This window comes from Amycolatopsis sp. NPDC043887 (assembly GCF_056435665.1).
Genome location: NZ_JBWKEB010000020.1, coordinates 1 through 56,907 on the forward strand (window position 1 = coordinate 1; position 56,907 = coordinate 56,907).

Below are 56,907 nucleotides of genomic sequence, written 5' to 3' on the forward strand. Positions count from 1 at the left end.
CTTCGGCAGCGATCTTGAGGAAACGATCGAACTACTGGTTGACCCGGACGCTATCGACGACCTCATGATGATCTTGCGCGGCTTCGCCAGCGGCAAGGGTGGCGAAGGCGACGCGTAAACTGGCGGCAAGGGGACGTTCGCTCAAGACGGCACTCGAAGCTGGTAGTGCGCCGCGCCACCTGCCCACGCTTAACCCTCGTCAAACAACTGTCAATGACCGCTAGAGTTGCCCAGTGATACGCAGTTGCCTTTGCGAACAGTGCAGGCAGTGACCCATGTCGATCACCAACACCCAACGTCGTCCATCATGATCCACAAAAGCGGGTGTCGCAGGTTCGAATCCTGCCGGGGGCACTTCGAGTAACCCACGGAGATCTCACTGGCCGGAACGGATCTTGAGACCCGCCGTGGCATGGTCACCCGGATCTCGAACCTGCCAGTCGCTCTTGGATCGACGACGGCGAGCGCTCAGCGCGCGTATTTACGAAGTATCCGGTTCGTCGCCGGGTCTTTCGAATAAAGGCACACTCCCTGCATTCCCCGAGTCAGCAGCACCTTGTACGTGTTCCGCACCAAACGGTCGAAATCCCTCTCCTTGGCGTTCTTCACCGCCTGATCTTTCAAAGGCCTCCTGTTCGAGACCCATCGCCTGTCACGAATCACCAGGTCATCGCCAAAGATCACGCCTGCCCAGTCGTATTCGAAACCCTGGGCGCTGTAAATACAGCCGACTTGACCGAAACCACGTGGGTCGGAGGCCCACAACGACGACGACGGAACACCTGGAACGGGCGCTTTGGGCTTGGCGTTCCACGGTCGCGACCACTCATCGATCTGCACGTCGTCAACCAGACGACGTGTACCGTCGACTTCGATGGGGTCGCTCCAGTCCCAGCAGAACCCCGCCGTCATCCTCGCGCTTCCACCACGCATGTTCGACTGCTGACGGAGCCATGATTCAAGTTCTTGAGGCGACTCCGCCGCATCGACCACATACTCGTCATCGCTTCCCTGGACCAGGTCGGACCAGACGATCGGCTCCTCGGGGCTCAGAAACATGAGGCGCGTGACCCACTCGTCGAACTTGTCCGACCCGCCACACCGGAACTGCCCGTCGAGGCGGATGTCGAGAACCTCGTGACCTTTGAGGTTCGCGATGTCGACGATGTATTTCCTGGTGCCGACCTCGCCGGGACGCACGACCTGATGCTCGTCGAGCAGGAAGACGGGAACCTTGGCCACGTCGATGAGCTGGTCGATCTGTTCTCGTCCTCGTGCACGAGGACGTTCGGGAAGCCCACGGACCCGGTGTGCCTCGTCACAGAGCAGCACATCCAATGAGTTCTCGCGATCCGAACCGAATTGGTTGAAATACTTGAACATCTCCTCGAGACGATCATCGATTCCGGCAACCGTCGCTCGCAGCGTCTCCGTAAACGCCTTCGAGCCTGTCGCATGAAGGACCCGCCTTCTACGACGAGCAAGGCTGGCAAGAAGGGTTATCGCTATCGCGCTCTTCCCGGAACCCGGGCCGCCACTGACGACGACCACCTTCTTCTCAGCCCCTGAGGACCCCTTGGAATCCGCCTCGTCAAGAGCGTCCATTACCGACTGGTAGGCAACCTGCTGTTCGTCGAGAAGGACGAACTCGTCCCGTTTTTCAAGGGTTCCGGCAGCGGTCGTCAGCAGGTTCCGAGCCGGGGTGTGCCGAGCAGCGAGGAGGGCGTTCGCCGCATCTCGCGCACCAGCGGCCGCACCAGCGTCAGTGTCAAGAAGGGAACAGAGGTAGTTGGCCAGGTCCTTCTTCGTGTCAGCCGCGAAGAGCCGGCCCAAACCATCGGCACTGGTTTTGTCCATTCTCCAGGTCGGATCGTAGACGGCGTCGTGAAGATAGGCGATGCCCTTCACCAGTCGCGGCGCACGCGCGAATTGAGGCGTGAAGTCAAGGAGCTGACGACAGTAACGCCGAACCTGTTCAGACGGATGCAAGACGGGCTGCGGATCGTCATCCGACGTCTTGACCAGCCCGTCGCCCACCAACTCCATGTGACGCCATTGCTTCAGTTCCACCAGTACGTACGACGGTTGCCCCGTCTCCGGATGCACGCCACACAGAATCGCGTCGACTCGCTTGGGACTGAACGGGAGCCGATACTCGAGAAACACTTCGACATGCTCCAGCCCGATGACACAAAGAGTCTCCGCGAGGACCGGGAGACTGCGCCGCCACGAACCGACTTCACCGCTCCTCGTCGAAGCGCTGTAGCCAACCCTGGCATGTATCGCGAGCGTCGCTATGAAACTTTCCTCGCCCAGCGCCACCCGCAGTTCGGCAGCGGTCTTCCTCACCGGCAAACGTCCTCCCCCGAGGCAGCGTCGCGTAGTCACTCTTAGTCAGAGTCCAGCGTGCGCGCTCACACTAGTGAGCTACGACCTGGCCTCGAACAGGGGGTAGAGATGCCTGCTGGCGCGTCGTGCGAACCATCTGTAGCTGAAACGCTCCCCGGCCCGGTGAACCGCAGCGGGGACAGCGATCCACTAACCTGGACGGGAACGGTCCGACGGACACCGAGTCACCTCGTTGTTGTCCCCATCCGTACGTCGATGACGCACGCCCTGGGGAGGGGACGAGGTGGCACTTGCACGCGGCCGAGCAGCCGATCTTCTGGTCGAGGCTCGGACAGGCAGCCTGCACCAGAGACTGCGTGAGCAGTCCGGATACGTGCTCGGCACCAGGGCAGGCACGAGCGAGGTCGTCTCCTGGCAGAAGAGCCTTCCCGTCCTGCTGAGTGACCTGATCGATGCGGGACTCGAAGACGTCGAAGTCCTCCTCGAGCACCAGCTTCCCCATAGTAGGCAACGTGTGGACGTCGTCCTGTGCGGAACTCACCCCCGTACCGGGCAAAGCTCGTTCGTATTCGTCGAGCTCAAGCAATGGTCGAAGGCCGAAGTCCACCTTGCCCAGGTGCTCAACATCCCCGGCCTTCCCGGTCTGCACCTCCATCCGGTCGAGCAAGTGCGCGGGTACTGCCAGTACTTCGTGGACCACACTCCGGCGCTCGCCGAGCGTCCCCAGGCAGTCCACGGGATCGCGTACCTGCACAACGCCCGCCGTGCCGATATCGACGACCTCCTCCAGTACAGGGTCAGCGAATACGGGCGACTGTTCACGATGGACGACAAGGCCGACCTCCGGCAGGCATTCAACGCCGTACTCGACAAATCGGCGGAACGAGGAAGCAACCTCACCGCGGGTGACGAACTCCTCGGCTTCGCACACCGCCCGACCAAACCTCTGCTGACGCTGGCGGCCGCGGAGATCCGGGATCGCGAACAGTTCGTCCTGCTTGACGAACAAAAGGTCGCTTACGAATTGGTGATGCAGGCGGTAGAACGTTCTCGCGCGGCCCAGACTCGTACCGTCGTCATAGTCGAGGGCGGTCCCGGATCAGGCAAAAGTGTGATCGCGTTGAGTCTCCTCGGCGATTTGGCTCGCCGCGGCCTCGCCGTCCACCACGCGACCGGCTCCAAGTCCTTCACCCAGACGATGCGGAAATACGCCGGTCGTGGAAGTACACGCGTACAGGGCTTGTTCAAGTACTTCAACACCTACGTCGGCTGTCAACCGCGAGAACTCGACGTCCTCATCTGCGACGAAGCACACCGCATTCGCGAGAAAGGCGTCACGCAGTACACGAAGAAGGAGCAGCGCGATCGCGCTGGTCGCCAGATCGACGAACTGATCAACGTCGCCATCGTGCCGGTGTTCCTGCTCGATGAGAATCAGATCGTGCGGCCCGGCGAGATGGGTTCTCTGCGCGAGATCTCCGCTGCTGCCGAGTCACTCGGATGCAAGGTGGAGGTCGTCCGGCTGCACGATCAGTTGCGCTGCGGTGGTTCTGTCTCCTACGACACTTGGGTCGCACGGCTGCTGGGCCTGGGGCAGAACGTCGAACCACCTGTCCCATGGAGCAGGCTCGCGGGCCCTCTGGACGCGGGCATCACGGTGTCGAGTGCCGCATCGCCGCAAGCACTCGAGTCATGGGTGCTGCACCAACAGGAACTGCACGGCGGAGTGCCCCGGCTCGCCGCCGGTTTCTGCTGGCCTTGGAGCGATCCGGTGATGACTCCGGACGGCCGCGCGCTGGTCGACGACGTCAAGATCGGCGGTTGGCAGCGTCCGTGGAACGCGAAGTCGGAGCGGAACAAGGCCGTGGCCGGTGTCCCGGAATCCAACTACTGGGCCACTGACGAACGCGGCTTCGGGCAAGTAGGCTGCATCTACACCACGCAGGGATTCGAGTACGACTGGTCTGGAGTCATCTTCGGCTCCGATCTCGTTCGGCGCGACGGCATGTGGGTTCCTCAGCGCCAGAACTCAGAGGACAGTGCCGTGAAACGGGCCGACGAACTGCATTTCGGTGCGCTGATCAAGAACACCTACAAGGTCCTGCTCACCCGTGGGATGCGTGGCACCGCCGTCTATTCGACCGATCCCGAGACCCAAGCGTTCTTGGAAGAGATGACCCGATAGCCCTGATCAGCCTGCGGGGCGCCCGTCCGGGTCCGTCATCGTGATGGCGCCACCCTGCGCCCGCAGCACCACATCGGCCCGGTACTTACCCTCGCCGAGAGCGGCGAGGGTGCCCAGGCTGACCATCCGCGTAGTGGCGCCGTCGCGGTCGAACACCAGCAGATTGCCATCCTGGACGTAGTCCCCACTGTGCGTGCCATCGCCCTCGACCGTGACGGGCCTGCCGAGCTCGCGTTCGATTCGCGCGCCTGAAGCGGGGCCGGTGAGGACCTGTACCGAGGTCCAATCGCCGGGTGCCAGTTCCTTGAGCGGTCGCGAGCCGCCTGACCTGGCGAGATCTCCGATCGTTTTTTCGAGACCTTGGTCGAATTCCACTGCCACTCCTGGGGTGCTCGTGCCGCAGCCCGCCATGAGGGCGAGCAGGGCGAACAGAGTCACTATCAAGCGCATGGTCAGTATTGGTCCGGAGTCGCCGACGGTTCGCCGGGGTCGTGGTCGTCGTTGCGCCCCGGATTGTCCGTGGGCCAAGGCTTGTTCTTGGTTTCGCGGGTCTCGCCAGGAGGCGATTCGTCGGACGATACCAGTGTGTCGTTCTTGTCGATGACCACCATTTTGCCGTCCTTGACCGCCTGTTCGACCAGGTTCGCCATCTCCTCGGGGCTGGCGTCCGGGTTGGCCCCGGGCGATCGCGCGGCCGACTTCGTTGTTGTGCTGGTTCATGGCCACCGGGATGTGTTGATTGGTCGGGTTCCGCTCGTGCGCCGCAGCGAAGTCGACGCCAGCCACCTGGCGTCGACCTGGAGATTCTCACTTTGCAAGAACCGGCATGCCACCGATCCAGTGAATCATTTGCATATGGTGCCCACGGAGGCGATTTGGGGAGTGAGATTTCCGCCGAACCCGAAAGGCCCACAATGAACTACTCCCCGTCGGACTTGGACGTGATCGAGCGGCGGTTCCTGGCGTTGGCCTCCGGCCCGCGGGCGCTGACACTTGACTGCGCCGCGCTCGGTTGCGGTCTGCCCGCCGAAGTGAAACCCATCGACGAGGTGCGAGTGCTGCTGCTCAAGAGGCAGACGAGCTGGGTCACCAAGAACGCCGTCTGGCAAGACTTGGTCGGGCGGGCGCACGCGACGCCTGAACCGTGGACCGTCGTGGCGGCCGCCATGATGATGCCCGGCTTGAAGCACATCGGCAGCAAGCTCAGGTCTCGCTATCCGGGCGAGCGAAACGACCTGGATTCCGAGATCCTCGAAGGGTTCCTGCAAGCACTCGACGTCGCGGACGCTGCAGCTCAGAAGGTGTACGGGCAGCTTTACTGGGCAGCGTTCCGCCGCGCGCACGAAGCCTGCAATCGCGAGACTCGGCTCGCGATGTCCCGGTCCGAGCTCAACGACACCATAGCCACCGCGAGTTCGGCCGCGGGACATCCGGATCTTGTCCTCGCCGGCGCGATGCTCGAGGGCGCGGTGACACCGGCACAAGCGGATTTGGTGTCCGATGTGCTTCTGGACCATGACGAGCGGTCAGCGGCCGCGGAACGTCTTGGCATCAGCCGCTACCAGGTGTCGTGCCAGCTGGACTCCGCCACCCGGCATCTCGCCGGATACCTGAAAACAGGTAGTTCCGCAGCATGACATGCGGTTCATGTATTCATCCGAAGCAGCTACGCAGGAGCCGCCTTCATGAGCAACTCGAATTTCCCACCGGTAGAGATCGCCACGTTGAGTGAAGCGCAGAAGCGCGGGAGTGCCTGCGCCCGGTGTGGCCGTGTCCCGCTGAGCCCGCACAGTCTCGATGGCGCGGACCTCGTCGTTTGCGCGGATGAGCACGCACGCGTATGCACGGATTCCGTATTCTGGCTGACGCAGCCCTGCCCGTGGTGGTGTGACTCCGGGTGGCACAGCGATGACGATCGCGGCCAAGACCGCCAGCACATGTCCGAGTGGACGGGCAATGTCCCTCTTGTACTGGAAGGCGGCGACAAAATGGGGAACGGCCTGTCATACCAACCCGAGTACGCGACCGTGCACCTTCTGCAGGGCGTACGCGAAATCGAGCCACGTATCCGGTGTGGGAAGGGTGAAACCAACCATGGCTGGTACATGACTCCGGCCGAAACCCGGGAGCTCGCCGAGACTCTGACCATCGCCGCCGACATGACCGAGTGGCAAGCTGCCCCGCTGGCGGCGGCAGAAGCGTGCTGACCAGGCATCGGAAGGGGGCACCACCGAAACTGTCAGTGCCCTCCCCATAATGGGATCGTGACCGACGACCCGGAGCCTCAACCGTTCGCGCATCTCAGTGCGCCGAACGCGGCGCTCTATCGCGACGTCCTGTTGACGTTCGCGCGGGCGAGGGACCGGTTCATCGTGCACATGCGGCCGGAGGACGTCGCGGCGGACCTGGGTCGACCGGGTGATGTCGAGCAGGTCGCGGACGCGCTGGACAAGCTCGTCGACTGGGACAACCTGCGGGCCGATCCGGATACGAGCCGGGTGACCAGTGTCGCCGACTTCCACCGTGCCCGGTACCTGTACCAGCTCACGGCCGCCGGCCAGGCCGCCGAGGAAGCGCTCGCGGTTTACGACCAGGCTCTGGGCCGCCGAGGCTCACTTCAGTCGGTGGCATTGGAGGACATCGCCGCGCAGTTGCGGGCGCTCGTGGAGCTGGCCGGGGCACGGGAGCTCGACCCGGCGAAGTTGCATCTGCTGCTGCTGGCGCTCGCCGAGCGGTTCACCGGTCTGGCCGACAACGCACAGGCGTTCATGGCGTCGCTACGCCGTGTCATCGATTTCGCCGACGGGGACGTTGAGGCCTTCGTCGCCTACAAGCAGCGGCTGATCGACTACGTCAACCGCTTCATCGCGGATCTCGCCAACCGGGGTGCGGAGATCGCCACCCTGCTGGGCAAGATCGAGCAAGTCGGCGTCAGGGACATCCTCATGGTGGCGGCGAAACGCGAAGCCGCCGATGTCGCACCTGACGACCACGAAAACGCGACCGCCGTCGAAAGCCGTTACGAAATTTGGCGAAACCGCTGGCGTGGACTGCACGCCTGGTTCGTCTCGGCCGACTCTCGACATCAGTCACAGGCGCGCCTGCTGCGCGGAGCCGCGGTCACGGCGATCACGCAGCTCATCGACACGGTGGCCGCGCTCAACGAGCGCCGTTCCGGACGTTCCGACCGCTCGGCCGACTTCCGGACTTTGGCTCGCTGGTTCGCGGAGGCACCGGACGACAATGCGGCGCATCGCTTGTGGCGGACGGCGTTCGGGCTCAGTTCCGCGCGACACCTCACCGTCGACAACGAAACCGTTGCCGCGTGGGAGGAAGAGCAACCCGCACCGAGTACGCCGTGGCGGGAAGCGGCCGGAGTGCACATCAGCCCGCAGTTGCGCAGGACGGGATCCTACGAGCGGCGCGGCCAGCCCAACCGGGTCGCGGACCGCGCGGAGCAGCGTCGAATCCTGGCCGAGCAGGCGGTTCTCGAAGCCGAGCAGGTCGCCGCCGCACGTGAGCGGCTGGCGACACCAGGGCCCACGCGTCTATCGGCTCTGGGCGAGCTCGATGCGCGGGCATTCCGGCTCTTCCTCGGTCTCCTCGGCGACGCGCTGTCGGCGCGCGCTCCTGGCGATCACGAAGTCCGGACCACCACGAGTGACGGCACGATGGAGGTTCGCTTGACTCTCGTACGCGGCGGAGGAACGGTGAGCATCCACACCGAAGATGGGATCCTGCACGGTCCGGAACATCTGATCGAGATCATCGACTTGATCGGGAACGGCCGGGAGGAGGCGATCGCGTGACCGTGCTTGGCGAGGAAACCGTCGCCCAGAAGCGGAAAGCCCTGCGGGCGCTCCTTGCCAAGCCGCTGTTGACAGCCGGAACGGACGACGAAGTACTGCGGCTGGTCCGACGCCACGCGCCGGAGCTGCGTGACTGGCTGGCCACCGAGACGGGCTGGCGGCTGCTGGTCAGTGCTGAATCCGCGCGCCTGTTCAAGACCGCGCCGACGTTGACCGACCAGACTCATCCAGCGAGAGACGGCAAGGGCAAACCACCTTTCGGCCGCCGCAGGTACGTCTTGCTCTGCTTGGCGTTGGCCGTCTTGGAGCGAGCCGACGCGCAGATCACCCTCGGCCGACTCGCTGAAGGCGTACTCACCGCCGCGGGCGAACCCGAACTCGTCGACGCGGGCGTGTCCTTCACGATGAGCCGGCGGGACGAGCGTTCGGATCTCGTCGCCGCGGTCAGATTACTGCTCTCCTGGGGTGTCCTCGAACGTGTCGCCGGTGAGGAAGACGCTTATTTGAGCGACAACGGAGACGTCTTGTACGACGTGCAGCGCCGGGTGCTGGCCACGCTCTTGACCAGCACCCGGGGCCCTTCGACGATCAATGCCGCCGATTTCGAAACCAGGCTCGAAGAGCTCGCCCACGAGCCTGTCGCCGACACCGATGACCTGCGCAATCGGGCGCTGCGCCACCGCCTGACCCGCCGCCTCCTCGACGATCCTGTGGTCTACTACGACGAGCTGGCCGACGATGAACGGGCGTACCTGACCGGCCAGCGGCATGCGTTGACGCACCGGATCGAGGCCGCCACCGGGCTGGTCGCCGAGGTCCGCGCGGAGGGCATCGCGATGGTCGATCCCGACGACGACTTGACCGATGTGCGCATGCCGGAGCAGCGCACCGATGGCCACGCCACCTTGCTCGTCGCCGAGTACCTCGCTGCGCGGAACGGCCCGGTACCGATCGAGCGAATGCTGGCGTACGTCAGGAAGATCGCCCGTGACCATGCCTCCTATTGGCGCCGCGGAGTCACCGACGAAGGCGCTGACGAGGAACTCCTCGCCATCGCGTTGCACAAGCTGCGTGCCCTACGGCTCGTCGAGGATTCCGTCGGGGATCCACCGATGGTGCGCGCGCTGCCCGCGATCGGGCGTTACCGGCTCGACGCGCCCACCATCCGCGAGAGGAAGACCGGGAAATGACCTTGCCCGTCCCGGACAAGGCCCGCTGGCAACCGCTCCGGGCAGGCCTTGTCGACCTGTTCTACTACGACCTCGAAGAGTTCCACTTCCACGACGGCCGCCTGCTGTTACGCGGCAACAACGGAACCGGAAAATCCAAGGTCCTCGCGCTGACCCTGCCGTTCCTCCTCGACGGCGAACTCTCGGCACACCGGGTGGAGCCCGACGGGGATCGCAACAAACGCATGGAATGGAACCTGCTGCTCGGCGGGAAGCATCCACATAACGAACGCCTTGGCTATACCTGGCTGGAATTCGGTCGTGCCCTTCCCGACGGGAGCGCCGAGTATCGAACACTCGGCTGTGGTCTCAAGGCCGTCGCCGGGCGTGGAATCGCCAAGAACTGGTTCTTTGTCACCGACCAGCGCGTCGGACAGGACCTTTCCCTGGTGAGCCCGACCCGGGTGGCCTTGACCAGGGAGAAGCTCAAGGACGCCGTCGTCGGGCATGGCCTGGTGTACGACACCGCGTCAGACTACCGACGCGCAGTGGACGAAGCGCTCTTCGGGCTGGGAAGCCACCGCTACGAAGCCCTCGTCAATCTGCTGATCCAGCTACGGCAACCGCAGCTGTCGAAGAAGCCGGACGAGAAACTGCTGTCCCGGGCGCTCACCGAGGCACTCCCGCCGCTCGACCCGGCCTTGGTGGCCACGGTCGCGGAAGCATTCCGTGGCCTGGACGAGGAGCGGGAAACCTTACACGCCCTGGCGGAGGCGAAGACGGCGGCCGAGCAGTTCCTCGCACATTACCGGCGTTACTCCCGAATCGCGGCCAAACGACGTGCGGCACCAGTTCGCCATACGCACAGCGCTTACGAAAAGCTCGGACGTGAGTTGGGTGAAGCCGAGGCCGCATACGAGAAAGCGACACTGGCGCTCAACGAGACCCAGCGACTTCTCGATGAACTGGCGGCCACGAAAGCCCAGCTGGATACGCGCCGTGCCGCACTGCAGAGCAGCCCCGAAATGCGGGACGCCGAAACACTGAAACAAGTGGGGAAGGAAGCCGTAAAGCTCCGGGAGTTCGCGAACTTGCGGGAGCGCGATCTGTTGTCGGCCGCCGGCAACTTGCGCCTCCGCGAGGAGCAAGCCGAGACGGCTCAGCGGACGGCCGACGCCGATGCGGAGATTTTGGAGCAGGCCAAAGAGATCGCGTACGAGGCCGCCGATGCCGCCTACCTGACCGATGAACATTCCGCGCTCATCGCCGACGAAGACGAGCGAGCCGGGCAGGTGATCATCGAACGGCGGACCAAGGCGGTCGATCAGCTTCAACGGTTACTCAATGCCGCGACGCAGGCCGAGGCAGCATTGCGTTCCGCGCGGGCAAGTGTCGACCGGATCACCGCTGAGCAGCAGAGCGCCGCCGAGCGGATCACCGCGGCCGAGGAGAGTGTCGCCCGGCACGGTGCGGCCCTTGTCGACAGTTACCGGTCCTACCTGGCGAGCACCGAACAGTTCGTACTGTCCGATATGGACGAAGCGCTCGACACCCTCGACGCGTGGACTGAGACGCTCATCGGCGTCAATCCTGCGGCATCGGCCGTCGAGGAGGCCGTGCTGCTGGCGACCGCCGAGCTTGCTCGGAGGCAAGCCACCCTCGATGCCGAACGAACAGCAGCGGAAACCGAACGGCAAGCGATCAACGACGAGATCGCACGACTGGAAGCGGGCGGGCACGACGCTCCGCCAAGGCCCTATACACGTGACGAAGACACACGAACCGGCCGTCCTGGTGCTCCACTATGGAAAGTCGTGGATTTCGTCCCCGGCGTCAACGAGCAGCACCGTGCTGGGCTCGAAGCGGCGTTGGAGGCCTCTGGCGTTCTGGACGCTTGGGTATCCCCGGAAGGTGAACTGCACAGCACGCGGACCGGCGACGTGATCATCGAACCCGGTGAGGCCGCGCCGTCAGGAGGCCTCACCGCTGTGCTCGCGCCGGCGGTGGATCGGGCCGACCCTCAGGCCTCGGCCCTGACCGACGATGTGGTGAACGCGGTCTTGCGTGCGATCGGTCTCGGTCCTGGCGCGGACACGTGGGTCGCGGTGGACGGCAGGTTCGCCATCGGCGTGCTGACCGGGGCATGGCACAAGGACGCAGCGGCTTACCTGGGTGAAGGTGCTCGGGAAGCCGCGCGCAGGGAACGGATCCAGCAGCTGCGGGATGCGGGCGACCGGATGTCTCGGCACCTTGCCGAGCTGGCGGAAACCGCGGATGGCCTGGCCGCTCAGCGGACCGCCCTCACCGCGGAACACCGAGCCCAGCCGGAAGACACCGATCTCCGCGAGGCCCACTCCGTGCTCGTCGGCGAGCACAAGGAGAAGCGCCGGATCGACGGCCGCCTCGACGAAGCTGTCGGAGTTTCCGCCGAGTGTGCCGACGAAGCCGAGCGGTCTCGCGGCAAGGCCATCGAATTCGCCGGTGATGTCGGTCTGCCAACGGACCCCGAGGATCTGGCCCGCGTCCACAAGGCAGTCGGCGACTACCGGGTGGCCCTTGCCGGGCTCTGGCCCGCGGCGCGGGCGCTGGCTCGGGCGAAAGCGGATTCGGCCAAGGCCGAACACGAGAAGCGGGATGCCGCCGAACGCCACGACGAAGCGCGAGAGTCGGCCGCCGAAGCCCGCGCTGAAGCCGAAACCGCGGCCGAACGCCATCGCGTACTGGTGGAGACCGCGGGCGCGGGAGTCGAGGAGCTCTATCGGAAGCTGGCTGCGGTCGCGAGGGAATCGGACGAACGGGACGCCCGCGAGAAGCGGGTGCGAGAAGAAGAACGGGTCTTGCACCAAGACCGAGGCACGGCGATCGGACGACGTGAGAAGCTTCGCGATTCGATCTCGACCGCCGTGGCCGGGCGTGATCAGGCCATCAGTGAGCTGCGGGCCTTCGCGGCGACAGGGCTGTTGGCAACAGCCATTCCCGAATTGGATTTCCCCGCCCCGGAGAAGGAGTGGGCTCCCAATCCGGCCGTCGCTCTCGCGCGGGCGATCAACGCCGCGCTGGACGGCGTGGACGACGCGGACCGGCCGTGGGAATTGGTTCAGCAGAAGGTGTCGGCCGAGCACAAACTGCTGACCGACGCGCTGTCCAGGCACGGCCACTCGGTCGGTATGACCCTACGAGACGGAATCATCGTCGTCGATGTGCTGTTCCAAGGGCGCACCCAGGACATTCCGACGTTGGTGACCGCTTTGGAGATGGAGAACGAGCAACGGGCGAACCTGCTTTCGGCGAAAGAACGCGAGATCCTCGAGAACCACCTCATCAACGAAGTCGCGGGCACGCTGCAAGAATTGATCGGGAACGCCGAGGATCAGGTCCGGTCCATCAACACCGACCTCGAAGCCCGGCCGACGTCGACCGGAATGCGTCTACGGTTGCAGTGGCGTACTTCGCGAACGGCGCCTGATGGGCTCGATCGAGTACGAGACCGGTTGTTGCGGCAGACCGCGGACGCCTGGAGTGCCGAGGACCGGACCGCCGTCGGCGGGTTCCTGCAGGAGCAGATCAACCGCGAGCACGCCGAAGACGCGGCCGGCGGCTGGGTCGAACAACTGACTCGCGCGCTGGATTATCGATCTTGGCACGAGTTCGCCATTCAGCGGTACCAGGATGGCCAGTGGCGGTCGGCGACCGGACCGGCGTCCGGCGGTGAACGGGTGCTCGCCGCGTCGGTTCCGCTTTTCGCCGCGGCCTCCTCCTTCTACTCGTCTTCGGCCAATCCCCACACGCCACGTCTGGTCGCGCTCGACGAAGCGTTCGCCGGCGTCGACGACGATTCACGGGCCAAGTGCCTCGGCCTGCTCGCCGCATTCGATCTCGACGTCGTGATGACCAGCGAACGCGAATGGGGCTGCTACCCGCAGGTGCCGGGGCTGGCCATCGCACAACTCACTCGGCGCGACGGAATCGACGCCGTTCTCGTGACCCCTTGGCGCTGGGACGGGCGCGAGCGTGTCCAGCGGCAACGGCCGCTTCCCTGCGTACCGGGCGCCTGATGGCCGATCCGGATCGGCTCCGCAGGCTCCTGGGCGGCGAAGAAACGGCGTGGCTGCTCGACCGCTTGCGCCGGCGGATGGTCGCCGGCAGGCCGTTGAGCGGAGTAGTCACACTCAATTCGGCGACGCATGACCAGCGCAGGGCCATCGAACGGCTGCTCGGCAGGCGGGCGGGTACCGGTACCTCCCTGAGCGTTTCACTCGACGAAGTCGACGCTGTGCTTCGCCGCAGTGGTTCGGCCCCCGACGGGCTCGCCGACGCGACGAGGCTGCTGATCGGAACTGTGCCGGACCGGGCAACCGAAGCCGCGGCCTGGACGGCGGCTTTCGGGCCACTGGACGAACTGGTCGCGCGACGTCCGATGCTGGCGACGTGGCGCGCGTGGTTGGACTCCACCGGCATGGTCCGGAGGTTGGCTTCCGAACCGGAGCACGCTTCGGCGTTGATCACTGCAGTGGTCGACGTTCTCGCCGAGTTGCCGTCGCGGGGCATCGCGCTGGGCAGGCTCGCGGCGGAGACCACCGGCGACGCTCACGGCTTGGACGACGGGCGCCCCCTGGCGACGCTCGTCCTCTCGGCAGCGAGAGCCCTCCGCGGCCGCCCACCGGCCGGAGACGGAACAGCGGGCGAACGGCGAACTTCCTGGGCGGCGGTGGGCGTACACCGTGACGATCTGTCCTCGTCCGTGCTGTGCCTCGGTCTACCCGGTGACGTGGTGACGATGACCGGCCGCATGCTGGCGCTGGCGAAGGAATCCGGCGAACCGTGTGTCCTGACACTACGCCAGTTGAATACCGCGAGACTCGGCGTCGGATTCGGGCTGGTGTCGGTCTGCGAAAACCCGATCGTCCTCGCCTCCGCAGCCGATGAGCTGGGACCTGGCTGCCCTCCTCTCGTCTGTGTGAACGGCCAGCCGTCTGCCGCGGTGTGGCGTCTCCTCGATCTGCTCGCGGCGGACGGTGCCTCTTTCCGGTATCACGGCGACTTCGACTGGGGCGGTATCCGGATCGGAAACACCCTGCGCGACCGGATTCCGTGGATGCCCTGGCGTTTCGATGCTTCGGCGTACTCCGCGACGACCACGGCAGGCGGCCCGCTGGCGGGAAGGCCGGCGGACGCGATCTGGGATCCGGACCTGCGGCCGGCGCTGGAGCGACGCGGAGTGCGCATCGAAGAGGAACTCGTCCTTCCCGCCTTGTTGGAGGATCTTCGCTAGGCCTCGTGGAAATCTTCGAGGCGATGGGCTTCGACTGAAGACTCCGTAGCGGCCAGCCAATGCGGATAGGTGACATAGACCAGTTCCGCGTCCTCATCGGCCACGTAGACCACCTCGGTTCCAGCCCGCAGATAGATCACCTCGCCTGCCCGAGCCGTCACCGAACCCGAAGGGCCCTCGACGGTGAAAGTGCCGGAAGTGATGACGAGGGCCTCGTCGTAGGTCATCTTCCACGGGTTCTTCTCGCCTTTCCCGTAACGGGCGAAGCCGACGGACATGGCCGCGCCACTGTCCTGCGCGAGGACGTCGGCCAGGAAGATCCGCTGGTCGAGCCGCTGGAACCAGGTCGAAGCGTCATCGCTCGTGAAGTGTTCGACAGACATCCAAGTCTCCTTAAGTGGAAGTTCCTCCACTTAGTTAACTGGAGAGAGTTCCACTTGTCCACAGGTTAGGCTGGCCGAGTGCTTCCCATCGCAGGAGCCGGGACTCCAGAGCGGGCGGACGCGGCTCGCAACCGGCAGAAGATCGTCCACGCGGCGGCCAGGCTTGTGGCGGCCAAAGGAATCGACGGGCTCGCGTTGGACGAGGTCGCGGCGGAGGCGGGCGTCGGGATCGGCACCGTGTATCGACGGTTCCCGGACAAGGGCGCCTTAGCACAGGCATTGCTCGACGAGAACGAGCGCGAGTTCCAGGAAGCGTTCATCAGCGGGCCGCCGCCGCTCGGGCCGGGGGCACCCGCGACCCAAAGGCTGAAGGCGTTCATGGACGCGTACGTCGACAGGCTCGAGACGCACGGCGAACTGCTGATGGTCGCGGAGACGGAGACGCCGATGGCGCGGTTCGTCACGGGCGCGTACCGGCTGCACCACAGTCACCTGGTCGCTTTGATCAGCGAAATCGAGCCGGAAGCGGACGCGCATTTCAGGGCCGACGCGCTGCTCGCGCCACTGGCGGCGGCGCAGTACGTCTACCAGCGACGAAGCATGGCGCCGGAGCAGATCAAAGCGGGGCTGGGTGACCTGTACCAGCGCACCTAGACTCCTGGAAAGCCTGGAAGGGGTGGCATGGATCTCGCGGTGAAGTCGGAGCTGGTCGAGCAGGTGCGCGCGTTCACCGAATGGGTGGGCGCAGGACGGAAACTCACCCAGACCGGGCGTCTCACCTTGGCTGACGCCAAAGCGCTGGTGCCGTTGTTGAAGACCGGTGACGTTCTCGAGCAGACCATCGGCAGCCACGTGTACCGGACCAGGTCGAGCGAGCGTCTGCTCAACCTGATGCTCGTCGTGGAGTGCGCCAAGGCGGCGGGGCTGGTCCGCAAGACCGGGCAACGGCTGGTGCCGGTGAAGAAGAATCAGGTCCTTCTCGATGACCCGCAGAAGCTGTGGTTCGCGTTGTTCACCGGGTTCGACAAGCTGGGCGAGGCGTTCCTGCACTCGGGATTCGGCGAGTCATTGCTGCGCCCGGAGTTCGCGCACGGCACCCGCGCCGTGTTGGCGTCGTTGTATGGCGCGGACGGTGCTGTCGCAATCGCGAGCTTGTGCGCGACCGTCTGGGATGTCGTCAGCGCGCCTTACGTCTTGGACGATCTCACCGAACTGCAGCTTGAGATGTTGCGGAGCACGAATGACCGCGACACCAAGAAAACGCTCGAGGTCCTACAGCGATTGGGAGCGGTGACCCTCCGGGGTGAATCGGCTGAGCTGACCGAAATCGGCAGGTCGGGTATGCGGCGGATCTTGGGGGTGCCGGAGGCCGGAGACCCGATCTACCAGGTGAAGATCACTCTGCTGGAAATCGAGGGTCTCCCGGTGTGGCGACGGGTGGTGGTTCCGGCGGCCATCCCGCTCGACCGGCTGCACATCGTCATCCAGGCCGCGATGGGCTGGGAGAACTACCACCTGCACTACTTCCTCGATGGAAAGACCTACTACGGCGAGGCCGAGCCTGAACTGCAATACCGCGACGAACGGAAAGTGCGGCTGGACGACCTGGTGAAGCCCGGCAGCCGCCTCTTGTACAACTACGACTTCGGCGACAGCTGGGACCACGAGATCCTCATCGAGGAAGCCACGGCCGCCACGTCCGAGGGGCGTTATCCGCGGTGTATCGCGGGCCAAGGGGCTTGCCCGCCGGAGGACGTCGGCGGAACCGGGGGTTACGCGAGGTTGATCCAGATCCTCGGCGATCCCGGCCACAAGGAACACCGAGACGTAGTCGACTGGCTCGGTCTCGACGATCCTGACCAGTTCGATCCCGCGCATTTCGACCTCGACGAAGCCAACCAGCGCCTGACCTAGTAGATCTCTACCGGCCCGACGCGTAAGACACCGTCATCCAGCGGCACGCAGCGTTTCCCACCGCGGCCCCGCAAAGCGCGGAAAGTCCCAGCCGGGTAGACGACGTCCAGCCAAGCGCAGGGATTCGCGGGCCGGTGCACCTCAAAGCGCACCGGACCATCGCCCGAGTCCAAAGCAAGAACAGTGCCCCTCGGCACAGCATCCACGTCGAAGCCCGACAGCACGATGTTCCGCCGGGCCAGAAGCGGATCGCCGGGCACGGACGCCGAGAACAGCGTGACCGCGGCTGAACGATGCGCGGGGTGGTTGAAGTACCGGTCCCCCACCAGCCCCAGTCCCGCGCGCACCACGACGTGGTCGCGCGAGACCGGGGCTGGATCGGGGCGAGGGCCATCAGCAGGACGGCCCTCGTACGCATGCACCGAAGAGACGTGCAGCGCGACGATCAGCGCTCGCCGAGCTGCCATTCCGGCCGCACGTAGTGGCAGGTGTAGCCGTTCGGGATGCGCTCCAGGTAGTCCTGGTGCTCCGGTTCGGCCTCCCAGAAGTCACCGGCCTGGGTCACCTCGGTGACCACCTTGCCCGGCCATTTGCCCGAGGCGTCGACGTCGGCGATCGTCTGTTCGGCGACCTGCTTCTGCTTGTCGTCGGTGTAGAAGATCGCCGACCGGTAGCTCGTGCCGATGTCGTTGCCCTGGCGGTTGCGGGTCGTCGGATCGTGGATCTGGAAGAAGAACTCCAGGATCTGCCGGTACGACAGCTGCGCCGGGTCGAAGACGATCTCGATGCCTTCGGCGTGGGAGCCGTGGTTGCGGTAGGTCGCGTTCGGCACGTCGCCGCCGGTGTAGCCGACCCTGGTGGAGACGACCCCGGGGTGCCGGCGGAACAGGTCCTGCATGCCCCAGAAACAGCCGCCCGCGAGAACAGCCTTTTCCGTCACTGTAGATCTCCTTCGGTCGTTGACACCCAGTACAACGTGTCGCACCGCCCCTGTCATCCCCGTCCGAGTGTGACGGAACGCTTACGTCCACCGTGCGTCTCACGTTAGGTGAAAACCCTGCTCGCGGTCCTCGCACTCCCTCTGGCCGGCTGCGCGACGACACACCAAGCAGCCCCGACCCCGGAGGACGCCTTCCGGTTCGGCGGGATCTCGATGCCCGCCAGCGGCAAGGTGCTGGAGACGCAGTACGACCGCGGCATCGACTCGAGGTACGTCGTCGTCCTCACCCTTCCGGCGGAGGACGTGCCCAAGCTGCTCGAGGCGTCGAACTTCGCTCCCGGAGTGATGAACGACGACCGGCTCGTCGACGGCCGCCGCGTGGTCCGCAAGGTCACCGTCGAGGGGACCACGGTGCGCCTTGAGATGTTCACGACGTGAGCACTCAGCGTGAAAAAGATGGGCCGTTCGGACTCGCCTGGGTGACCCCCTAACGTGTAGCTCCACGCACCATTCGCCGGAGGACGCATGGATCCGTTCCGTGTACCGCCCGAACTGTTCCGTTTCACCGACGGCAGCAGATCCGGGCTCCCCCTGGCGATCCTGCACGCCTTCGGTGAGGCGAACGAGCGGCTCGAGACGGCGCTCGGGATCGACGACGTCCGCACGAGGCTGCGGGAAGTCGGCTGGCTGGAGACTCTGGACGACGAAGACCTCGTCAAGGCGCTGGACCAGCTGAAGGGCCAGGGCCACCTCGACGTCGTCCAGAGCCACGCGGGCGACTACCGGACGGCGTCGGAGTACGAGCGCCGCAACCTCCAGTACTCGCTGACCCGCCAGGGCGAAGCGGCGTACGCGGGGGTGGTCCGCGCGAACGAGGTGCTCAACGCGTCCGGGGCGCTCCAGACGGCGACGCTCGAAGCGCTGGGTGAGCGGCTCGGCGAGCTCGCGAAGCAGCTCGAAGACGGCACGGACCGGCGCGTGTTCAGCACGCTCACCGAAGTCGAGAGCCACCTCGAAGCGTTCCGCGACAACACGAAGCGCTTCAACGGCGACCTCCAGCGCCTCCTGCACGCCGAAGCCGACCTCGCGACGTTCCACGAGGTCAAGGCGGCCACGGTCACGTATCTGCAGGGGTTCCTGAACGACCTGGAACATCACGCGCACACGATCGCCACCCGGATCAAGGAGATCGACGACCACGGCGTCGAGCGGGTGCACCGGCGGGCGCTCAACGGAGCGTCGCTGCCGAACCCCGACCCGCGCTGGCTCGACGTACGCAAGGCGCGGTGGGACGGCCTCCGCGCGTGGTTCCTGCCCGAGGACGGGGCGACGCCGCGGGTCGAGGACCTTCATCGCCTCGCGCGGCGCGCGATCATCACACTTCTCCAGGTCCTTGACCGGATCACCGAATCGCGGCGGCGCGCGAGCAGCGCGGTCGCCGATTTCCGCGAGCTGGCGCGGTGGTTCACCGTCGTCCCGGCACAGGAGGACCTGCATCGCCTGTGGTCCACGATGTTCGGGCTGAGTTCCGCCCGGCACGCGCACCTCGCCCACGCGGATCCGGAAGTGGTCAGCACGACGGCGTCGTGGCTCGACGCGCCGCCGGTCGAGGTGTCGGAACTGCTTCGCTCCGCGGGCCGCACCGAGCGGTTCACCAGGACCGGCCGGGTGCGCGACGTCAGCGCGATCAGAGCCGCGAGAGCCGAAAAAGCCCTGCAGGAACGCGCCGAACTCGAAGCGGCGTGGAACATGCTCGACACCGGCGGCGTCGTGCGGCTTTCGGCGTTCGAGAAGCTCGACCACAACGTCTTCGAGCGGCTGCTCGACCTGCTGGGGCAAGCGCTGGGCAGTGCCGTCGGCGCGGACGGCACCCGGCGGAGCACCACGTCCGACGGACAGATCGAGATCGTCCTGCGGCCGCCACAGACCGGCGCGGTCGCCCGCTTGACCACCACGAGCGGTGTCTTCCGAGGCCCCGACTACGAGATCGAGATCAGTACGGCCGGAGGCGGTGCGTGAGCCTCACCAACCAACTGGTCATCGCGGAACGCGAAGAGGTCGCGCGCGGGATCCGCGCACTGCTGGCCACCCCGCTGATCGGCGAGCGCGGCTCCCCCGAGACCTTCGACCTCATCCGGCGCCGCCGCGAGCCCATCCGGCAGTGGTTCGACTACTACTGCGGCTGGACGCTCACCGTCGAACCGCGGCTCGGCTACGCCCGGCTGGTCAAGGTCCGCGCGGCCACCGATCCCACGCGTCCGGCGCGACGGCTGCGCTCCGGGCGCGCCGCGTTCGACCGCCGCCGCTACGTCCTGTTGTGCGTGGTGGCCGCCGAACTGCTGACCGTGCCGGTGACCACCATCGGCCTGCTCGCCGGCCGCGTCGCGCAGGCGAGCGCCGCCGACGATCTCGTCACCACCTTCGACGTCGCCACCAGGGCGGAGCGTCTCGCGTTCGTGGACGTCCTCAAGCTCCTGGAGTCCTACGGCGTCCTCGAAGCCGCCGACGGCGACCCGGAGTCCTTTGTGGACGATCCGGCGGCGAAGGTGCTGTTCCGGGTGGACGCGACCCTGTTGCTGCGGATGCTCGCCGCGCCGGTCGGGCCGTCGCAGCTGGCCGTGCCCGCCGACGACGTCGCGCTGCGGTTCGAGGAACTGCTGGAAGCGGTGTCGCACGAGCAGCGCTACGGCCTCTCGTCGGGCCGCCACGAGGACACGCCGAGCGCGTCGGACGTCCAGCGGAACCTGTGGCTCCGGCACACGGTCTTCCGCCGTCTGGTCGACGACCCGGTGCTGTACTTCGCCGAACTGACCGCGGAAGAGCGCGCGTACCTCGGCACGCCGACCGGGCGCCAGCTGCTGCGGCGAGCCGCGGAGCAGGGCGGTTTCGTCCTCGAAGAACGCGCGGAGGGGGTGCTGCTCGTCGACGTCGACGGGCTGGCCACCGACGAGCGGTTCCCGGACGACGGCAGCAACGCCAAGGTCGCCGCGCTCCTGCTGCTCGACGCGCTGGACGAGCCGCGGACCACCGATTACCTGCGCAACGCCACCGCCAAGCTGCTGAAACGCTTCCCGCGCTGGGCCAAGACCTACCGGGGCAAGGACGGGGTGCGGCGGCTGACCGTCGACGCGCTCGCCGTGCTGACCGGCTTCGGCCTGATCCGCACCGAAGCCGAACTCGTCCGGCCGCTCCCGGCCGCCGCGAGGTACACCGACCGCACCGAGGAGGCGCCGTGACCGTGACGAGGTGGATTCCCTCCCGTGCGGGCATTCTCAACATCTGGCGCTACTACGACGAGATCTTCGAGTTCCACTACGGGCGCCTGCTGTTGCGCGGCCCCAACGGGAGCGGGAAGTCCAAGGCGCTGGAACTGCTGCTGCCGTTCCTGTTCGACGCGAGCCTGCGCGCCAACCGGCTGTCGACCTTCGGCACCAGCGAACGCAGCATGCACTGGAACCTGATGGGCGAAGGCGCTTCGGGCGCCACCCGCGTCGGGTACGTCTGGCTCGAATTCGGCATGGCCGGCGAGAAGTGGTTCACCTGCGGCGCGCGGCTTCAGGCCAGCACGCACACCAGTACGGTGCACGCCGACTTCTTCACCACCGATCTTCGGGTGGGCGACGGCTTGCCGCTGGTCAACGAGGCCGGCCAGCCGCTGACCAAGAACGCGCTGGAGGAAGCCCTCGGCGAACACGGGACCGTGCACGACGGCGCGGCCGAGTACCGCGCGGCGATCCGCGCGAAACTGTTCCCCACCTTGAGCGAACAGCGGTACGACGCACTGATCACCGCGTTGCTCCAGCTGCGGATGCCCAAGCTCTCGCAGCGGCTCGACCCGAGCCTGCTGTCCAATCTGCTCTCCCGCGCGCTTCCGCCGTTGGGGCAGCAGGAGATCGCCGAGCTCGCCGAGGGTTTCGAACGGCTCGACGCGCAGCGCGAACGGCTGGGCTCACTGGAGACCGAGGTCGACGCGACCCGCGCACTCGCCGCGCGGCAGAGGACCTACGCACAGCGTGTGCTGCGCGCGGGCGCCGCGAACCTCATCGCCGCGACCACCGAACTCGACGAACTCGCCGCGGCCGCCCGCCGTTCGGCCGAGGAGCACGACGAGGTCGCCGCGAAGAAGGAGGCCGCCGAGGAACGGTCGGCGAAGCTCGAAAAAGACGTCGAAGAGACCGAAGCCCGCCTCGCCGGGCTGACCGAATCCGAGTCGTACCGCAAGGGCCAGGAGCTCGACAAGCTGCGGCAACGGACCTTGTCCACGCGCGAAAAAGCGGAGGCACTGCGCGCGGACGCGGACCGGCTCCGCGCCGAGGCGGACGCCGACGAGGAGCGTTCACGGGCGGCGAAGCTGGTCGCGAAACGGCAGGCCGACCTCGTGCGCTCGCTGGAGACCGAGGTCCGTGCCGCCGCGACCCGCGCGAACCTGGCCGGGGTGCACGACGAACTCGTCGCCGGGCTGAATGAACCGGCCCGGCTCCGTCCGTTGCTGCAGGCCGCCGTCCGCGGCAAGCGCGACCAGGTCGAAACGCTCGGCCGGGCGCTGGACAAGCACGAACTCGCGGTGGGGCGGCGGCACCGGGCCGAGGCGGATCTCGACCGCGCGCGGTCGGATTTCTCGGCCGCGCAGGAGCGGCTGGACCTCACGACGGCGACGCGGGAACTCGCGCTGAGCGATCTGCGCACCCGGCTCGCCGAATGGGCGATCGGCTGCCGCGAGCTGCGGTTCCCCGACGTGGAGGCGGTCGTCCGGGAGGCCGAGGCGGAGGTCGCGCTGCTGGGCAGGCTCGGCGTCGTCGCTGAGACCGTGCTCGAAGACATCATCCGGCGGGAGGCGGCGACCGGTGCCGCGCTGGCCACCGCGCGCGCCGAGCACGACGGGCTCCTCGTCGAGGCGGGCGTGCTCGAAACGGAGGACGTCCTCGCGCCCGAGCCGCCGCGCACCCGCACGACGGACCGCGCCGAGATGAGCGGCGCGCCGCTGTGGCGCCTGGTCGATTTCGCGGGCTCGGTCCCGGAAAGCGCCCGGGCCGGGATCGAGGCCGCGCTCGAAGGCGCCGGCCTGCTGGACGCCTGGGTGAACTCCCACGGCGTCGTCGATGGACACGACGTGCTCGCGGAGACCGGGACGCTGCCGGTGGCCACCGGCCGTTCACTCGCCGACGTCCTCGTACCCGAACCCGACGCGGAGCTTTCCCCGGCGAAGATCCGCCGGATCCTGGAAGTGATCGCCTTCGACGACACACTCCCCGCCGGACCCGCCGCGATCGGCGCGGACGGCGGCTGGCGGATGGGGGGCCTGTCGGGCAGCTGGGCGAAGGACGCCCCGGCGTACATCGGCGCGTCCGCCCGCCTTCGCGCGCGGGAACGCCGGATCGCCGAATTGCGGGACAAGATCTCCCTTCGCGAGAAGACCATCGCCGAGCTGGAGGGCGAACTGGCCGCGCTGCGCGGCAGGCGCGAGCTGATCAAGATCGAACGCGCCGCCCGCCCCAGCCACGAAGATCTCCTTGCCGCCACGGGAGAACTGAACGCGGCCGAGGCCGAGCTGACCGCCGCCGACGCCGCCGTCCGGCATCTGGAGACCGCCGTCTCCGCGCTGGAGATCGAGGCCAAGACGGCGCTGCACGAGCTGACCGCCCAGGCCTCGGAGAGCGGGCTCCCGACCGAACGCGCGCTCCTGGCCGCGCTCGCCACGGCCCTGCGCACCTACTCCGACCAGGGCGAGAACTGGTTGTACGAGCACGGGAACCTGCTCACCGCGACCCAGCGGGCCGAGCTGTGCGCCGAACAGGCGGACCGGTCGGAGGCGAACGCGGCCCGGCGTGAGGACGAGGCTTCCGAAGCGGAGGCCGAACGCGTCAAGCTCACGGCGATGCTCGAAGCGATCGAAGGGACCGCGGGCAGCGGGCAGCGCGAGGTGCTCGCCGAAATCGACGCGCTGCGCACCAAACTGCGTGACCTCGCGGGCGAACTCCGCGCCGCGAACGCCGACGCCAAGGAACTCGCGGTGTCGCTGGGCGCGCTCGGCGTCCGCCGCACGACCGACGCTCGGGCCCGCGAGGACGCCGCCAAGAAACAGGACGCGGCCGCGCACCGGTTCCGGAAGCTCGCGACCGGAGTCTTCCCCGCCGACGGCGGGATCGAGGACCTGCCGAAGTTCCAGGCCACCCTGTCCGCCTCCGACGGGGTGCGGTCGGCGCTCGAAACGGCGCGGCTGGTGGCCGCGGCGTGGCCGTCCGTGCCGCACGCGCCGAGCAACCTCGGCGAGGCGCTGCACCGGCTCTCCGAGGCCGTGCACACCTGCCGGAACACCCTCAGCTCGCGGGCGGAACTCGATCTGGAGACCGACGAGGACGTCCAGATCTTCACCGCCGTCGTCGACGGGCTGCGGGTCGGCGCGACCGAACTGCTGAAGATCCTTTACGCCGAAGCGGAACAGAGCAGGCACGAGATCACCGACCGGGAAAGCGACCTGTTCGACAAGACGCTGACCGGCGACACCCGCCGCCATCTCGCGGCCCGTATCCGGCAGGCCAACGACCTCGTCGACGGCATGAACGCGCGGCTGGAGCGCGTGCGGACCGCGTCGAGGGTGGCCGTCCGGCTGGTCTGGCAGGTCTCCCCCGATCTGCCGCCCGGCACCAAGACCGCGCGGGATCTGCTGCTGAAGGATCCGGATCAGCTGACCGCCGAGGATCGCGTGTCCCTGCACAAGTTCTTCCGGGAACGCGTCGAGCAGGCGAAGGCGGACGACACGGCGACCAGCTGGGAACAGCAGCTCGCGCAGGTCTTCGACTACACGTCCTGGCACCGGTTCGTGGTCAAGGTGGACCGCGCGAACGGCGCGGGCTGGCAGCTGCTGACCAAGAAGCTGCACGGCGCGCTTTCCGGAGGGGAGAAGGCGATCGCGCTGCACCTGCCGCTGTTCGCCGCTGTCGCCGCGCATTACCAGGCCGCTCCCGAGGCCCCGAGGGTCATCCTGCTCGACGAGGTGTTCGTCGGCGTCGACACCACCAACCGGGGGCAGGTGTTCGGCCTGCTGTCCGAACTCGACCTCGACCTGATGCTGACGTCGGACCACGAATGGTGCACCTACGCCGAACTCGGCGGCGTCGGGATCCACCAGCTCATCACCGGCGGCGACGGTGACGACGCGGTCACCACGGCCCGGTTCACCTGGAACGGTCACGACCTCGCGCCGGCGGGCCATTAGCCTGAGCGGCCCCAAAGCCGGGCGCAGCGGGGTTCTTTCCGCCGTTCGTCCTTGTGCGGCGCGGGACCGCTCGCCACGTTCCTGCCGGTGGCTGTGCGGATCCAGGTGCTGGGCTCGCTGCGCGTATGGCTGGCCGGGGCGGAAGTCGATCTGGGCCCACCGGGTCGCCGTGCCGTCCTGGGGTTGCTGGTGCTCACCGGCGGCGAGGCGATGTCCAAGCAGGAGCTGGTCGACGCGCTGTGGGGTGAACGTGCTCCAGAGGCACGTCAAACACCTGCGGCGGCTGCTGGAACCCGGCCGCCCGTCGCGGTCCGGGAGCGAGATCCTGCCGCATGCCGGCGGCGGTTACGCGGTGCGCTGGGACGCCGTCGAGATCGACCTTCCCCACGTCCGCGGGCTTGTCGCCGAGGCGAACGACGCCCAGCGCGACGGCGAGACCGGCCGTGCCGCGGCGCTGTTCGGCGAGGCCCTGCGCTGGTGGCGTAGCAGGCCGCTGGCCGATATTCCTTTGCTCGCAACGCATCCGAAGGTCATGGCGCTGCTCTCGGAACACCGCGCGCTGCTCGCCCGCTACGGCGACGCGATGCTCGCGATCGGCGCCGCCGACGAGGTACTGGCCGAATTGGCCGAAGCCGCGGCGGACCAGCCGCTGGACGAGCCCGCGCAGGCCCGGTTGGTCCGCGCGTACCATGCCACGGGTCAGCGGGCGACGGCTTTCCGGCTCTACCAGGAGGTTCGCGAACGGCTCGTCGAGGAACTGGGGGTCGAGCCCGGGCCGGAACTCGCCGCCGCGCACTCCGCGCTGCTCGAAGACGGGGAACCGCTCCCGGCTCCGCGATCCGCCCTACGCGTTCCCCGGCAGTTACCCGCCGAGCCGTCCGGGTTCACCGGCCGGGCGGCCGAACTGTCCATTTTGGACCAACTGGTGCCCCGCGCCCGGAGCTACGGCGGCGCGGTGGCGCTCGCGGCCGTCACCGGGCCGGCGGGGGCCGGGAAGACCGCGTTGGCCGTGCACTGGGGTCACCGGGTCAAGGACCGGTTCCCGGACGGGCTCACCCGGTTCCTGGCCGCGCTGGACGTCCCCGCCGAACGCCTGCCGTCGGACACCGAGACCGCGTCCGCCTTGTACCGGACGCTGATGACCGATCGGAAAGCGCTGGTGGTGCTGGACAACGCCGTGGACGTCGATCAGGTCCGGCCGCCGCTGCCCGCCGGGCCGGGATGTCCGGTGCTGGTCACCGCCAGGGACCGGATGGGCGGGCTGGTCGCGCTCCACGGCGCCCGGCGGCTCACGCTGGGCATGCTCGAACCCGGCGAGGCGCTGGACCTGCTCGCGCGTGTGCTCGGTTCCGAATGGGTCCGGCCCGAGCACGAAGCGGCCGCCGAGGTGGCCGGGTTGTGCGCGTATCTGCCGCCGGCACTGAGGATCGCCGCGGCCAACCTCGCCGAAGACCCCGGGAACGGCATCGAGGACTACGCCATCGAGCTGCGCAAGGGCAATCCGCTCGCCGCGCTGACCGTGCCGGGCGACGAGCAGATCGCCGTCCGGACCGCCTTCGACTTTTCCTACGCGGCCTTGCCCGCCGAAACGCGCCGGTTGTTCCGGCTGCTGAGCCTGGTGCCGGGCAACGACATCGGCGTCGAAGCCGTCGAGATCCTGACCGGCGAGGAGCGGGCGGGCCCGATGCTGGACACGCTCGCGAGCGCGCATCTCGTCGAACAGCACGCGCCCGGCCGCTACCACTTCCACGACCTGCTCCGCCGTTATGCCGCCGATCGACTGCGGGATTCCCCGGCGGAGACCCGATCCGCCCGGCGCCGCCTGCACGAGTGGTATCTGCGTGGTGCCGGCCAAGCGGCGAAAATCTTTTACCCGCACATGTTCCGTGTCCCGCTGTCCGTGCCGGACGGCCCGGTTCCCGCCGCGGCGAAGGAGAACGCGGCGGAATGGCTGGAGACCGAACTGGGCAACCTCGTCGCCGTCGTCGAGGACGCGGCGCGGACCGGGCCGCGTCCGGTGGCCTGGCTGCCGGCCGACGCGCTACGCGGCTACTTCTGGATGTCGTCGCGTCAGGTCGAGTGGCGGGCGGCCGCCGGGGCCGCGCTGGCCGCCGCCAAGGAGGACGGCGATCTCCGAGCCCGCGTGCCCGCCCGGTTCAGCCTGGCGGATCTGGGTTTCCGCCAAGGGCGGTACCGGAGGCCGTCCGGGAGCACACCGGCGCGCTCATGCTCGCCCGGCGGGCCGGGTGGGTGGAGGCGCAGGCCGCGGTGCTGGGCAATCTGGGGCTCGTCCACTGGGAGATGGGGGATCTTTCCGGGGCGGCCGGCCACTACGTCCGGGCGCTGCGCCGGTATCGCGGGATCGGCTCCCGCTACGGGGAGGCGATCAACCTGTCCAACCTCGGGCAGGCGCGACACGCTGGCGGCAGGGTCAGCGAGGCGGCCGGCTTGCTCGCCAAGGCCCTCGCGCTGCATCGAGAGGCGGGGAACCGTGCCGGGGAAGCGGAAACGCTCGGAAGGCTCGCCTCGGTGTACTGCGATCTCGGCCGTCTCACCGACGCGCTCGACCACGCGCGCGAAGGGCTGCGACTAGCGCGGGAGACCGGAGAACCGCGGGGTGAGGGCGAGGCGCTCGTCGCGCTCGCGGGCGTGCATCAGCGCGTGGGGCACCGGCAGGACGCCGTCCGCCGGTACCGGCAGGCGCTGGCCCTGCTGCGGGAGACCGGCGATCGGTACCCCGAGGTCGACGCGCTCATCGGGCTCGCCACCGCGACCGGCGCCTCGGGCAGGCCCGCCGGGCGCTCGCCCTCGCCGAACGGGCGGGGTATGGCGCGTTGCGGAAACGGGCGGCGGCCGCGGTCGAGTCGATCCTTCGCGCCTAGGCGGTGTCCTGTAAGTCTGTTCGATGGGCTTCGTGATCCAGGTGGTTCCTGGCGGTGCGGGCGGATCGGCCTCGTACCGGGTCGTACTCGGCCGCGTCCGCCCGTGCCGTCAGGGACCGCCTGGGCGCGAAGACCGCGAACAAGACTTGCAGGACAGCGCCTAGGCCGCGATGTCGCTGCTGGTGTCGTACCCGCCGGCCGGATGGAACGTGACGACGACCCACGGGTTGACGCCGTGTTCCTCGCCCGCGCTGACCTGGCACGAGAACTCACTCATGTCGAACGCGCTCCACGCCTTGTCCGGCAGTTCTTTGATCGACTCCTCGATCCGGCCGACCCAGCGACAGGCCGGACTGTGGACTCGCGCCGTCACCGACGGCTCGGCCCAGATGATCGTCCCGCCGTCCGAACACCACGAGAGGTCGAACGTGTAGGTCCACCTCCCCGCCTCTTCGAGCACCACCGGCTTGATGACCTTGACGCCGGAAGCGCATTCCCGGGCCGCTTCCGCCTCGGCCGGCGCGACGATCGTGAGGCCTGCGCAGAGGATCATCGAGCAGGCAAGGACTTTCTTGACCGTCATCGTCCCACTGTTCCGCCGGTTCACCACGCCCGCAAGCCGCCGGACGCCGGATCCAACCGACGTCCAATGCCCGTCCAGTGCCGCCGAATAGCTTGTGCTCGAACAGTTTCCGCTGAGGGGAGTACGGATGAGGGCACGACTCAAGAAGGTCTTGACCGCGGCGGCCACCACGGTGACCCTCGCGGCGGCGCTCGTCGTCGGGACCGCGACCGGCAGCTCGGCGCAAGCGGCCGGGCCGCGGGCGTACAGGGGCTCACCTGCGAGGAGACACGCCTGATCGGGCTCGATTTCCGCGTCCAGAACGGCTTGCTGTACGGCGTGGGCGACAAGGGCTGTATCTACACGATGAAATTCCCGCCCGCGGCACCCGACGTCATCGTCACGAAGGTCTCGCAGCTGAGCGTTCCGTTGTACGGCAAGGAGTTCGGCATTGACTTCAATCCGGCCGCCGACCGGCTCCGGGTGATCAGCGACTACGGCCAGAACCTGCGGCACAATCTCGGCGACCACGTCACGATCGAAGACACCATCCTGACCACGCCGCCGGCGGGAGGGCCGACCAGAGGCGTCACGGCCGCCGCCTACACGAACAACGACCTCAACCCCGACACCGCGACCACGCTGTTCGACATCGGCACGGCTCCGACCAGGTACTCGTCCAGGCGCCCGCCAACGCCGGGTTCCTCAGCCCGACCGGCGCGCTCGGCGTCGACACCGGCCCGATCGCGGGCTTCGACATCTTCAGCGACCTCACCAACGGCAAGACGACCTCGGTGAGCGCGTTCGCCGTCCTCAACCCGGCCGCCGGGCCGTCGACGTTCCACACGGTCGATCTGCTGACCGGCGCGGCGACCAAGGTCGGCGACTTCCCGTTGCCGGGCGGGGATATCGCTGTCGCGCTCGATACCAACTGAGCGGGGAACGCCGCTGTCCGGTGTCCGGTCTTCGGCCGGGCACCGGACAGCGGTGTGTTCGTGCTTTGCCGGAAAACGGCGATGGGGCTGGGTTTCGGTTGCCGGAAATCGGCAACGCCGTAGGACCTTTCGGATGTCGAGGTGCTTGTCGGCTGACGTAACTCATCTATTGGCTCTCACTTGCCCACCCGAGGCTTGGTTGCCGGAAAACGGCAAGGGTGTGCGGCGGCTGTGAGGGCGGTCTTTGTTGCCGAAAATCGGTAATGCCATCCGTGTCCGCGGGGTCGGGATTTGTCGGTGGTGGGTCGTATGTTCATGGGGTGGACACTCACTCCGCGCCCGTGGCGCTTCTGGAAAACATCACTGACCCCGAGGTGCTGGCATCGGTCAACGCTGCTGTCGATTCCTTGGATGACAAGGATGCCGTTGCTGTCGCGCAAGCGGCATCGGCCGGGATCGCGCGGCTGGAAGCGATCCGGTTCCGGGCTGTGGCGCAGCTGAACCGGCACCGCGCCGGTGCTCGTAGTGTCACGCAGGAGGTGGCGTTCGCGTTGTCTGTTGTGGACAATCATGCGGGTGCGATGGTCGCCGCGGCCGACGCGTTGACCACTCGCCTGCCCCGCACTCTGGGCTTGATGGACCAAGGGAAACTCGGCGGGTTCGGGGCGATGAAAGTCGCCGCAGCCACCTCGTGGCTCTCAGACGAGGACGCGCGTGCCGTCGACGCGCTACTGGAGGACCGGATCGCGGACAAGAACCCTGATCAGGTCCGCAAAGCCGCCAATCATGCGGCGAACACGATCGACCCCGAGGGCGCGGACAAGCGGGCCGAGGGGCATCGTGAGGGCCGTCGTCTCACGTTGCGTCACGGCGAGACCGGTGTCGCGTCGATCGAGGTCGAAGACGCCCCAGTCGAGAAGGCGGCCGCCGCTTATCAGCGGATCGATCGTGAAGCGCGAGTCCTGAAAACCGGTGGTGAGACCCGCACTCTGGATCAGCTGCGTGCCGACGTCGCTCTCGATCTCCTCCTGGGCGGCCGGGGTGGTGCGGGTGAGCGCAGTGAGGTGTTTCTGTATATGGATCTGTTCACCTATCTCGGCCTGAACGACGACCCGGCGGAGATGGCCGGGCACGGGTCCCTTCCCGCCGGGTTGGCCCGCCAGATCGCCACCGGCCCGAACACTGTGCTACGGCGGATCATCACCGACCCGCTCTCCGGGCAGGTCCTCGACCTCGGCCGCGGCCGCTATCGGCCGTCAGCGGGTGTGGACGAGTTCGTGCGGGTGCGGGACCGGGAATGCCGAAGACCCGGCTGCCACCGCCCCGCCCAGGCCTGCGACATCGACCACTCGCTGCCGTGGCAGCACGGCGGCCACACCAACGCCGACGAGCTGGTCGACCTCTGCCGCCGCGACCACCGCCTCAAGGACGAACCCGGCTGGACCTACCAGCTCGCCCCCGACGGCACCCTCACCATCACCACCCCCACCGGACAGACCCACGACAGCTCGCCACCGCCACTCCACCAACCCCGACCACCAGCCCCGACTGCTGACGAACCACCACCGTTCTAAGTCATCGCCGGAAAACGGCAACAACCCCTACCAGGGGACGAGTTCTGCAACCGCGAGGTCGGTCGCCGCACACCCGCTATCAGTCGCGTTGCCGGAAAAAGGCAACGGCCTGCCCACGCGATGACGAATTCTCCAGGCACCGAGTTGTCGCCTTAAACCCGCCAACACTCGTCACATAGCCAAAACACGGCGACGGCTCGTTCACGCCCCCGAGGGTTCTCCAGGTACGCACTCACCAGCCGCAACCGCGTTGCCGAAAAACGGAGACGGCCCTCCAAGCCCCTGACTCGAGTCACAGCCGAGCCGCCACAGCCTTGCCGACAAACGGCAACGCCCCCCATGCGACAGCGAGTTCTCCAGCTGCCACGCACCCAGCCCATAGCCGAAAACCGACCACGCCCTCCCCTTGCAAGAGGCCCAAGAGACCAACTCCACCCACGGTCTGAGCCCGAAGACCGGACCGTGATCCGATCCGCGCCACCACCACACACGGAAGGCTCACCGGGTATGGAAACCGACTACGTCTTCCCCGGCCGCCGCGTCGCCGCGGTCTCGATGGTCCTCGGACCGGTCCTGCTGCTCACCGGGACGCTGCTGCGGTCGCGCTTCGACTTCTTCTTCCCGAGCCAGCTCAAGGCGATGAGCGACCATCCCGCGCTGATGACCGCCGCGTACACGTGTTTCCTGGCGGGCAATGTCGTGCTGTGGCCCGCGATCGTCGCGCTCGCCACGAAGATCGGCCGCACCAGGCCGGCGTTGGCCGCCTGGGGTGGCCTGTTCGTCCTTTTTGGACTCTTCGAGCGGACCTTTCACGCCGGGATCGACCAGGCGGCGCTGGGACTCACCGAACGCCGTGGCTCCGGGTTCGCCGAGAGCGTGGTCAGCGAGTCGTATCAGGACCTGCATCTGTTCAGTTTTCTGTCGTTCACGATCATGTTCGGCTGGTACGTGCTCGCCTTCGCCGCTTATCGGGCGAAAGTGCTCGGCGTCGTCGGGTCGATCGGACTGGCGACGATGGGGCTTCTGCCACTCGGCGTTCTGAAAGGGACCGAATTCGTTTCGATCATCGGCACCGCCGGGCTTTGTGTCGCGTTGGTTCCGGCCGGTATCCGGGCATTACTGGAAAGTCCCAAACCGAGCCGCCGCACGATGGTGCTCACGGCGATCGCCGTTCCGGTTCTGGGCGCGCTCGCCTTCGCGAGCGCACTGGGCTGAACTCAGGCCAGCCGCGCGGACGTTTTCCCTTTTCTGTCACCGGATTCGTGTTCGCGCCCCGCCGGCAGACAGCTCATCAGCAGTACGACACCGACCGCCCCGAGAAGCATGTGCCCGGCGAGGATGCACAGCCCACAGAATCCGATCCACAATGAGATCTTCATTCTCAGAGGGTAGTGCCGTTCCCGGGAGCGGGGCCCGAACTTGGGAAAGACTTAAGGTCTCCTTTGGGCAAAGGGTCTGTCCGGAGTACGCGCGTAATACACCACCAGTGACACCGTCGCGGCGAGGAACACCACCTGCATCAGGCTCCGCGGCACCAGCTCGTCCATCGTCGAAGTCACCGGCCCGTGCAGTGCCTTGTACACATTCGCCGGGAACATCCCCAGCAGCAGGAGAGTCAGCCCGGCGGACGCCCACGGCGCCGTGCGCGACCACAGCACCCCCGCGGCGCCCGCGAGTTCGAGGACGCCGGTGACGGTCACCAGCAGTCCCGGCGCGGGCAGGGCGGGCGGCACCATCGCGACGAGTTCCTCGCGCATGCCGATGAAGTGCGCGAGACCGGTAGTGACGAACAGCGCCGCGACACCGCCGCGCACCGCGACGGGCCAGGGTTTGAACCGCTGGACGCCGAAGGCGCCCAGCAGGGCCAACGTCGCCGTGACGGCGATCAGCATCAGTACGGGTGCGAGACCGGGATCCATGACCATGCCTTCCGAGCAGTGAATCTTTCCACTGACAAGATGCGCGATTGCGGGCCATCTTGTCAATGACTAGATTCGTGGTCATGAGTCCGTACCACCACGGCGACCTCCGCCGGGCCGTGCTCGACGCCGCCGTCGCGGCCATCACCGAACACGGCCCCGCGGGGATCAGCCTCCGCGACCTCGCCCGGCGCGCGGGCGTCTCGCACGCCGGGCCGGTCCACCATTTCGGTGACAAGGCCGGGGTGCTGACCGCGCTGGCCGCCGAGGGATTCGACCTGCTCGCGGACGCGCTGGCGGCCGAGAGCGATCGGGATTTCGCCGAGGTCGGGGTGGCTTACGTGCGCTTCGCGATCGAGCATCGCGCGCATTTCGAGGTGATGTTCCGCCCCGAACTCCACCGCGAGGACGACGCGGCGCTGGCCGCCGCCCGTGACCGCGCCGGAGCCCTGCTGACCAGCGGCGCGGCGTCGGTCAGCGACGACGCGATGGCTGGGGTCGCCGCGTGGTCGTTGATGCACGGCTTCGCGAACCTGTGGCTCACCGGCGCGCTTCGTGCCGAGCACCTCGAGGATCCGGACACCGCCGCCCGCGCGATCGCCCGGATCCTGTTCCCGTGATCAGACCTGCGCGGTGGGCATCACGGTGACCTGCTGAAGGTTCACCCGAGCCGGGAGCGAGGTCAGGAACGCCACGGTCTCGGCGATGTCCTCGGGCTTCAGCCAGGTCAGCGACTCGCGTGCGCCGTCCAGCCACCGCAGAGCGCCGGCGTCGGTGACATGGCCCTGCAGTTCGGTCTCGACCAGCCCCGGCTCGATCGCCGCGACCCGCACACCCTTCGGCCCGAGGTCGGCGCGAAGATTCTTCGACAAGTGCGTCACGTACGCCTTCGAGGCGACGTACACGGCGAAGGACGGGAAGACGGCCTGCGCGCCGATGGACGAGGTGTTCACCAGGTCCGCGACGCCCTTCTCGGCCGCCGAAGCGACGAGATGCGGGACGAACGCGCCGATCGCGTTCATCAGGCCCGTCATGTTGACGTCGATCATGCGCTGCCAGTCGCCGGTGGCGAGTTCGTCGATCGGCGCGGCCAGCATCACACCGGCGTTGTTGAACAGGAGGTCCGCGCGGCCCAGCTTCGCCTCGATATCGGCCGCCGCGGCCCGCATCGCCGCGGCGTCGGCGACGTCGACGGCGAGCACGAGCGCGGTACCGCCGTCGGCCTCGATCTTCTCGGCCAGTGTCTGCAGCCGGTCCGCCCGGCGGGCGATCAGCGCGACCGCCGCGCCGGAGGCGGCCAGCCGCCGGGCGGCCGCCGCGCCGATTCCGCTGGACGCTCCGGTGACGACGGCGACCCTGTTCGCGCGCGGTGCCGGGGAGTTCGTCATCTGTGTTTCTCCTAAGTGGACTCGTTCTCGGTGATGAGTCCAGGAAACCGGGCCCCGCCCGGAGATGGCACGGTCTGTTCAGCCTGGGTCCGGCAGGACCAGTCAGGGCGTGCACGGAACTGTTACGCGCTCATCGAGTTCCGCGGACACGGACCGGCCAGCGTGATCCGTATGCGAATCCGATCCCTCGCGCTCGCGCTGGCCATGATGACGGCCACCGCGGCCCCCGCGTCGGCCGTCATCGGCGGCACCGAGTCCACCACGCCCTACGACTTCATGGTCTCCCTGCAGTACGACGCACCCCGTCCGGACGGACACCGGTGCGGGGCGGTGCTCATCGCGCCCCAGTGGGCGGTCACCGCGGGCCACTGCGCCAACACCCCGACCGGCGCGACCGTCGGGGTCCCTCGTGGCTGGAAGGTCCGCGTCGGCTCGCTCGACACCACCAGCGGCGGTGAGGTCACCGACGTCGACAAGTTCTATCGGCGCCACAACACCTACGACCCGGCCGGCGAGGACATCGCGGTCCTGCACCTGCGAAACGCCGTGCGAGCCACACCCGTCCGGCTCGCCGGGGCCACACCCGCCGTCGGTACCCCGGTCCGCATCCTCGGCTGGGGCGCGGCCGCGACCGGCTGCGACGACTTCAAGGACCCGAAGTGCTTTCCCAGCAAGCTGCGCGAAGCGGACACCGAGGTCGTACCGCTCGATCGGTGCTGGGACGACGACGGGCACACCTTGCCGTTGTGCGTCGGCCGCGCCGATCCTCCGGTCGGGCCGGGAACGACGGACTCCGGCGGGCCCGCCCTGATTCGTTCGGGTGACGGCTGGGCCTTGGCCGGGACGGTGATCGGCGCCGGGATCAGGGGTGCCGATTTTCCCGGCATGTACACCGACGTCTCGAAGAATGCCGCGTGGATCAACGGCATCGTGACCGGGACCGCCGTTCCCCCGGACTCCCCGGTCCCGAACGTGGAGGGCACGGCCGAGGTGGGTAACTGCAAGGGAGCGGTGGTGCGCGCCGCCACCGCGCGTCCCGAAGACCCGGCGCTGGCGCTGACCAACGGCCATTGCGTGCCGAGCGGGCGGCCCGCCCCGGGAAAAGCCCTGGTCGACCGGCCCGCCGACCTGCCCCGTCCGGTCACGATCGCCGACCGGGAGGGCTATCCGAAGACCAGCGCCCGCGCCACCCGGCTGGTCTACGCGACGATGACCGGCACCGACATCGCGCTGTACCGGCTGGACAAGACCTACGCCCAGCTGGCCAGGGAGGGCGCGAAGGTCTTCCGGCTGACGACCAAGCCGATGCGCGCCGGTGACCGGCTCCTCATGGCCTACTCGAGCAGCCGTCCGAACTGCACGGTGGAGGCCGTCGTGCCGCACCTGCGCGAAGCCGGCTACCAGCAGGACGACGCGGTCCGCTACGCGCCGAGCGACACCTGTGTGAGCATGCCCGGCCACTCCGGCTCCGTGCTGCTGTCCCGCGACGGGAACACGGTCATGGGCATCAACAACACCCACAACCGTGACGGCGAGCGCTGCACCGAAAGCAACCCCTGCGAGGTCGGCCGGGACGGGACCGTGAAGGCACTGAAGGGCCGCAGTTACGGCCAGCAAGTCCATCGGATCGCGGCCTGTCTGACCAAAGGATCCCGGATCGACCTGCGACGATGTGCCCGCGAAAAATAATTCCCACCGGCTGTCGAATCGACGGGACGCTCTTCGTGTAGGTGATGACAAGCCGCTCCGACTTCAGGAGGACGCCATGACCCAGTACCTGATCAGCCTGTACCAGCCCGACGGTCCCGTCCCGCCGCCGGAGTTCCTGGAGCCGATCGCGCGCAAGATCCAGGCGCTCGACGACGAGATGAAGGCCGCGGGTGTCTGGGTCTTCGCCGGCGGCCTGCACCCGCCGACCACGGCGACCGTGCTGCGCGCCAAGGAGAACGGCGAGATCACGATGACCGACGGCCCGTACGTCGAGGGCAAGGAACACCTCGGTGGGTTCACCATCATCGAGGCGCCGGATCTGGACGCCGCGCTCGAATGGGGCCGCCGGGTCACCGAGATCACCTACCTCCCGGTCGAGGTCCGGCCGTTCCAGGGCGACGAAGGTCCTTCGTGCGTGTGACCATCGAGGACATCGGACGCGTCTTCACCGAGGAGTACGGCCGTGCCGTGGCCGTACTGGTCCGGGTCTTCGGCAGTATCGACATCGCCGAGGAAGCCGTCCAAGACGCCTTCGCCGAAGCGGTGGACCGCTGGCCGTCCAGCGGTCCACCGCCGAGCCCCGCGGGCTGGATCATCACGACCGCCCGCAACAAGGCCATCGACCGGTTGCGCCGGGAAGCCGCGCGCGACGACAAACACGCCCAGGCCGCGCTGATCAGCGCGGGCGACGAGCCGGTGGAGGAGGGTCCCGTGCGTGACGACCGTTTGCGGCTGATCTTCACCTGCTGCCACCCCGCGCTGGCCATCACCGCGCAGGTCGCGCTGACGCTGAAACTGCTGGGCGGGCTGACCACCGGCGAAATCGCGCACGCGTTCTTCGTCCCCGAAACGACGATGGCGCAACGGCTGGTCCGGGCGAAGGGCAAGATCCGCGCCGCGAAGATCCCGTACCGCGTCCCGGACGATGCCGACCTGCCGGACCGGCTGCGGTCGGTGCTCGCCGTGATCTACCTCGTGTTCAACGAGGGGTACACGGCCACTTCGGGCGAACGGCTGGTCCGGGAGGACCTGTGCGCGGAGGCGATCCGGCTCGGCAGGCTGCTGACCGCTCTCATGCCCGACGAACCGGAGGCCACCGGGCTGCTCGCGCTGATGCTGCTCACCGAGTCGCGCCGCGCGGCCCGCACCGGAGCGGACGGCGAAGTCGTGCTGCTGGCGGAGCAGGACCGGTCACGGTGGAACCGCGAGCTGATCACCGAAGGGCAGGCGCTGGTCCGTGCCTGCCTGCGGCGGAACCAGCCGGGTCCGTACCAGATCCAGGCGGCGATCAACGCCGTCCACAGCGACGCCGCCGACGCGGCGAGCACGGACTGGTCGCAGATCGTCCAGCTGTACGACCTGCTGCTGGCGGCGAATCCGACGCCGATCGTCGCGCTCAACCGGGCCGTCGCGGTCGCCGAAGTGGAGGGTCCCGATGCGGCCCTCGCCGTGATCGACGGCCTCGGACTGGGCGAATACCACCTGTACCACGCCATCCGCGCGGATCTGCTGCACCGCCTCGGCCGGCCGGAGGAGTCGGCGCGGGCCTACGAAGCCGCGATCGCGCGAGCGGAGAACAGCGCCGAACGGCGGCTGCTGGAACGAAAACTGGCCACGGTCAGTCCGTGATCAGCCGCGCCGGGCCGGGTCCCTTGGCGGCGAGGACGTCACCGGGGTTCACCAGCACGCACTGGTCGAAGGACAGGCAGCCGCAGCCGATGCATTCGGTGAACCGGTCCCGCATGCACTCCAGCTGCTCGATGCGCTTGTTCAGTTCGGCGCTCCAGCACTGGGAAGCCCGCTGCCAGAACGCCTGGTCCGGCGCGGCGCCCTCCGGCAGGAAATCGAGCACTCCACCGATCACCTCCAGCGGGATGCCGAGGTGGTGCGACGCGCGGATGAATGCCACCACGCGGAGCGCGCTGCGGGGGTAGCGACGCTGATTCCCACTGGTCCGCCTGCTGCTGATGAGGCCCTGACGTTCGTAGAACCGCAGGGCGGAGGTGGCGACGCCGCTGCGCCGGGACAGCTCTCCGATGGTGAGTTCGGACGGCAGTTCGGACATGGCGACGATCCTACCTTGACTTAAACCCTTGTTTAAGTTCCATGCTGGAGGCATGACAGCACAGGGGACCTCCGAAATGACCATCCACAACGGACATTGGCCGACACCGGACGATTCGACGGTCGTGGTGGCACGGGAATGGCCGGACGCCGACGCGGCGCGCGCGGCGTTCAAAAGCCGCGAAGGACTTGTTTCCTTCACCGCATACGAGGGCATCGACCACGACGGCGCCTTCACTTACGAGCAGTGGACCAGCGAAGACGCCATCGAAGACCTGGACGGCGCGCCCGTGTTCCGCCTCTACCGCGGGCAGCGCGGCGAGGGGGCGCCCGGCTGCCTCGTGATCGTCTCGGTCGAGTTCGAAGGCCCCGACGAGCGACGGCAGCGCGACTGGATCGACCTCGTCTTCGAAGCGCTCGCGTCGGAACCCGCGCGTCCCGAAGGCGGGATCTCGGGCTTCTTCCACGTGAGCACCGACGGGACCAGGGTGCTGAACTACGCCGAATGGGCCAGTGCCGAAGCCCACCTCGCCGCGCTCGCGGCGCCTGGCGCCGACGGCATCGGGACCACCGACCTGTGGAAGAAGGTGCAGGCCTACCCGGGGATGTCGGGCGGGTCGGTCAAGCGGTACCGCCCGGTCTTCTCGGCGGTGGCGGCATGAAGCCGATCCTGGTCGCCGGCGCGACGGGCAACGTCGGCTCGCAAGTGGTCGCCCAGCTGCGGGCGCGGAACCTCCCGGTCCGGGCGCTGAGCCGGAACCCGCCCGCCGACGGCGTCCGCGGTGACCTGGCGAAACCGGAAACGATCGCGCCGGCGCTCGACGGCGTCGACACGGTGTTCCTTATGCTCGCCGGCCCCGCCGAGGCACTGGCGCCCACGGTGTCGCTGCTCGGGGAACGGGTGAAGCGCGTGGTGTTCCTTTCCTCGGGCGCCGTCGACGATTCGCTGGCGGAGCAGGACAACGCCATCGGTGCCTGGCATCGCGCCGTCGAGGAGGCGATCGAAGCCGCCGGCCTGGAATGGACTTTCCTGCGACCGCACGGATTCGCGGCCAACACCCTCGGCTGGGCGCCGTCGATCCGCGCGGACGGCGTCGTCCGCGGCGCGTACGGCGAGGCGTCGATGCCGCTGATCCACGAGAAGGACATCGCCGCGGTGGCCGTCGAAGCACTGACCGGTGACAGGCACACGGGGGCGAAGTACACGCTCACCGGCACGCGGCCGATGACGCAGGCCGAACAGGTCCGGATCATCGGCGAGGCCGCGGGCCGTCCGGCGCGCTGGGAGGAGATCCCGCTCGACGAAGCACGCGCCGCCCTGCTCACGAAGATGCCGGATTTCATCGTCGACACGATGCTGTCCGGGTTCCAGGGGCTGGTGACGAAACCGGGCGAGGTCACCTCGACCGTCCAGGACGTCACCGGCAGGCCGGGGCTGGACTTCGAGGTCTGGGCGGCCGAGCACGCCGCCGACTTCCGGTAAGCTCGGGTTCGTGTCGACACCGGTTCATGCCGCGGTGGTCCACTAGCCGCCGTTCCTGACCTTGTCCCCCGACGAGCCACGCCCGCGGGGTCTCTTCGCCGCGGGCGGATCCAGGAACGGAAACCATGACCCCCTGTCCACAAAGGACGGTGGTCGGCGCTGGCTGACCACCGTCGGCACGAAAATGCCCCGGCCCGTCGTCGCCGTCGACGATCGCATCACCGCCGACGAGGCGTTCCGGCTCACCGCGTGCGGCACCGGTCTCGCCTGGCACGGCGACTTCCCGGGCGCGCGGAACCTCCTCGCCGCGTTGTCCCGCCGTTGCGGTACCGCGGCTGGGAAACCTTTTCAGGAGCAGCGGAACCATCGGTCACGCCGGGCGCGGATCCTCGGCAGGCTGCTGGTCCCGCTGGACCCCGGTCACGTCCTGCCGTTGCGCCGCGGGCCCGACGTGCGCGAGGCCTGCGCCGAGGTCTTCGGACCTTCCGAGACCGCGTCGCTGGTGTCCTTGCGTGAGCTGCTGGGCGTCGTCGGCGCGCACGAATGGCGGGTGAAGGGCGTCGAAATCCCGTCGCTCGGCGCGAAAATCCATCCGCACCACGGGGTCTTCTCCCCCATCCTCGGCGAGTAGGTCGATCTGGTGGCGAGAACTCCGTTGCCCGCCAAGCAACTGGCGTTCGACATCGGCACCGGCACCGGCGTGCTCGCCGCGGTCCTCGCACGTCGAGGGGTCGAGCGCGTGGTGGCGACGGACAACGAGCCGCGCGCCGCTGGTCGTCTGCAATCCGCCTTGGTTGCCGTCCCGCGCGCACACCTCGCTCGAACGCGCCGTCTACGACCCGGGAAGCAGGATGCTCAAGGCGTTCCTCGACCGGCTGCCCCGGCATCTCGAACCCGGCGGGGAGGCGTGGCTGATCCTGTCCGACCTCGCCGAACTGCTGGGCCTGCGCACACGCGAAGAACTCCTCGGCGCTTTCGAGCGGTCCGGCCTCGAAGTCCGGGGCCGGGAGGACATCCGGCCGCGGCATCCGCGGGCCAACGCGAAGGAGGTCACGACGCTGTGGCGGCTCACAACCCGAGCAGCGCCCGTGCCTGACTGATGAACACGCGGGCGGCGGGGCTGACCGGCCCCTCCGTCCGCCAGGCCAGCGCCAGTTTCGCCCGCAGCCCGGCGGGCCGCGTGATCTCCATGGCGTGCAGTTCCGTGTAGTGCGTCGCCAGCGACATCGGCACCACGGCGACGCCGAGCCCGCGCCCGACCAGTTCGGCGACGACGTTCGGGTCGCCCGCCTCCAGGGTCACCCTCGGCTGGGCGCTGTCGGCGAGGAACGCCGCGTCGACGATCGCGCGCATGCCGGTGCCCTTCGGCAGGCTGACCAGGGAACGGCTTTCCAGCTCCGACAGGGTGATCGTGGCCTGTCCGGTGAGCGGATCCTCCTGCCCGGAGATGACGACGAGCGGCTCGTCGAGGACGACCTCCAGGCCGATCCCCGGCGGCGGTTCGCCGGAGACCCCGATCAGCGCGACGTCGAACCGGCCGTCGGCGACACCCGCGAGCAGGACGTCGGACGTCGCCTCGGCGAGCGTGATGTCGACCGCCGGATGACGCTCGTGGAAACGCGCGAGCAGATCCGGCAGGTTGACCGGGCCACGCGAGGACACCATGCCCATCGCGACCTGGCCGCGGACCAGGCCGGTCAGGTCGTCGACCGCCTGCCGCACCCCGGCGATGGCGGCGAGCGCGGCCCGCGCGTGCGGGAGCGCGGCGGCGCCGACCTCGGTCAGCCGCACCGCCCTGGCCGACCGGTCGAGCAATGGCTGCCCGAGTTCGCGTTCGAGGCGGCGGATCTGGGCGCTGACGCCGGGCTGCGCGACGTGCAGCCGCTCGGCGGCTCGGGTGAAGTTCGCTTCCTCGGCCACCGCGACGAAGTATTCGAGCTGGCGCAGTTCCATAACCGATGATTCTAATTGCCAGACAAACCAGATCTTGGACTTCTGGCCGAATCGGGATCACGCTGATGGCATGACCACGATGCTCCGCTCCGGCGACCCGGATTACGACAACGAACTCGCCGGTTTCCAGACCGCAGTGCCCCGCCGTCCCGACGTCATCGTGCCCGCCGCCTCGGCCGCCGACGTCGTCGAGGCCGTCCGTCACGCCGTCGAGCACGACCTCCCGATCGCCGTCCACTCGACCGGGCACGGCGTCGGCGTCCCGTTCGAAGGTGGCGTCCTCGTCACCACCCACCGCATGACCGGAATCCGGATCGACGAGGGGATCGCACGGGTCGAAGCGGGCGTGCGCTGGGGTGCGGTCATCGAAGCGGCCGCGGAGCACGGGCTCGCGCCGCTGAGCGGCTCCTTCCCCGGCGTCGGCGTCGTCGGCTACACCCTCGGCGGCGGGTTCAGCCTGCTCGGCCGCAAGTACGGCCTGGCGGCCGACCAGGTGACCGCGATCGAGGTGGTGACCGCCGACGGGGAACTCCGCCGCGCCACCCCGGACACCGAAAGCGACCTGTTCTGGGCGCTCCGCGGCGGCCGCGACAACTTCGGGATCGTCACCGCGCTGGAGTTCCGGCTCGTCCCGGTCACCCGGCTGTACGGCGGCAGCCTGCAATTCGGCACCGAATCGCTGTCCGCGGTGCTCCACGCCTGGCGCGACTGGGCGACGGGGATGCCGCGCGAGATGACGTCGTCGCTGGGCATGGTCCCGATGCCGGATCTGCCGATGGTGCCCGAACCGCTGCGCGGGCAGCATGTCGCGCAGATCCGGGTCGCCTATCTCGGTGACGCCGCCGAGGGCGAGCGCCTCGTCGCCCCGCTGCGCGCCGCCGCCCCCGTCCTGGGTGACACGCTCGCCGAGATCCCGTTCACCGAATCGGGCAAGATCGCGAACGAGCCGCCCTTCCCGCACGGCTACCGCGCCGACAACGCCACCGTGTCCGAACTCAACGACGCGATGCTCGACGCGATCCTCGAACACGCCGGCCCGGACGCCCCGGTGCCGACCGTCGTCCTGCTGGACCTGCTCGGCGGCGCGCTGTCCGACGTGCCCGAGCACCCCGGCGTGGGCTGGGACCGTGAAGCGAGCTTCACCGTCCGCGCGCTGTCCGTCGTGGACGACGCTTCGATCGCCGAGATCCGGAGCGCGCACGCGAAGCTGTTCGACGCGCTGAAGCCCTGGTCGACCGGCAAACTGCTGACCTTCGTCTACGGCGAGAGCGCGGCGGGCGAGGAAGCGTCCAAGGTGTACTCCCCGGCCGATCTGCGGCGGCTCGCCGAGGTCAAGGCGGCCGTCGACCCGGCGAACCGGTTCCGGCTGACACATAACGTCGAACCTGCCCTGACGCTGGGTGATCTTCGAAACCGCAGGTAGGAGGCCTCGACACGGGGCGAAGGCTCCTGGCCACGAAGGTGATGCGGTTCGTCGGTGAGCGCTCGTACTCGCTCGCTCTACCTGCTGCAGGGCCCGGTGCACTTCGTGGTGGTCGAGGCGATCCCGACGCTGGGCGAGCACCGGATGATCAGCGCGCTGACCTCCCGCGTTTCGTCCTCTGAATGCGGTACTTGCGCCTGCAACTACCGCATTCAGAGGACGAAACGCGAGCGGGTCAGCGGGAGATCGTGACGATCGGGATCACCCGATCGGTCTTCTTCTCGTAGTCGGCGAAGCCCGGCATCAAGCTGACCATCTTCGCGTAGAGACGGTCACGCTCGGCGCGGTCCACGACGGTCGCGGTCGCGTCGAACTTCTCCGTGCCGACCTCGATCGTGACCTTCGGGTTCGCCAGGATGTTGTGGTACCAGGCCGGATTCTTGTCCGACCCGGCGAACGACGCGGCGACGATGTACTTACCGTCCTCCTCCGCGAACGCGAGCGGCGACGTGCGAGGCTCGCCGCTCTTCACCCCGGTGGTGGTGAGGAGGAGCAGCGAGCCGCCCTCGAACGGGCCGCCCACCTTCCCCCCGTTCTCGCGGAACTCCTTGATGATGTTCTTGTTCCAGTCGAGCGCTTCGGACAACTTTCCTCCAGTGTCGATCTTCTCGATGCCGAGGCTACTCAGCCTTCACGGGCTTTGCGGCGCTGTTCTTCGGCGCGCTCCCGACACTTGCGAAGGAACTCTTCGTCGTCCTCGGCGCTCGTGGCGGCGAAGCGGCCCGGCCGGTCGTACTCCGGGAACGCCGGCGACTCACGTTCGTAGCGGCCGCGCGGGGCGCGGGCGGCATTCTGCGGACGACCGGCGACCAGCCAGACGATCGAGCCGATCAACGGGACGAGCAGCACCAGCAGCAGCCACATCCCCTTCGGCATGTTGCGGCACGATCCCTCGTCCGTGGTGATCACGTCGACGATGCAGAAGATCCACAGACCGAGCGTGAGAACGCCGAAGAAACCATTGAAATACAGCATCGAAAGACTCCCCAGTTCCAGATGACCGGGGTAAGTCTTAGCACAGGAGGGCGTCGAGAATTCCCGCGGCCACTTGCCGCGCCTGCGTTTCCCCTGGGCACTGCTTGGGCCCTGCTCCGAACGGACGTTTCGTCAGGTCCACCTCGACCACCTCACCGCCGACCCACCGCCGGGTGACGCGGACCGGCGGATCCTCACGCAGGACCCGGTCGAGCAGGTCTTCGACGTCCTCGCCTGGCCGGTGGGCGGCCAGCGCCTTGCCGAGCAGCTTGGCCGTCGCGTCACAGGCCTGCACCATTAGCCCGATCCGCGCGGCCGTCCGCTCGTCGGCGTCACCACAGGTTTCGACCAGGCGCCGCATGGCCGCCTCGGCGTCGGCCCCGATCTCCGTGTGCGGATGGTAAGCGCCGGAAACCTTCGCGACGTCGCGGGAAACGTCCGGCAGGCCGAGCTCGGCGGCCAGCACGGCCACCGGGACCGTCCACACGGTCCGCTCCACCGGCCCGTCCCGCATTTCGCCGGCGAGCGCGAAAGCCTTGTCCCGCAGGGAACCCATCGGCGCGAGCTCGGCGAGCACCAGCGCCCGCCGTCGCGCGTGGTCCTCCGGGCGGCTGAACCGGGCGACGGTCGCCCGCAACCACCGGACACCACCCGGCTCGACGTCCTGGGGCACCGGCGGGACAGGGGCTTCGATCAGGGGATCGTCCATACCGTGACGCTAAGTGCGGAACGCTTCGGTCACGGCCGAAACATGAGCACAGCGTCGTTGTCATGGTGACCGGGTGACGGATTCACCGGCACTGAGCAGCGCGAATCCGGTGATCGTGGGACGTACGTGGGACGAGGGCCTACTACAAAGGGCTCCAATGCGCTCCCATTCACCCCTCAAGGCTCCTTGGTGCCGCTGGTCCGAACGGCCGATCACCGTAACGGACTTCTTGATCCACCCGACCGGATCTCGTATGGGGGATCTTCCGAGACCGTGGCGCCCGTCGTGGCGCGTCTGCTCTCTCGTTCTGCTGCTGTCGATCGTGGCCGTGCTCCTCGGCGGCCGACGGCGCAGCAACCGCCGGCCACCGCGACGCCGTCGTGTGATCGCGTGGCGGTCATGAACGCACGGCTCGACGAGCTCGGCCGCGCAGGACCGAAGGACATCACGATCTCGGACACCGCGCCGTGCCACGCCATCGTGAACCACGAGTGGATGCACACCCGGCAGGAAGCCCTTTACCCCGGCCGAGCGATGCGCGCATACGGCGAGGCGTTCGAGATCGTCGCCGACTGCGGCTCGATGCTGCTCGGGTCGCCGATCACCCCGTATCTGGAGCGCCGGAAGCGCGCGACCGGGCAAGAGGGTGCACAGCGGACGAACTGGACTCGGCGCGCTAAGCACTCGGCTGGCCTCGCTAGCGAGTTCCCGAGTTGATCGCGGGTCCTACCCTGGTCGCCATGACCGTTCATCTTGTCGTGACCACGGCAACCCCAGATCGGGAATCCGGTGAGAAGCTGGCAGGCTCGGCCGTCGCTGCGCGCCTCGCCGGTACCGCGCAGGTCATCGGCCCGGTCACGTCGTTCTTCTGACACCTCGGCGAGTCCGGCCGCGGCGAAGAGTTCAACGTGACGTTCAAGACGACCGATGCCAGGTACGCCGAACTGGAGGCGCACGTCATCGCGAACCATCCGTGGGACAAGCCCGAGGTGACGGCCGTCGAGCTGGTCCGCGGCTCTGCGGACTACCTGGCATGGGCCGAGGAGTCCACACGGCGCGATTAGACCTTCAGCCGGGCGAGGAGATCGGCGACGGCCGGGGTCGAACGGTGGTGGGCAAGACGGCGCGCCACCGCTTCGATCCGGCGTGCCGGACGGACCGACGTGACACCGGTCGCCAGATCCGCCGCGTGCCCCAGCGTCGCCGCGGCCTGCTCGACCTCGTGCGCATGAAGGTAGGACGTGGCCAGCCAGGTCAGGTACAGCGACTTGTCGCGGGCGTGAGTGTCGTCGAAGTTCGCCAGAACCCGTTCGAGCACCAGGACGGCGCGCAGTGGCCGCCGGAGTTCCGTCCAGCAGCGTCCGGCCATGATGTCGATTTCGGCGGCGTCGACCCAGAACACCCAGTCGGGTTCCGGTCGATCGGACGGCGCGTTCAAGGCCTCGCGCGCGAGGTTCAGCGCGCGGTCCGCCTCGGCCGCTTCACCGGCGGTCGCGTGTGCCCATGCCTTCCGTTCAGCAGCGCCGAGACCTTCGGCGCGGCCACTCGACGGGCAACTTCGTACGAGTCCGCGGCAAGGGCGGTTCCGCTCTGCTGTGTCGCGGTCTGCTGGTATGCCGCGTAGGCGAGTGCGTTTCCCGCGAGATCCATGGCTCGCGCGTCCTCTGCGTTCTGACGGCTGTCTTCGAAGAGCTGCTCCGCGAGTGCATGCTGCCCGTGGTCGAATGCCGCCCACCCGGCTTGCTGCTGTTGTTCGGCGAGCAGCGCGAGCAGTTCCCGCTCGATGTCCTCGGTGTGGCTGGATTCGCGGAGCAATCGCTGAGTGAGGTCTGCTCCGGCGGTGTAGACCGGGAACGTTTCGGCGCCGCCCATGATGTTGTCCAGACGCCGGAGTCGAGTCGTTCGGCGGCGCAATTCGGCGATATCAGATCGGCCGATCCGGCGGGCGGTGGGCTGGCCGTTTCGTCCGCGCAGACGAAACGGCGCGCTTGATCCGTGCCGCCTCTATTCCGAAACTGGCTGCGATGTGCTGCTGCCAGAACGGTGTCGGTAGCCGCTTCTCGCTCTCCCAACGGGAGATCTCGTTTCTGGTGATGGGCTGTCCCGACAGTTCGGAGAGCACCGCGGCCTGATCGGTTTGCGACCGGCCCGTGTCATCTCGCAGGGTTCGGAGCAGTTCACCGACGCTGTTCTGCTCCAGCGTCGGACGACAAGCTCCTGGCAGCGCTCGGCGATCCGAAGCCGCTCAAGGTCGTGGGACATCGTGGGACCAAACGTGAGCCCGACCGCGACAACCAGGCGCTTCCGGATGTTCCCGACCAAGATGTAACAAGCGCGGGATGACCTGCGAATACAGGCTTTAGACGCTCCCCTTCGTTACCGTATGTCCCCCTAGACGTTTTCCCTGGTCGCGCACACGTTGTTATGGTGACCGGGTGACGGCCGTGTCGGAGGCAACCGAAGTCGACGGCGCGGGGCGGACGGCGCAACCGCGTCAGCTGATCGTGACCGTGTACGGCCTCTATTCCCGCGGCGAGGGCGGCTGGCTTTCCGTCCGCTCCCTGATCGACCTGCTGGCGGGCGTGGACGTCGAGGAACCGGCCGTCCGGTCGTCGATCTCCCGGCTGAAACGGCGCGGGATCCTTTCCGCGGTACGCCGGAACGGCGCCGCGGGTTACGAGCTTTCCGAAACCGCGCTGGCGATCCTGCGCGAAGGAGACGAGCGGATCTTCCGCCGCGAACGCGCCACCCCCGGCGACGGCTGGCTGCTCGCGGTGTTCTCCGTCCCGGAAGCCGAACGGCACAAAAGGCACGTTCTTCGCACGCAGCTCGCCCGGCTCGGCTTCGGGACGGCGTCGTCCGGGGTCTGGATCGCGCCCGCGCATCTGCGTGACGCGACCTCCGACATGCTGCGACGGCTCGAACTCGAGGGGTACGCCGATCTCTTCCACGCCGAGCACCTCGCGTTCGGCGACGTGCGGGAGAAGATCCGTGACTGGTGGGACCTCGATCAACTCGAGTCGCTGTACACCGCCTTCCTCGACGAGCACGCGGCCGCGTTGCGGCGGTGGCAGCGGCGCAAGACCACGGATGAGGCCGAAGCGTTCGCCGACTACGTCCGCGTGCTGACCGACTGGCGGCGGCTGCCCTATCTCGACCCCGGCCTGCCCGCCGAACTGCTGCCCCCGGGCTGGGCGGGCATCCGGGCGGCGGACCTGTTCTTCACGCTGCACGCGAGGCTGGGCGAGGCCGCGGCCGCGCACGTCTCACGCACCCTGCCCATGTGAGATGAAGGACGCTTTCATAGCAAAATTTGCTATGAAAGCGTCCTTCATCTCACTTACGCGGCGACCACCGCGAAGCCCTGCACCTCCACCAACGCTTCCTCGTCCCACAGCCGGCTGACGCCGATCCCCGCCATCGCGGGGTACTCGCTCCCGGCCAGCCGCTTCCACACCGCGCCGATCTCGCGCGCGTGGGCGCGGTAGTCGTCCATGTCGACGATGTAGATGGTCACGCTGCACAGGTCCGACGGCGCCCCGCCCGCCGCGCGCAACGCGGTGAGCAGGTTGGACAGCGCGCGTTCGAACTGTTCGACCACGCCGTCGCCGACGATGCGGTTCTCCTCGTCCAACGCCGTCTGACCGGCGAGGAAGACGAATCTCCCGGTCGCGGCGACGGCGTGCGAGAAGCCGGAAGGGCGACCGAGCTCGGGCGGATTGATGCGCTCCATACGGGTCACCATATCCCGTATCGTTGACGGTCGTACATACCGCGACATACCCTGAGCGACGTGCGTATCGCGGTGTTAGGCGGCGGCCCGGCGGGGCTCTACTTCGCCACGCTGGCGAAACAGCTCCATCCCGATCACGAGATCACCGTCTGGGAGCGCAACGCGCCCGACGACACCTTCGGGTTCGGGGTGGTGTTCTCCGACGAGACGCTCGGCGGGATCGAACACGCCGATCCGGTGATCCACGCCGCCATGCGCCGGGAGTTCGCGCGCTGGGACGACATCGACGTCCACTTCCGCGGCACGGTGCACACCTCGGGCGGGCACGGGTTCGCCGCGATGAGCCGCAAACGGCTGCTCGGCATCCTCCAGGAACGCTGCGCGGAACTCGGTGTGGACGTGCGTTTCCGCACCGAAGCACCGAGCGCGGCCGAGGCGAGCGCCGAGTACGACCTGGTCGTCGCGGCGGACGGCGTCAACTCCCCGACCCGCGACGCCTTCGCCGAGAGCTTCCGCCCGAGCCTCCAGACCCGGCGCTGCAAGTACATCTGGCTCGGCACGGATCTCGTGTTCGACGCCTTCAAGTTCTACGTGCTGGAGACCCCGCACGGGATCATGCAGATCCACGGCTACCCGTACAGCGACACCGCGAGCACGTTCATCCTGGAACTACACGAGGACGTCTGGCAGCGCGCGTTCGGCGAGATCGCCGCGACCGCGCTGGCGCCGGGCGAGAGCGACGAGAAGTCGATCGAGGTCATCCGCGAACTGTGCGCCGAAGTCCTCGGCGGCCATCAGGTGTTCGCCAACAACTCGAAGTGGACCGCGTTCGCCACCGTGCGCTGCGCGAGCTGGCGGCACGAGAACGTCGTCTTGCTCGGCGACGCCGCGCACACGGCGCATTTCTCCATCGGCTCCGGCACGAAACTCGCCATGGAGGACGCGCTCGCGCTCGCCGCCTGCCTGCACGAACAGTCCGATATGGACAGTGCACTGCAAGCGTACGAAGCCGAACGCCGGCCCGTCGTCACCTCCACCCAGCGCGCCGCGCAGGCGAGCCTGGAGTGGTTCGAGAACATGGGTCAGTACACCCACCAGGATCCGGCGCAGTTCGCGTTCAACATCCTCACCCGCAGCCGCCGCGTCACCTACGACAACCTCCGGCTGCGCGATCCCGAGTTCGCCGCCGAACTGGACTCCTGGTTCGCGTCCACTTTGGACTCCGACGTCCGGCCGCCGATGTTCCAGCCGTTCCGCGTCGGGAACCTCGACCTGCCGAACCGTGTCGTCGTCTCGCCGATGGACATGTACTCCTCCGAAGACGGCGTGCCGACCGATTTCCACTTGGTACATCTGGGAAGCAAGGCGCTCGGCGGCGCCGGGCTGGTGATGACGGAGATGGTCTGCGTCTCCGAAACCGGCCGGATCACCCCGGGCTGCGGCGGCCTCTACACCGAAGAACAGGAACGCGCCTGGGCGCGGGTCACCGACTTCGTCCACGGCCACACCCCCGCGCGTATCGGTGTCCAGCTGGGACATTCGGGACGCAAGGGCTCGACGAAACTGATGTGGGACGGTATCGACCAGCCGCTCCCCGAGGACAACTGGGAGATCTGCGCCCCGTCCGCGATCCCGTACAGCGAAGCGAATCAGACCCCGCGCGAACTCACGAAAGCCGAGCTGGCCGAGATCCGTGACCAGTTCGCGCACTCCGCCTGCGCCGCCGCGCGTGCCGGGTTCGACCTCCTCGAACTCCACTGCGCGCACGGCTATCTCCTGTCTTCGTTCCTGTCACCGCTGACCAACCGGCGAACCGACGAGTACGGCGGCTCGCTGGAGAACAGGCTGCGTTTCCCGCTCGAAGTCTTCGATGCCGTCCGCGCGGTCTGGCCCGCCGAGCGGCCGATGACGGTCCGCATCTCCGCGACCGACTGGCACGAAGGCGGAATCGACGTCGACGACGCCGTCGAGATCGCCCGCGCGTTCGCCGAGCACGGTGCGGACGGCATCGACGTGTCGACCGGTCAGGTCGTCAGCGAGGAGAAACCCGAGTACGGCCGTAGTTACCAGACGCCGTACGCGGACCGGATCCGCAACGAGATCGGGCGCGAGTACGGGATCGCGGTGATCGCCGTCGGCGCGATCTCCTCCTACGACGACGTCAACTCGCTGATCCTGGCGGGCCGCGCGGATCTGTGCGCGCTCGGCAGGACCCACCTTTACGATCCACAGTGGACATTGCACGCCGCCGCCGAACAGGGCTATCCGATGCCGTGGCCGAAGCAGTTCGCGGCGGGCAGCCGGAAACCGCAGGGCGGCCGCACCGACGGGCCGAAACCACGGCTCGAACTGTTGCGCTCCGGTGAAACCGGCACCGCGCATGCCCGCTGGCGACCTGGGAGCGATCGATGACCGCCTTCGCACTGAGCCCCGAACAGCAGGCCTGCGCCGACGAGGTCCGGCGGCTGGGCGCCGAAAAGCTCCGCCCACTGGCCGAATCCGGCACCGAAGGCGCGGTGAACCGGCCACTGCTCAAGGAAATGGGCGCGCTCGGCCTGCTCTCCCGGCTGTTCCCCGGCGTTGACGGAGGCAGCCCGAGCCGTGAGGCCGCCGCGACGGATCTCTGCATCCTGCGGGAGTCGCTCGCGAGCCAGAGCACCGAAGCCGAGACCGCGTTGGCGTTGCAGGGTCTGGGCACCTACCCGGTACTTCAGTCCGGGCAGGACTCGCAGGTCGCGAAGTGGGTCCCCGCCGTGGCCGCGGGTGACGCCGTCGCCGCCTTCGCGCTCACCGAGCCGAACGCGGGCTCGGACGCGGCGGCACTGGAACTCGCCGCCGAGCCCGACGGCGACGGCTGGCGTCTCACCGGCGAGAAGATGTGGATCTCGAACGCCCCCGAGGCCGATTTCTACAGCGTTTTCGCCCGCACCACACCGGAAGCGGGCTCGCGCGGCGTCTCCGCGTTCGTCGTCCCGGCCGACCGCGCCGGGCTGTCGGGCGCGCACCTCGACCTCGTCAGCCCGCATCCCATCGGCACCCTGGTCTTCGACGGCGTCCGCGTGGAACGGGACGAACTGCTCGGCGAACAGGACCGAGGCTTCGGCGTGGCGATGCGGACCCTGGACCTGTTCCGGCCGAGTGTCGGCGCATTCGCCGTCGGGATGGCGCAGGCCGCGCTCGACGCCGCGGTCGCCCACGCCCAGTCCCGTGTCGCGTTCGGCGGTCCGCTCCTGAAACAGCAGACCGTGGCGCACACCCTCGCCGAAATGGCGACCCGCACCGAGGCGTCGCGCCTGCTGGTCTACGCCGCGGCCGCAGCCTACGACGCGGGCGAGCGGAACCTCGCGGGCCGGGCCGCGATGGCGAAACTGTTCGCCACCGAGACCGCCCAGTACGTCGTCGACTCGGCCGTGCAGATCCACGGCGCGCGGGCGCTGCGGCGAGGCCATCTGCTCGAACACCTCTACCGCGAGGTCCGCGCGCCGCGGATCTACGAAGGCGCGTCCGAAGTGCAGCGGACGATCATCGCACGATCGCTGACTTCTTCTTTACCGGGCGGCGATCCAGGTACCACTGCGTCGCGATGACGACCAGCGTCGGGCTCAGCCAGGCCGTGATCGCGGCGACCGATTGGGTCAAGGCCAGTTCGCTTCCGCCGAACGTGGTCTCCAGCTGCGGCTGCAGCGTGATCAGCGCGATCGGCCCGACCACCCGGCTGACGATGATCGACATGGTCAGCGCGAAGCTGCGGATCATCCAGCGCCGATGATCGCCGAACCGGCGTTGCCTCGCCGCGCGCCAGCCGGCGAACGTGCACCCCAGCCACAGCACCCCGGCCAGCACGTTGGCCACCCGCGTCGCCGGGCCGAACGGGCTCGTCGCGCCGACGACCAGCGCCAGCAGACCGGCCGGGAGCACCCCGGCGAAGACGTACACCCGGCCGATCTTCCGGTGCACCGCCGGGTACTTCGCCCGGAACCACGGCCAGATCTGGAGCAGCGCGCCGACCATCGCGATCGAGCCGAACAGCACATGCGCCGCGAGGAACCAGTAGTGCGAGGTGAACCCGGGCGGCGGTGGAACCCTCGACCGCGCCGGGTCCATCGCCAGATACGGCGGCATCGAAAAGGCCAGGAAGATCACGATGACGACGGCCAACGGCCCCACCCACGGCCTTCGCCACCACGATTTCCGTGGCGCCTCCCGCTGGTCACGTTGTTCGAGCCTGACGGTCATCACTGTCCCCCACGTTTCCGATAGCGGCAAACAACTTTCCGCAGCCGAACCTAGGACGCGGGGCCACCGGGAAGAATGGAGCGGGCCGCCGGTTCGAGGGTGGAGCAGCCCCTACCACCGTCCGCCGCGCACCCGCTCGACGATGTCGCGGTACGCCAGCCCACTCTGTTTGATCGTCCGCGCCTGCGTCTCGCGGTCGACCCGCACCAAGCCGAGCCGTTTCGCGTAGCCGTACGCCCATTCGAAACTGTCCAAAAAGGACCAGGCGAAATAGCCGCGGACGTCCGCGCCCGCCTGCCTCGCGGCGGCCGTGGCGGCGATATGCGCGGACAGGTACTCGGCGCGGTCGTCGTCGCGGACGAAGCCGGTCTCGTCGGGGACGTCGGCGAACGCGGCACCGTTCTCGGTGACGTAGAGCGGCAGACCCGGATAGTCGCGGCCGATCCGGACGAGCAGTTCGGTGAGCTTGTGCGGCAGGATCTCCCAGCCCAGCACCGTCGACGGCGCCCCGAACGGGACCTTGCGGAACGCGGGAATCCCGAGATGCTCCACCGCGTCCCCGTTCTCCTCCACCCCGGAGTACCGCGTCCCGAAGTAGTAGTCGACACCGAGGAAATCGAGCGGTGCGGCGATGATCGACGGATCCCACGGCTCCGACGGCAGGCGGATGCCCTGCCGCGCGAGGGTCTCGAGCACGTCCTCGGGGTACCGGCCGTGGACGAGCGCGTCGAGGTAGAACCTCGTCCCGAGCCCGTCCTCGAAGCGGGCGGCGGCCCGGTCGGCCTCGCTCGAAGTGGCCGGGTCGGCGGTGCTCAGGTTGAGCGTGATGCCGAACTCGGTCCCGGGCGGCGCGAGTTCCCGCATCCGCCGCACGGCGAGGCCATGGCCGAGCAGCAGGTGATGCGCCGCCGCCATCCCCGCCTTCGCGTCCCGGCGGCCGGGCGCCATCACCCCGTGGACATACCCGTGCATGGCCGTGCACCACGGTTCGCTCAGCGTGGTCCAGTGGCGGACCCGGTCGCTCAGCCGCTCGAACACGAGCATCGCGTAGTCGGCGAACCGGACGGCGGTGTCGCGCGCGGGCCACCCGCCCGCGTCTTCGAGGTGCTGCGGCAGATCCCAGTGGTACAGCGTCAGCCAGGGGTCGATGCCGTTGTTGAGCAGTTCGTCGACCAGCCGGTCGTAGAAGGCGATCCCGGCCGGGTTGACGCCGCCGCGCCCGCGCGGCTGCACACGGGGCCACGAAACGGAGAAGCGGTAGGTGTCGACGCCGAGTTCCTTGAGCAGTGCGACGTCGGCGGGCATCCGATGGTAGTGATCGCAGGCGACCTCACCGGTGTCACCGTTGTCGACCGACCACGGGGACTGGGCATAAGTGTCCCAAATGGACGGTGTCCGTCCGTCTTCGGCGACCGCGCCTTCGACCTGGTAGGCCGAGCTGCCGACGCCCCACCGGAAGTCCGGTGGCAAGGTGCCGATGAGCTCGTCGTCCCCCGTCATAACCCTCTTCCCGCCTTATTTCACCAGTTGATACATGGCGGAGGATAAGGTCGTGGGGCATCCTGGAAAGGTCCGCCGCCACAAGATGGGTATCCGCATGCCTGCCAAGCGCACCACCGTCCGTGACCTGCGGCGGCACAACCGTTCCCTCCTGTTGTCGAAACTCTACTTCGACGGCCCGCTCAGCCGCCACGAATTGAGCGGTCTGACCGGTTTGAGCGCCGCGACCGTCAGCAACGTGACCGCCGAACTCGGCGAAGAACGGCTCATCACCGAGGCCGGGCTGGTCGAGTCCGACGGCGGCAGGCCGCGCGTCCTGCTCCGCGTCGACCCGGCGTACGGACATGTCGCTGGCGTCGACATCGGCGAGACCGGGGTGAAGGTCGAACTGTTCGACCTCACCATGAACCGGCTCGCCACCGTCGAACATCCCCTCGCCTCGCCCCGGCCGGACGCGGCCGCGGCGGTCACCCAGGTGGCGTCCGGGCTCCGGGAGGTGATCACGGAATCGGGGGTCGACGAAGCGACCGTGCTCGGTGTCGGAGTCGGCGTCCCGGGCACCGTCGAGCAGGGCGAGGCGGTGCGCGTGCACGCGCCCACCATCGGCTGGAAGGAGGTCCCGCTCACCGACCTCCTGCGCGCGGAGGGCGTCGAGCTGCCGCTGTTCGTGGACAACGGCGCGAAAACCCAGGGACAGGGCGAAATGTGGTTCGGCGCCGGCCGCGGCGCGCGACACGCGGTGATCGCCCTGATCGGGTCCGGCGTCGGCGCGGCCGTGGTCACCGACGGCACCACCTACCGGGGCTCCACCAGCAGCGCGGGAGAATGGGGCCACACGACGATCGTCTACGGCGGGCAGGAATGCCGCTGCGGATCGCGCGGCTGCCTGGAGTCCTACGTCGGCGCGGAGGGCGTCCTCGCCCGCTATCGCAAGGCGCGCGGCGGAAAGGCGTCGGACGAGGACGAGCAGACGCAGTTCGCCGCCCTGCTGGAGTCGGCGGGCAGGTCCAAGGTCGCGGCCAAGGTACTGGAAGAGACCGCGGGCTATCTCGGCGCCGGGATCGGCGACCTGATCAACCTGTTCAACCCGGAGCGGATCGTGCTGGGCGGCTGGGCCGGGCTGGCGCTCGGCGAGCACTACCTGCCCGAGATCCGGCGCGTGGCGGGCGAGCACGCGCTGGCGCACGTGTTCGACCAGACCGAGATCGAGCTCGGGCAGCTCGGCCCGGACGCCGTCGCCATAGGAGCCGCCACCCTCCCGGTCGCCGCCCTCCTGGAGCAGGGCGCGGACCCGCGCACGGCCGGGTCGAAGCGCGGCACGGCCGCCTGACCTTAATTCGAGGTCGAAAAATACGTCTTGTCGCAGTGGTAGAGACCATGCATACTTTGTTGTCAGGCACAACAAAGTAGGTTCTGCCAGCGCTTTCCGTTCTCTCGCGCGTTCCCTGCCGCGCGGGGTCCCCAACGGTCAGAGAGGCGACAACGATGTCCATCTCAGCTCGGTTCCGCTGGGCGGCGCTCCTCGCCGCCGGCGTCCTGCTCGGTTCACTCCCTGCCACAGCCCAGGCTCCGGCCTCCGAGGCCGCGGTCATGGCCGCGACCTTCACCGACGACTTCAACGGCCCCGCCGGCGCGGGTATCGACACCTCGAAGTGGCATTTCGAGACCGGTGACAACGTCAACAACCACGAGCGGCAGTGGTACACGTCCGGGACGAACAACGCCGCGCTCGACGGCCAGGGCAATCTCGTCATCACCGCGAAGAAGGAGAATCCGGGCAACTACAACTGCTGGTACGGGCGCTGCGAGTACACCTCGGCGCGTCTGTCCACGCAGGGCCAGTTCACCCAGACCTACGGCCGGTTCGAAGCGCGGATGAAACTGCCGCGCGGGCAGGGGATGTGGCCCGCGTTTTGGATGCTCGGCGCCGACATCGGCAACGTCGGCTGGCCCGACAGCGGCGAGATCGACATCATGGAGAACGTCGGCTTCGAGCCGAACACGGTGCACGGCACCCTCCACGGCCCCGGTTACTCCGGCGCGGGCGGCATCGGCGCGGCCTACAACGGCCCGAACTTCTCCGACGACTTCCACACCTACGCCGTCGACTGGGCACCGAACCAGATCAAGTGGTACGTGGACGGGAACCTCTATCAGACCCGCACCCCCGCCGACCTCAACGGCAACCGCTGGGTCTTCGACCACCCCTTCTACCTGATCCTGAACCTCGCCGTCGGCGGCTACTGGCCTGGCGACCCGAACTCCAGCACGGTGTTCCCGCAGCGTCTCGTCGTCGACTACGTGCACGTCACTTCCAGCGACACGGCCGGGCGGACCGGCCGGATCACCGGGATCGGCGGGAAATGCGTCGACGTCGCCGGCGCGAACACCGCCAACGGCACCCCGATCCAGATCACCGACTGCAACGGGAACGCGGCGCAGAACTGGACCATCGGCGGCGACGGCACGATCCGCGCGCTCGGCAAGTGCATGGACGTCTCCGGCGGCGGGACCGCGGACGGCACGGCCGTGCAACTGTGGGACTGCAACGGATCCGGCGCGCA

50 protein-coding genes and 6 pseudogenes (1 of these 56 only partly in view) are annotated in these 56,907 nt (G+C 68.1%); 36 read left to right on the plus strand and 20 right to left on the minus strand.

Translation table 11 applies throughout. The annotated features are described in order from the left end of the window. Positions 1–468 precede the first annotated feature (468 nt). Positions 469–2,349, minus strand: a complete 1,881-nt coding sequence (locus AC069H_RS36780) for a DNA/RNA helicase domain-containing protein (protein WP_478235398.1) — start codon at positions 2,347–2,349, stop codon at positions 469–471. A gap of 283 nt (positions 2,350–2,632) precedes the next feature. Between AC069H_RS36780 and AC069H_RS36785 the strand changes: the two genes are divergently transcribed. Next, complete coding sequence (locus tag AC069H_RS36785) at positions 2,633–4,534, plus strand: DNA/RNA helicase domain-containing protein (RefSeq protein ID WP_478235399.1); 1,902 nt, start codon at positions 2,633–2,635, stop codon at positions 4,532–4,534. Positions 4,535–4,540: 6 nt separating this feature from the next. Here AC069H_RS36785 and AC069H_RS36790 read toward each other — a convergent pair whose 3' ends face one another. Next, positions 4,541–4,972 (minus strand): hypothetical protein, encoded by a 432-nt coding sequence (locus tag AC069H_RS36790; RefSeq protein WP_478235400.1) that lies wholly within the window; start codon positions 4,970–4,972, stop codon positions 4,541–4,543. A 14-nt stretch (positions 4,973–4,986) separates the two neighbouring features. After that, a complete protein-coding gene (locus AC069H_RS36795) occupies positions 4,987–5,184 on the minus strand; it encodes a hypothetical protein (RefSeq protein WP_478235401.1) in 198 nt (65 codons plus the stop codon). Positions 5,185–5,469: 285 nt separating this feature from the next. Between AC069H_RS36795 and AC069H_RS36800 the strand changes: the two genes are divergently transcribed. The 6 genes from AC069H_RS36800 to AC069H_RS36825 are packed head-to-tail and all read left to right on the plus strand — an operon-like array spanning position 5,470 to position 14,784. Further along, entirely contained in the window at positions 5,470–6,171 is a 702-nt protein-coding gene (locus AC069H_RS36800; protein ID WP_478235402.1) for a hypothetical protein, read from the plus strand. Between the two features lie 48 nt (positions 6,172–6,219). After that, positions 6,220–6,741: a DUF6907 domain-containing protein gene (locus tag AC069H_RS36805; protein WP_478235403.1), complete on the plus strand. Its 522-nt coding sequence runs from the start codon at positions 6,220–6,222 to the stop codon at positions 6,739–6,741. A 57-nt stretch (positions 6,742–6,798) separates the two neighbouring features. Next, positions 6,799–8,343 carry a TIGR02677 family protein gene (locus AC069H_RS36810; RefSeq protein ID WP_478235404.1) on the plus strand — a complete coding sequence of 515 codons (1,545 nt, stop codon included), beginning with the start codon at positions 6,799–6,801 and terminating at the stop codon, positions 8,341–8,343. Further along, positions 8,340–9,533, plus strand: a complete 1,194-nt coding sequence (locus AC069H_RS36815; protein WP_478235405.1) for a TIGR02678 family protein — start codon at positions 8,340–8,342, stop codon at positions 9,531–9,533. The genes AC069H_RS36810 and AC069H_RS36815 overlap by 4 nt, the downstream gene beginning before the upstream one ends. After that, positions 9,530–13,567, plus strand: coding sequence for a TIGR02680 family protein (locus AC069H_RS36820; protein WP_478235406.1), 4,038 nt, complete (start codon positions 9,530–9,532; stop codon positions 13,565–13,567). The genes AC069H_RS36815 and AC069H_RS36820 overlap by 4 nt, the downstream gene beginning before the upstream one ends. After that, positions 13,567–14,784 (plus strand): TIGR02679 family protein, encoded by a 1,218-nt coding sequence (locus AC069H_RS36825; RefSeq protein ID WP_478235407.1) that lies wholly within the window; start codon positions 13,567–13,569, stop codon positions 14,782–14,784. The genes AC069H_RS36820 and AC069H_RS36825 overlap by 1 nt, the downstream gene beginning before the upstream one ends. On the opposite strand, the gene AC069H_RS36830 is transcribed toward AC069H_RS36825, so the two are convergent. Next, on the minus strand, positions 14,781–15,167 hold the full coding sequence (locus AC069H_RS36830; RefSeq protein WP_478235408.1) for a cupin: 387 nt from the start codon (positions 15,165–15,167) through the stop codon (positions 14,781–14,783). The two genes, AC069H_RS36825 and AC069H_RS36830, sit on opposite strands and share 4 nt — an antisense overlap. 78 nt (positions 15,168–15,245) lie before the next feature. On the opposite strand from AC069H_RS36830, the gene AC069H_RS36835 reads away from it, so the two are divergent. Together AC069H_RS36835 and AC069H_RS36840 are read left to right on the plus strand one after the other, a co-directional pair. Continuing rightward, positions 15,246–15,821 (plus strand): TetR/AcrR family transcriptional regulator, encoded by a 576-nt coding sequence (locus AC069H_RS36835; protein WP_478225392.1) that lies wholly within the window; start codon positions 15,246–15,248, stop codon positions 15,819–15,821. A gap of 27 nt (positions 15,822–15,848) precedes the next feature. After that, on the plus strand, positions 15,849–17,081 hold the full coding sequence (locus AC069H_RS36840; RefSeq protein WP_478235409.1) for a plasmid pRiA4b ORF-3 family protein: 1,233 nt from the start codon (positions 15,849–15,851) through the stop codon (positions 17,079–17,081). Here the strand turns inward: AC069H_RS36840 and AC069H_RS36845 are convergent. Beyond that, positions 17,078–17,548 (minus strand): molybdenum cofactor biosysynthesis protein, encoded by a 471-nt coding sequence (locus AC069H_RS36845; protein ID WP_478235410.1) that lies wholly within the window; start codon positions 17,546–17,548, stop codon positions 17,078–17,080. The two genes, AC069H_RS36840 and AC069H_RS36845, sit on opposite strands and share 4 nt — an antisense overlap. Continuing rightward, positions 17,527–18,021, minus strand: a complete 495-nt coding sequence (gene msrA / locus AC069H_RS36850) for a peptide-methionine (S)-S-oxide reductase MsrA (protein WP_034305803.1) — start codon at positions 18,019–18,021, stop codon at positions 17,527–17,529. The genes AC069H_RS36845 and msrA overlap by 22 nt, the downstream gene beginning before the upstream one ends. Positions 18,022–18,129: 108 nt before the next feature. Between msrA and AC069H_RS36855 the strand changes: the two genes are divergently transcribed. From AC069H_RS36855 to AC069H_RS36880, 6 genes and pseudogenes are all read left to right on the plus strand, one after another. Next, positions 18,130–18,459, plus strand: coding sequence for a hypothetical protein (locus AC069H_RS36855; protein ID WP_478235411.1), 330 nt, complete (start codon positions 18,130–18,132; stop codon positions 18,457–18,459). A gap of 87 nt (positions 18,460–18,546) precedes the next feature. Further along, a complete protein-coding gene (locus AC069H_RS36860) occupies positions 18,547–20,040 on the plus strand; it encodes a TIGR02677 family protein (RefSeq protein WP_478235412.1) in 1,494 nt (497 codons plus the stop codon). Continuing rightward, positions 20,037–21,257 (plus strand): TIGR02678 family protein, encoded by a 1,221-nt coding sequence (locus AC069H_RS36865; RefSeq protein WP_478235413.1) that lies wholly within the window; start codon positions 20,037–20,039, stop codon positions 21,255–21,257. The genes AC069H_RS36860 and AC069H_RS36865 overlap by 4 nt, the downstream gene beginning before the upstream one ends. Continuing rightward, a complete protein-coding gene (locus AC069H_RS36870) occupies positions 21,254–25,237 on the plus strand; it encodes a TIGR02680 family protein (RefSeq protein WP_478235414.1) in 3,984 nt (1,327 codons plus the stop codon). Before AC069H_RS36865 ends, AC069H_RS36870 begins: the two co-directional genes overlap by 4 nt. A gap of 352 nt (positions 25,238–25,589) precedes the next feature. Further along, a pseudogene (locus AC069H_RS36875) lies at positions 25,590–25,985 on the plus strand (AfsR/SARP family transcriptional regulator); the annotation flags it as partial. A gap of 1,553 nt (positions 25,986–27,538) precedes the next feature. Continuing rightward, positions 27,539–27,922, plus strand: a pseudogene (locus AC069H_RS36880) (tetratricopeptide repeat protein); the annotation flags it as partial. A gap of 357 nt (positions 27,923–28,279) precedes the next feature. Here AC069H_RS36880 and AC069H_RS36885 read toward each other — a convergent pair. After that, the gene (locus tag AC069H_RS36885; protein ID WP_478235474.1) at positions 28,280–28,702 is read right to left on the minus strand and encodes a hypothetical protein; all 423 of its coding nucleotides are present in this window, start codon (positions 28,700–28,702) and stop codon (positions 28,280–28,282) included. Positions 28,703–28,829: 127 nt separating this feature from the next. Here AC069H_RS36885 and AC069H_RS36890 point away from each other — a divergent pair, with 127 nt between their 5' ends. The 4 genes and pseudogenes from AC069H_RS36890 (at position 28,830) to AC069H_RS36905 (ending at position 32,405) form a co-directional block, all read left to right on the plus strand. Further along, positions 28,830–28,979 carry a hypothetical protein gene (locus tag AC069H_RS36890; protein WP_478235480.1) on the plus strand — a complete coding sequence of 50 codons (150 nt, stop codon included), beginning with the start codon at positions 28,830–28,832 and terminating at the stop codon, positions 28,977–28,979. Between the two features lie 8 nt (positions 28,980–28,987). Then, a pseudogene (locus AC069H_RS36895) lies at positions 28,988–29,616 on the plus strand (DUF4394 domain-containing protein); the annotation flags it as partial. 341 nt (positions 29,617–29,957) lie between these two features. After that, entirely contained in the window at positions 29,958–31,190 is a 1,233-nt protein-coding gene (locus AC069H_RS36900) for an HNH endonuclease signature motif containing protein (RefSeq protein ID WP_478225547.1), read from the plus strand. Positions 31,191–31,697: 507 nt separating this feature from the next. Continuing rightward, complete coding sequence (locus AC069H_RS36905) at positions 31,698–32,405, plus strand: hypothetical protein (RefSeq protein WP_478235415.1); 708 nt, start codon at positions 31,698–31,700, stop codon at positions 32,403–32,405. A 2-nt stretch (positions 32,406–32,407) separates the two neighbouring features. On the opposite strand, the gene AC069H_RS36910 is transcribed toward AC069H_RS36905, so the two are convergent. Next, positions 32,408–32,569, minus strand: a complete 162-nt coding sequence (locus AC069H_RS36910) for a hypothetical protein (RefSeq protein WP_257484144.1) — start codon at positions 32,567–32,569, stop codon at positions 32,408–32,410. Between the two features lie 51 nt (positions 32,570–32,620). Continuing rightward, a complete protein-coding gene (locus AC069H_RS36915; RefSeq protein ID WP_478235416.1) occupies positions 32,621–33,115 on the minus strand; it encodes a DoxX family protein in 495 nt (164 codons plus the stop codon). Between the two features lie 77 nt (positions 33,116–33,192). On the opposite strand from AC069H_RS36915, the gene AC069H_RS36920 reads away from it, so the two are divergent. Then, positions 33,193–33,729, plus strand: a complete 537-nt coding sequence (locus AC069H_RS36920; RefSeq protein WP_478235417.1) for a TetR/AcrR family transcriptional regulator — start codon at positions 33,193–33,195, stop codon at positions 33,727–33,729. Here AC069H_RS36920 and AC069H_RS36925 read toward each other — a convergent pair whose 3' ends face one another. Then, positions 33,730–34,497 carry an SDR family oxidoreductase gene (locus AC069H_RS36925; protein WP_478235418.1) on the minus strand — a complete coding sequence of 256 codons (768 nt, stop codon included), beginning with the start codon at positions 34,495–34,497 and terminating at the stop codon, positions 33,730–33,732. It abuts the gene before it with no gap. A 171-nt stretch (positions 34,498–34,668) separates the two neighbouring features. Between AC069H_RS36925 and AC069H_RS36930 the strand changes: the two genes are divergently transcribed. The 3 genes from AC069H_RS36930 (at position 34,669) to AC069H_RS36940 (ending at position 37,836) form a co-directional block, all read left to right on the plus strand. Then, the gene (locus AC069H_RS36930) at positions 34,669–36,186 is read left to right on the plus strand and encodes a trypsin-like serine protease (RefSeq protein WP_478235419.1); all 1,518 of its coding nucleotides are present in this window, start codon (positions 34,669–34,671) and stop codon (positions 36,184–36,186) included. Positions 36,187–36,262: 76 nt separating this feature from the next. After that, on the plus strand, positions 36,263–36,628 hold the full coding sequence (locus AC069H_RS36935) for a YciI family protein (RefSeq protein ID WP_478225379.1): 366 nt from the start codon (positions 36,263–36,265) through the stop codon (positions 36,626–36,628). Then, the gene (locus tag AC069H_RS36940; protein WP_478235420.1) at positions 36,619–37,836 is read left to right on the plus strand and encodes an RNA polymerase sigma factor; all 1,218 of its coding nucleotides are present in this window, start codon (positions 36,619–36,621) and stop codon (positions 37,834–37,836) included. The genes AC069H_RS36935 and AC069H_RS36940 overlap by 10 nt, the downstream gene beginning before the upstream one ends. Here AC069H_RS36940 and soxR read toward each other — a convergent pair. Further along, positions 37,826–38,272: a redox-sensitive transcriptional activator SoxR gene (gene soxR, locus AC069H_RS36945; RefSeq protein WP_478235421.1), complete on the minus strand. Its 447-nt coding sequence runs from the start codon at positions 38,270–38,272 to the stop codon at positions 37,826–37,828. The genes AC069H_RS36940 and soxR overlap by 11 nt on opposite strands. A 52-nt stretch (positions 38,273–38,324) precedes the next feature. Here soxR and AC069H_RS36950 point away from each other — a divergent pair, with 52 nt between their 5' ends. From AC069H_RS36950 to AC069H_RS36960, 3 genes and pseudogenes are all read left to right on the plus strand, one after another. Beyond that, positions 38,325–38,933: a hypothetical protein gene (locus AC069H_RS36950; protein ID WP_478235422.1), complete on the plus strand. Its 609-nt coding sequence runs from the start codon at positions 38,325–38,327 to the stop codon at positions 38,931–38,933. Next, complete coding sequence (locus tag AC069H_RS36955) at positions 38,930–39,754, plus strand: NAD(P)H-binding protein (protein ID WP_478235423.1); 825 nt, start codon at positions 38,930–38,932, stop codon at positions 39,752–39,754. The genes AC069H_RS36950 and AC069H_RS36955 overlap by 4 nt, the downstream gene beginning before the upstream one ends. Positions 39,755–39,938: 184 nt before the next feature. Further along, a pseudogene (locus AC069H_RS36960) lies at positions 39,939–40,854 on the plus strand (class I SAM-dependent methyltransferase). Here the strand turns inward: AC069H_RS36960 and AC069H_RS36965 are convergent. Next, the gene (locus tag AC069H_RS36965) at positions 40,823–41,707 is read right to left on the minus strand and encodes a LysR substrate-binding domain-containing protein (RefSeq protein ID WP_478225374.1); all 885 of its coding nucleotides are present in this window, start codon (positions 41,705–41,707) and stop codon (positions 40,823–40,825) included. The pseudogene AC069H_RS36960 and the gene AC069H_RS36965 overlap by 32 nt on opposite strands. A 70-nt stretch (positions 41,708–41,777) precedes the next feature. On the opposite strand from AC069H_RS36965, the gene AC069H_RS36970 reads away from it, so the two are divergent. Together AC069H_RS36970 and AC069H_RS36975 are read left to right on the plus strand one after the other, a co-directional pair. Further along, entirely contained in the window at positions 41,778–43,130 is a 1,353-nt protein-coding gene (locus AC069H_RS36970) for an FAD-binding oxidoreductase (protein WP_478235424.1), read from the plus strand. A gap of 17 nt (positions 43,131–43,147) precedes the next feature. Further along, positions 43,148–43,292, plus strand: a pseudogene (locus tag AC069H_RS36975) (acyltransferase family protein); the annotation flags it as partial. A gap of 73 nt (positions 43,293–43,365) precedes the next feature. Here AC069H_RS36975 and AC069H_RS36980 read toward each other — a convergent pair. From AC069H_RS36980 to AC069H_RS36990, 3 genes are read right to left on the minus strand one after another with little or no spacing between them, the layout of a single operon-like run. Continuing rightward, positions 43,366–43,776 carry a nitroreductase family deazaflavin-dependent oxidoreductase gene (locus tag AC069H_RS36980; protein ID WP_478235425.1) on the minus strand — a complete coding sequence of 137 codons (411 nt, stop codon included), beginning with the start codon at positions 43,774–43,776 and terminating at the stop codon, positions 43,366–43,368. A gap of 38 nt (positions 43,777–43,814) precedes the next feature. Next, positions 43,815–44,165: a PLDc N-terminal domain-containing protein gene (locus tag AC069H_RS36985; RefSeq protein ID WP_340686857.1), complete on the minus strand. Its 351-nt coding sequence runs from the start codon at positions 44,163–44,165 to the stop codon at positions 43,815–43,817. Positions 44,166–44,202: 37 nt separating this feature from the next. Continuing rightward, positions 44,203–44,874, minus strand: coding sequence for a cytochrome P450 family protein (locus AC069H_RS36990; protein ID WP_478235426.1), 672 nt, complete (start codon positions 44,872–44,874; stop codon positions 44,203–44,205). A 399-nt stretch (positions 44,875–45,273) separates the two neighbouring features. Here AC069H_RS36990 and AC069H_RS36995 point away from each other — a divergent pair, with 399 nt between their 5' ends. The 3 genes and pseudogenes from AC069H_RS36995 to cutA (AC069H_RS37005) all read left to right on the plus strand — a co-directional run. Then, the gene (locus AC069H_RS36995; RefSeq protein ID WP_478235427.1) at positions 45,274–45,591 is read left to right on the plus strand and encodes a hypothetical protein; all 318 of its coding nucleotides are present in this window, start codon (positions 45,274–45,276) and stop codon (positions 45,589–45,591) included. A 23-nt stretch (positions 45,592–45,614) separates the two neighbouring features. Beyond that, positions 45,615–45,746: a divalent cation tolerance protein CutA gene (cutA, locus tag AC069H_RS37000; RefSeq protein ID WP_478235428.1), complete on the plus strand. Its 132-nt coding sequence runs from the start codon at positions 45,615–45,617 to the stop codon at positions 45,744–45,746. 18 nt (positions 45,747–45,764) lie between these two features. Beyond that, positions 45,765–45,938, plus strand: a pseudogene (cutA, locus tag AC069H_RS37005) (divalent cation tolerance protein CutA); the annotation flags it as partial. Here the strand turns inward: cutA (AC069H_RS37005) and AC069H_RS37010 are convergent. Continuing rightward, on the minus strand, positions 45,935–46,276 hold the full coding sequence (locus AC069H_RS37010) for a hypothetical protein (RefSeq protein ID WP_478235429.1): 342 nt from the start codon (positions 46,274–46,276) through the stop codon (positions 45,935–45,937). The pseudogene cutA (AC069H_RS37005) and the gene AC069H_RS37010 overlap by 4 nt on opposite strands. 53 nt (positions 46,277–46,329) lie before the next feature. Continuing rightward, entirely contained in the window at positions 46,330–46,746 is a 417-nt protein-coding gene (locus AC069H_RS37015; protein WP_478235430.1) for a hypothetical protein, read from the minus strand. A gap of 563 nt (positions 46,747–47,309) precedes the next feature. Here AC069H_RS37015 and AC069H_RS37020 point away from each other — a divergent pair. Next, positions 47,310–48,161, plus strand: a complete 852-nt coding sequence (locus tag AC069H_RS37020) for a PaaX family transcriptional regulator (protein ID WP_478225369.1) — start codon at positions 47,310–47,312, stop codon at positions 48,159–48,161. A gap of 53 nt (positions 48,162–48,214) precedes the next feature. Here the strand turns inward: AC069H_RS37020 and AC069H_RS37025 are convergent, their stop codons facing one another. Continuing rightward, complete coding sequence (locus AC069H_RS37025; RefSeq protein WP_478225368.1) at positions 48,215–48,619, minus strand: RidA family protein; 405 nt, start codon at positions 48,617–48,619, stop codon at positions 48,215–48,217. Between the two features lie 48 nt (positions 48,620–48,667). Here AC069H_RS37025 and AC069H_RS37030 point away from each other — a divergent pair, with 48 nt between their 5' ends. Together AC069H_RS37030 and AC069H_RS37035 are read left to right on the plus strand one after the other, a co-directional pair. After that, the gene (locus AC069H_RS37030) at positions 48,668–51,019 is read left to right on the plus strand and encodes a bifunctional salicylyl-CoA 5-hydroxylase/oxidoreductase (RefSeq protein ID WP_478235431.1); all 2,352 of its coding nucleotides are present in this window, start codon (positions 48,668–48,670) and stop codon (positions 51,017–51,019) included. Next, on the plus strand, positions 51,016–52,194 hold the full coding sequence (locus tag AC069H_RS37035; protein WP_478235432.1) for an acyl-CoA dehydrogenase family protein: 1,179 nt from the start codon (positions 51,016–51,018) through the stop codon (positions 52,192–52,194). Before AC069H_RS37030 ends, AC069H_RS37035 begins: the two co-directional genes overlap by 4 nt. On the opposite strand, the gene AC069H_RS37040 is transcribed toward AC069H_RS37035, so the two are convergent. Both AC069H_RS37040 and AC069H_RS37045 read right to left on the minus strand, forming a co-directional pair. After that, positions 52,130–52,843, minus strand: a complete 714-nt coding sequence (locus AC069H_RS37040; RefSeq protein ID WP_478235433.1) for a DUF2306 domain-containing protein — start codon at positions 52,841–52,843, stop codon at positions 52,130–52,132. The genes AC069H_RS37035 and AC069H_RS37040 overlap by 65 nt on opposite strands. Before the next feature lie 111 nt (positions 52,844–52,954). Then, complete coding sequence (locus AC069H_RS37045) at positions 52,955–54,343, minus strand: GH1 family beta-glucosidase (protein ID WP_478235434.1); 1,389 nt, start codon at positions 54,341–54,343, stop codon at positions 52,955–52,957. Between the two features lie 85 nt (positions 54,344–54,428). On the opposite strand from AC069H_RS37045, the gene AC069H_RS37050 reads away from it, so the two are divergent. Together AC069H_RS37050 and AC069H_RS37055 are read left to right on the plus strand one after the other, a co-directional pair. Further along, entirely contained in the window at positions 54,429–55,673 is a 1,245-nt protein-coding gene (locus AC069H_RS37050; RefSeq protein ID WP_478235475.1) for an ROK family protein, read from the plus strand. Between the two features lie 155 nt (positions 55,674–55,828). Continuing rightward, positions 55,829–56,907, plus strand: partial view of a family 16 glycosylhydrolase gene (locus AC069H_RS37055; RefSeq protein ID WP_478235435.1) — the 5' portion only. Its footprint extends 148 nt past the window's final position; the window shows 1,079 of its 1,227 coding nt (coding positions 1–1,079); the start codon lies at positions 55,829–55,831; its stop codon lies beyond the right edge, outside the window.

Excerpts from the sequence above, each read along its gene's own strand:
- AC069H_RS36795 (WP_478235401.1), bottom strand. The coding sequence starts at position 5,184 with ATGGCGAACCTGGTCGAACAGGCGGTCAAGGACGGCAAAATGGTGGTC.
- AC069H_RS36805 (WP_478235403.1), top strand. The coding sequence starts at position 6,220 with ATGAGCAACTCGAATTTCCCACCGGTAGAGATCGCCACGTTGAGTGAA.
- AC069H_RS36820 (WP_478235406.1), top strand. The coding sequence starts at position 9,530 with ATGACCTTGCCCGTCCCGGACAAGGCCCGCTGGCAACCGCTCCGGGCA.
- AC069H_RS36825 (WP_478235407.1), top strand. The coding sequence starts at position 13,567 with ATGGCCGATCCGGATCGGCTCCGCAGGCTCCTGGGCGGCGAAGAAACG.
- AC069H_RS36830 (WP_478235408.1), bottom strand. The coding sequence starts at position 15,167 with ATGTCTGTCGAACACTTCACGAGCGATGACGCTTCGACCTGGTTCCAG.
- AC069H_RS36840 (WP_478235409.1), top strand. The coding sequence starts at position 15,849 with ATGGATCTCGCGGTGAAGTCGGAGCTGGTCGAGCAGGTGCGCGCGTTC.
- AC069H_RS36845 (WP_478235410.1), bottom strand. The coding sequence starts at position 17,548 with ATGGCAGCTCGGCGAGCGCTGATCGTCGCGCTGCACGTCTCTTCGGTG.
- AC069H_RS36860 (WP_478235412.1), top strand. The coding sequence starts at position 18,547 with ATGGATCCGTTCCGTGTACCGCCCGAACTGTTCCGTTTCACCGACGGC.
- AC069H_RS36885 (WP_478235474.1), bottom strand. The coding sequence starts at position 28,702 with ATGACGGTCAAGAAAGTCCTTGCCTGCTCGATGATCCTCTGCGCAGGC.
- AC069H_RS36890 (WP_478235480.1), top strand. The coding sequence starts at position 28,830 with ATGAGGGCACGACTCAAGAAGGTCTTGACCGCGGCGGCCACCACGGTG.
- AC069H_RS36905 (WP_478235415.1), top strand. The coding sequence starts at position 31,698 with ATGGAAACCGACTACGTCTTCCCCGGCCGCCGCGTCGCCGCGGTCTCG.
- AC069H_RS36910 (WP_257484144.1), bottom strand. The coding sequence starts at position 32,569 with ATGAAGATCTCATTGTGGATCGGATTCTGTGGGCTGTGCATCCTCGCC.
- AC069H_RS36915 (WP_478235416.1), bottom strand. The coding sequence starts at position 33,115 with ATGGTCATGGATCCCGGTCTCGCACCCGTACTGATGCTGATCGCCGTC.
- AC069H_RS36920 (WP_478235417.1), top strand. The coding sequence starts at position 33,193 with ATGAGTCCGTACCACCACGGCGACCTCCGCCGGGCCGTGCTCGACGCC.
- AC069H_RS36925 (WP_478235418.1), bottom strand. The coding sequence starts at position 34,497 with ATGACGAACTCCCCGGCACCGCGCGCGAACAGGGTCGCCGTCGTCACC.
- AC069H_RS36930 (WP_478235419.1), top strand. The coding sequence starts at position 34,669 with ATGCGAATCCGATCCCTCGCGCTCGCGCTGGCCATGATGACGGCCACC.
- AC069H_RS36935 (WP_478225379.1), top strand. The coding sequence starts at position 36,263 with ATGACCCAGTACCTGATCAGCCTGTACCAGCCCGACGGTCCCGTCCCG.
- soxR (WP_478235421.1), bottom strand. The coding sequence starts at position 38,272 with ATGTCCGAACTGCCGTCCGAACTCACCATCGGAGAGCTGTCCCGGCGC.
- AC069H_RS36950 (WP_478235422.1), top strand. The coding sequence starts at position 38,325 with ATGACAGCACAGGGGACCTCCGAAATGACCATCCACAACGGACATTGG.
- AC069H_RS36955 (WP_478235423.1), top strand. The coding sequence starts at position 38,930 with ATGAAGCCGATCCTGGTCGCCGGCGCGACGGGCAACGTCGGCTCGCAA.
- AC069H_RS36965 (WP_478225374.1), bottom strand. The coding sequence starts at position 41,707 with ATGGAACTGCGCCAGCTCGAATACTTCGTCGCGGTGGCCGAGGAAGCG.
- AC069H_RS36970 (WP_478235424.1), top strand. The coding sequence starts at position 41,778 with ATGACCACGATGCTCCGCTCCGGCGACCCGGATTACGACAACGAACTC.
- AC069H_RS36985 (WP_340686857.1), bottom strand. The coding sequence starts at position 44,165 with ATGCTGTATTTCAATGGTTTCTTCGGCGTTCTCACGCTCGGTCTGTGG.
- AC069H_RS36990 (WP_478235426.1), bottom strand. The coding sequence starts at position 44,874 with ATGGACGATCCCCTGATCGAAGCCCCTGTCCCGCCGGTGCCCCAGGAC.
- AC069H_RS36995 (WP_478235427.1), top strand. The coding sequence starts at position 45,274 with ATGAACGCACGGCTCGACGAGCTCGGCCGCGCAGGACCGAAGGACATC.
- cutA (WP_478235428.1), top strand. The coding sequence starts at position 45,615 with ATGACCGTTCATCTTGTCGTGACCACGGCAACCCCAGATCGGGAATCC.
- AC069H_RS37015 (WP_478235430.1), bottom strand. The coding sequence starts at position 46,746 with ATGGGCGGCGCCGAAACGTTCCCGGTCTACACCGCCGGAGCAGACCTC.
- AC069H_RS37025 (WP_478225368.1), bottom strand. The coding sequence starts at position 48,619 with ATGGTGACCCGTATGGAGCGCATCAATCCGCCCGAGCTCGGTCGCCCT.
- AC069H_RS37035 (WP_478235432.1), top strand. The coding sequence starts at position 51,016 with ATGACCGCCTTCGCACTGAGCCCCGAACAGCAGGCCTGCGCCGACGAG.
- AC069H_RS37040 (WP_478235433.1), bottom strand. The coding sequence starts at position 52,843 with ATGACCGTCAGGCTCGAACAACGTGACCAGCGGGAGGCGCCACGGAAA.
- AC069H_RS37045 (WP_478235434.1), bottom strand. The coding sequence starts at position 54,343 with ATGACGGGGGACGACGAGCTCATCGGCACCTTGCCACCGGACTTCCGG.
- AC069H_RS37050 (WP_478235475.1), top strand. The coding sequence starts at position 54,429 with ATGGGTATCCGCATGCCTGCCAAGCGCACCACCGTCCGTGACCTGCGG.